A 57,671-nucleotide genomic window follows, 5' to 3' on the forward strand; every position below is an offset into this window, starting at 1 on the left:
TAGTTGCTTTAATTGCTAACGCACGTTCCATCTGAGTTAATTCAATCGGTTGAGCCGTTCCACCTTGATGAATATTAGCTCTAAAATCGCCTGTTACGCTGGTTCGGCTCATTGATGCTACCACTTCATTGCCAATCACAAACGCCCGAATATCTTGTCCTTCAGCTTCGCTCACAAATTGTTGGCATAAATAAGGCTCATTTACTTGCCTAAAGGTCGCTAACACGGCCTCGGCATTATTTTTGCCTTCAAATAGCATTACGCCATTGCCCTGTGAACCATTTAGCACTTTTGAAATAAGTGGAAAAGCAAATTGATTGAGTTGTGATTTCACCGAAACCAAATGCCCTGCAAAATTCGTATTGGGAACGGGTAAAGTATGTTCTGCTAATTTTTGCAATGTTCGCCATTTGTCTCTAGCTAACGCAAATGCCGCTGAATGATTTAAAACCGGAATACCTTTTGCTTCAAAATGGCGTAACACCGAACAGCCCATTTCAGTGCTACTGGTGCCAAAGCGAGGCAAAATACCGCCATAATCCGGCAACAATACCGGCTCCGGACGGTTTTTATCATAACTCTCACCAGCTTGATAATAGATTTGAAATTTGCCATTTTCTAACCCGAGTAGCATTCGATTAGGGTCTAAAATATCCAGCTCAATCCCCTTTGCCTCACAAGCTGCTTTTATTCGACAGCAGCTATATAAACGAGGCTCTCGGCATAGCATTAGCCACTTCATTTTTTCAGTAATCCTTTCTGATTGAAAAACGGCAAAATATGCGGACGAACAGGCTTATCCAATGTTTTATGAATGGCTGCTTGCCATTGTTGTGGCTCGCCGATTCTTGCTTGGTAGTAAGCGGTCAAATTTTCATTATATTTTGCAAATTCAGTCCAATCAAAATCCTGATATTGATTGTTATAACAAACCAAACTATTCGGCAAACGAGGTTTTATTGCAGGGTCTTGTGCCGGATACCCCAAACACATACCCACCAGTGGCACACAGTATTCCGGCAACCTAAGGGCTTTAGAAACTCGCTCAATATCATTACGCAATGCCCCAATATACACCGCTCCCAGCCCTAGTGATTCGGCGGCTAAAAATACATTTTGAGCAAAAATACCGGTATCTACCGCCCCAATTAACGACACCTCTGCCCATTCTAATTGCGATTCAGGCACAAGTTGTTTGTGTTTATTAAAATCAATACAGAACACCAAAAATTCAGCACAATCTACCACATATTGCATACCTGAAACGGCTTTTAATGTTTCTCGAATCTGCTTATCGGTTACACGAATCACGCTCACACATTGCAGATGATTTGAACTTGAAGCCGCTTTGCCTGCCTCAATTAAGGTTTGGAACATCGCTTCAGAAATAGGCTGTTCGGTAAATTTACGAATAGAACGGTGAGATAAAATCGTCTCAAGAGTCGGTTTACTTTGCATATTTTTCTCGTCTAAAGTTTATCTAAATAATTTTTGCCATCAAGCAAGCTTACCTGTCGCATAATCCACGCTTGGCGTTTTCGCATACTCGGGCCGGGTTTATCTACCCTAAACACCAACGGGTTAGGCAAAGAGGCTGCCAATAGTGCGGATTCTTGCAAGGTTAGCTGTTTGGCTGATTTTTTGAAAAAATGCTTTGCGGCTGCTTCCACGCCAAAAATGCCGTTGCCAAATTCCGCAATATTGAGGTACACCTCTAAAATCCGATCCTTACTCCACACATTTTCGACTAACAGAGTTAAAGGCACTTCTATCCCTTTGCGTAACCAGCTTTGCCCGTGCCATAAAAACATATTTTTTACCGTCTGTTGCGAAATGGTTGAGCCACCACGCACTTTTTTGGATTTAGCATTCAGTTTCAAGGCAGTTTCTATCGCTTGTAAGTCAATGCCAAAATGGCTTTCAAACTTTTGATCTTCTGAGGCAATCACAGCCATTTGCATTTGCCACGAAATCTCGTTCAGGCTCACCCACTCTTTTTTGATTGGATAAGATTTCCCCTGAACCAAATTTTCCACCTTTTTTTGCACCATATACGCAGAATAAGGCACCGGTAACACCGAAAAAATCAGTATCGGAATTAGAAAAAATGTACCACCAAAGGCTAATAAGCGGCTCGAGCCAAACCAAAGCCAGCCCAGTTTACTTCTTATTTTGCGAGGAATAAAAAAAAGCCCTATTTTCTTCAAAAGAGAGCTTAAAAATCGCTTGTTACGCTTTGCCATTGACTGTTCCGTTAACCTTGCCGTTCACCCATTGCAGAAAATCTTGATCGAGTGTTTTAAGCATATTTGAACCACGAGTGATGGTTGCCGCACTGGTGTTTAAATTTTGTTGGATTTCCCGTTGCGAATCTTCACCTTTTAGCAAAGCTTGCACAATTTGTAAACGTAAGCCTAATGAACCTCGCTCATCGGCGGTGAGAAACATTGAGAAAAACGGCTCAAGTCTATCTTCCGCAACCGCTTGTTCAAGCAGAGCCAAAAACTGCGTCCACTCGTTTGGATCTCGCTGGTTATAGAGTGTTTTCATACTGTCCCTTGAAGTAAAAACGGTGACAAGCGGTCAGATTTTTACAAAATTTTGCAGAAAAACGACCGCTTGCTCTCCATTATTTTTTCGATTTTTTACCGCCACGTTGGTCGTCTAACTCTGCCCCTTTCGGTACGCTGAATTTAAACAAATCGCTTGAGACACCGCCGGTAGTAATATTGCGTAACACATATAAGTTACTTTGCCCGTCACGCTCAATGGTGCTGAAACCTTTTAATAAACCGCTTTGGTCAATCCGCACATCAAACTGTTTTAAATTGCTTTTCTTCGATTTTGGCTTAAGCACGAAAGTATCAGCACTTTGGCTGACATCATATTGATCCCAGTGGCTTTTATCACTGCTGGTTAATAAGACGAATGGCGTATTATTCACTGCATCTTGCACGGTATTTACCGTAACTTGTGAAACGAAAGGATCGTAAAACCATAAGTCTTTGCCGTCAGACACAATCAAATTTTCTTGTGGCGATTTGGTATCCATTCTAAATAAGTTCGGGCGTTTTACTTGGAATTTGCCTTTGCCTTGCTGAATTTGTTTACCTTTGCTAGAACGCACGGTTTGGTCGAAATCCGCACTGTATTGGCTTACTTGTTCCAAACGGCGTTGTAATTCTGCAACAGATTGTGCATCAGCCAATGCCACATTTGCCAAGCCAAATAACGCTAAACCGAATACCGATTTTTTAAATAATGTTTTCATTTGTTTTCCTTTTTACCAACAAGAATTTTCTTGTTTGACAATAAAATCATCAAAAGTTTCATATTAATGAACTGTTACAACAATACAATAAAATCCAAACTATGTATAGTTGAGAATATGTAGGTTTATATTTTTTGTTTTCCTTTTTAGCTCCTTTCTTTGAGCTACGAGGGGCTAGGGAGATTTGGTAGCCATATTCACAAAGCTAGAGAATTGATAACTCTCAAGTCTATATACATCATTCTATTTTTATTTATTTTCTTCGTTTATCTCTTCTGCCAAATCTCCCCCTCCCCTCTTTGCTAAAGAGGGGGGATTGCTCATCAAATATATAAGCTAATGAGCCTCGTCCCAGTTTTCGCCTATGCCGACTTCGGCAATTAGTGGCACTTTGAGGCTAATCGCTTTTTCCATTTCGGTTTTGATTAATTGGCTGTAATGGTCGATTTTATCGGCTTTGACTTCAAACACCAATTCATCGTGAACCTGCATAATCATTTTGATTTCATCATTATCACGAATCGCATTATCAATGCCAATCATCGCCACCTTAATAATATCGGCAGCCGTGCCTTGCATTGGGGCATTAATTGCTACCCGCTCTGCGGCTTTACGCAAAATAGCATTGCCGGATTTAATATCAGGCAAGTACAAACGGCGACCAAATAGGGTTTCAACATAGCCTTTTTCAACTGCAACTTCACGAATATCGGTCATAAATTGTTGAACTGCTGGGTAACGTTGGAAGTAGCGATCCATATATTTTTGAGCCTCAGCACGCCCAATCCCTAATTGGTTTGAAAGCCCAAATGACGACATTCCGTAAATCAGCCCGAAGTTAATTGCTTTCGCACTGCGGCGTTGTTCGGAGGTGACTTCACCTAACTCCACCCCGAAAATTTCGGCAGCGGTAGCACGGTGAATATCTTTGCCCTCCGCAAAGGCGTTGATCATTCCCTCATCATTCGATAAATGAGCCATAATCCGTAGCTCAATTTGTGAATAGTCGGCAGCGACAATTTTATAACCTTCTCTCGCAACAAAAGCTTGGCGAATCCGTCTGCCCTCTTCATTGCGGATCGGAATGTTCTGCAAATTCGGATCGCTGGAAGAAAGGCGTCCGGTTGCAGTGACCGCTTGGTTGTAAGAGGTATGCACCCGCCCTGTTTTTTTGTTAATCAGTTGCGGCAATTTATCGGTGTAGGTGGATTTCAACTTACTTAGCCCACGATGCTCCATTAATAACTTCGGCACTAAATGCCCTTGTTGAGCCAACTCGTCTAATACTTCTTCGTTGGTTGAGGGTGCACCTTTTGGCGTTTTCTTCAACACCGGCAAGCCTAATTTTTCAAACAAAATCTCTTGTAATTGTTTGGTTGAGGCAAGATTGAAGGTTTGTCCTGCCTCTGAATGTACTAATGTTTCAACTTCCGCCAAGCGTTTTTCAATTTCAGCCGACTGGGTCAATAATTTTTTCGGGTCAATCAACACGCCGTTGCGTTCAATTCGAGAAAGCACGCTCACAAGTGGCATTTCAATTTCATCGAATAATTTCACCAATTCAGGCTCTTTCTGTAATTTTTCCCACAATACTTGGTGGAGTTTCATCGTTACATCAGCATCTTCTGCGGCATATTCAGCCGCTTTTGCTATCTCGATTTTATCGAATGTCAGTTGGTTTTTCCCTTTGCCGGCAAGCTCTTCAAACGGAATCGTTTTATGCCCCAAATAACGGGCGGCTAAATCATCCATATTGTGACGACCGGTGCTATTTAGGGCGTAAGATTCAATCATCGTATCAAAAGCAACGCCTTGCAGCTCAATACCGTAGTTCGCAAAAATGGTTAAATCATATTTAATATTCTGCCCGATCTTTTTAATCTCTGGGTTAAGCAAAATCGGCTTGAGTTGGCTTAAGGAAGCGGTCAAATTTAGCTGATTTTTTACCAATTCTTCGAAAGACGGGTTTTCTGAACTCTCCTCATCGCCAAACATATCAGCTTGTTGAGGCTGGGCTTTTTGCTTATGCCCAAGCGGAATATAGCACGCCTCGCCATTTTCAAGTGCAAAAGAAATACCGACCAAATTAGCCGTCATTGCATCAAGGCTGTCAGTTTCGGTATCCACCGCAATCAAACGTGCCGCCGAGAGTTTTTCAATCCAGGCTGATAATTTCTGTTCGGTATCAACGGTCTCATATTTGCCGCGATCGATCTCGACCACATTTGCAACATTTTCCTCATTTCTGACCGCTTGTGTGGCTTGGTAATTATTCGGCACTTTTTCGCTAGTGGTTTGCGTCACCGGGTTAGCGTTTTGGTTTACTTCAAATAACCAACGCTTAAATTCGTAGTGCTCAAACAAGGTCGCAAGTTCCGCCCGATCTTGCGGCTGCGTTAAAAGTTGATCGTGAGTGACATCAAGTTCCACATCGGTTTTGATGGTAGCAAGCAAATAAGATAAATCAGCATTCGCTTTTTCCGCTTCCAATTTTGGGGCAAAATTTTTCGCCCCACGGAAAGAAAGGGTGGCTATTTGATCCAAATTAGCATAAATCTGTTCCAGTGAACCGATGCCTTGCAATAAGGCTAATGCGGTCTTTTCTCCTACCCCTTTGACACCCGGAATGTTGTCGGCGGAATCGCCCATTAATGCCAGAAAGTCGATAATCAATTCAGGTGGAATACCGTATTTTTCGATCACCCCCTCTCGGTCTAGCACGATGTTGTTCATGGTGTTAATCAACATAATGTGATCGTTCACCAGTTGTGCCATATCCTTATCGCCGGTACTGATCAGCACATCTTTGCCGTCTTTAGCGGCTTGCACTGCAAGTGTGCCGATCACATCGTCTGCCTCAACGCCTTCAATGGAAATCAACGGGATCCCAAGGGCTTTGATAATACGGTGCAAAGGCTCAATTTGAGGGCGTAAGTCGTCCGGCATTGGTGGACGGTGCGATTTATATTGCTCAAACAACTCATCACGGAAGGTTTTCCCCTTGGCATCAAACACCACGGCAATATGGCTTGGGTTCATTTGTGAAATCAGGCTTTTTAACATATTCAGCACGCCATACATTGCCCCTGTCGGCTCTCCTAAGCGATTAGTGAGTGGAGGGAAAGCGTGAAATGCTCGATATAAATAGGAAGAACCATCCACTAATACCAGTGGATTTTTTGCGATAGTTGCCATAAAAATCTCTTTATAATCAAATAAATATTGGCGTTATTATACAAGAATAGGCGAAAAATAGGATAAAAAAAGCGTATTTCTGCTATTGCAAAAATACGCTTTAATTAAGTGAATGAGATTAGTGACCGAGTGAACTTACACCCATCATAATCATAAACAGAGCCATTTGAAGTTCATCTTCGCTCAGTTCAAGTCCGTTTAAATGCACTTTACCGTTATCTACCGTTAATTCAACCATCACTTTGTTATTATCAACTACTCTTAAGCTATTCTCTTGTGCATTGGCAAAAACAGCATCAACTTGTTGTTTGGCTATAGTTTTTGCCTCTTCTTCGCTTAATTTCTCTCTTACCATTGAGATTTGTCGAACAATATCTTCTGCATAATCACGATTCACACTTGAGGTAAATTTACTTGTCGCTACCGCTTTTAGCACACTATTTAAGTCGCTTATAGCTTTCGCATCAAACTGAGCTACATTTAATAATAATGCTAAATCAAACTTACCTTTACTATTTTCAAACGATACATTATTAATATGAAATTTAACCGACTTTGCTAATAATGCTAAGGCTAACTCGCCAGTCTGCTCATTTTCAAAAGCTTTAGGATCAGAAAGTGCCACTGAAACTTGATCAGATAATTGTGCATCAAAGTCTAACGCCATATCTAGATTAAACTTACCAAACTCAATACCTCCAATATTCACAGAGGCTGCATCTAAAGTACCTGTTGAAACAACTCGATCACCTTTTAACGTATTTTCACCCTTGAACGCAATATCTGTAATAAGGGAATTTCCGTCCCCATTCTGAAGTTGGAGTGAGATTGTTTTGATTTTTCCACTACCTTTACCCAAACCTAAATTTGCATAGCCTTGGTTATCGCCTGTATGAATATCATAAGATATACCTTGAATTTGGAAATTGCCGTCTTCGGCTTTCACATCCAACTTATCCCACTGAACCTTAGCCACTGCATTTTCGCCATTTTTGTCGTAGCTATATTCTATTTTAACCGGGGTGCTTTCAACCGAGGTTTTATCTTTACTAAATTTAACCGGAGAGAGCGCAAATTCTCCCTCAGCATCACCAGAATAACTAATATTGGTAGTACCTGAACCTAGCTGCTCTCCAACCACTTTTTTAAATTGCTCAGGTGCTTGAATACGGTTTTCCAGGCTCATCATTACCGGAGCAAAGTTAAATTTGGCTAAACGATTAAGCGGTAGTGGACCGTGATAAATAGTATCATTGCCGATTACATCAAATTTTTCGCCATCAAACATATCAATTTCTATACGATATTTCGCATCGGAGCTAAAGAAATGGCGCTCAATTTGCACATCTTTAATTTCTACTTTACTACCATATTGGCTATTAATATGTTTAAGTTGATTATTTGTTTGAATAATCAGTTGCTGATATTTTTCTTCAACCTGCTTACCTGTGTACCAACTTCCTCCAACCGCAACTGCGCCAACAATAGCAACTAGCGAAATAGCAATTTTTGTTAATTTCATAAATTTCCTTTAATTTGTAAAAAATACTAAAAAAATGACCGCTTGTAGTGGTTTAGCTTATCATCTTTTAAGATCTGTTCAACCTCTAATCGAATATATCTGATTTCACCACCGACTTTTTCATATAACAGCCCGACCTTGCCATCAGGCAATTCTGCAAGGCTACTGTAGCCAAAGGTTTCATTCTCATCAGTAACTTGAATATGATCTTGCCAGTCTATGCGGTTATTCGCCTTGATTTCACCAATCCAAACTCGTCCGTTCATTCTTTTCCACATCTGCTTGGAATGAGCATTAGAGAGCAACACATAGGTTTTATCGTTAATTTCTTTTGAATATTTAATCGCCGACAATTGCGTATAGGAATTGAGTAACTCCGCATCAAGCTCGCTACTTTGCCAAGTCATACCTTCGGTATTGCTACTAGACACCAATACATTGCCTTTGTTGGTACGGGTAAAAAGCATTATCGTGCCATCATTGAGTTCGACAATATGCGATTCGCTCGCCTTATAAGGAGCTTTATTACCATTAAATTTAATCGGGGTTTCACCCATTACCCAAGTTTTTCCACCGTCTTCGCTTTTGATGACCGCAGTCAGTTCATTATCATTTTGGTCAATAAAATAAACCGGTACTAATAGCGAACCACTTTCTAACTGTACACCTGTGCCGGGACCGGTACCGAGAAATTTCATTGAATCGGTTTTAAGCTGTGGGTTTAAATCAACCGGGTTAGACCACGTTTTGCCGTTGTCATCACTGTAAATCAACCATAAATAACTGGTTTTCTGTATCGCAAACGGAGCGGAACGATTAAACTCTTTTTGTGAGGAGAGAAAAATATTGCCTTGATAATTTGCCTCACTCACCTCTCCTAAATATACATCGCCGAGATCACGATAGGCTTTATCAGGATCGCCTTTGGTGACGACTTGGTAATCTGTCGGGCGGTTTTGAGCGTCATACACTCGGCTTAAATGGTGATTTTGCTCTCGCAAGGTATAAGTTTCGCCTTTACCAACCAGTTTTAAAAAGGCTTTATCATCAATTTTGGTATAACCATTGCCTAACGAATTGGCAGGATTGGCGGGCTCTCTTTTGCCTTGATAGGTAATCTGGCTGTGAATACCGCTGGATTCCGGGTACATATCCACCAGCAAGAAAATGCGTTCGGACTCTTTATCTTGCACCATCACCGGGTCAATCACAAAGGCGGATTGGGTATTTTCAAAATTAGGGGCATTGTAAGGTTGCTCAATTAAATCGATCACCACTTGGTCGTTCTGCCAAGTTTTGCCGTTATCCAAACTACGGCGAATAACCAAATCAATATTGCCCCAATCTTTGTTATCAAATTCGTGCTTATCGATTGCTGCTAACACAATGCCGTCTTCAGTAGTGAGCAATGAGGGAATGCGGTAATTTCTTGCCGATTTATTTGCTATAAATAGTGGTTTTTCTTGCTCAATAACAATGTTGTTCGCAATTTCCAGCTCTTGTTCGCCATAGCCATTCACCGCCCCAATGGTTTGTTTAGCGTAGCTATAAGGGAGAAAAAGGCAAAATAAGCAAAATGGGATAACAGATTTCATAGTGTGTAGGTTCAAAATTTAGGCTGTGTATTCTAGCCTAACGTATTAATTTTGAACAGTAAAACAAAACGCTTTTAACCGTTTTTTAGTTAAAAGCGTTTGCAAATTTTTTCAAAAAATGACCGCTTGTCGTTTACTTAGTAGCCGCTTTCATCACTTGTACAAATTCGGCAAGTTCTTTGAGCAAATTAGCTTGGTTAGATAAATTACGTTCAATAATTTTCACAATCGCTGAGCCTGAAATCGCCCCGTCTGCTCCGAGCCTTAACGCCTCTTTCACCTGTTCAGGTTTGGCAATGCCAAAACCTTGTAAGATAGGTGCAGTTCCGGTTTGTTTCAAACTTTCCACTAAATTATCTAAATTACTTGCGTGAGCTTGGTTTTCGGCACTGGTTACACCGGCACGGGAAACTAAATAAGTGTAACCTTTGGTTAATTGAGAAATCCGTTCAATAGTTTGTTGATCGGCATTCGGTGGGCAAATAAACACCGGCTGAATACCATATTTTTCAGCGGTTGGCACAAACTCTTGTGCAGCCAAAACCGGTAAATCAGCAATCAACACCGCATCAACACCGCTTTGTTGGCAGCGTTGGAAAAACACTTCGGCGGTTGGCACAAAAATCAAATTGGCACACAGCAGTAAACCGATAGGAATGTCCGGATACTTGGCTCGAATTTTGGCAATTAGCTCAAAACAGCTATCGGTGCTGTAACCACCGTCTAAAGCTCGTTTATTGGCAGCTTGAATCACCGGTCCGTCTAACAGCGGGTCAGAAAACGGAAAGCCTAGCTCTAACGCATCAGCCCCATTTTTAATCAGCGTGTCGATAATCTCAAAACTGCGGTCAAAATCAGGATCGCATAATGTCACAAACGGCACAAAAGCCCCTTCGTTTTTTGCTTTTAATGCGGTAAATAGCGTATCAAAGCGGCTCATTTTACTCTCCTCCATTTAAAATTTTATCCACAGTGAAAATGTCTTTATCGCCTCGACCCGATAAATTCACTACTAATAACTGCTCTTTTTCAGGGTTTTGTTGAATCATTTTTAACGCATAGGCTAAAGCGTGAGAAGATTCTAACGCAGGAATAATGCCTTCATTTTTAGCTAATGCTTGGAATGCCTCTAAAGCCTCTGCATCGGTAATCGATACATATTCAGCTCGCCCTGTCGCATTTAAATAAGCGTGTTGCGGCCCGACAGAAGGGAAATCTAAGCCCGCTGAAATGGAGTAAGATTCTTCAATTTGTCCGTCTTTATCTTGCATAATCGGCGATTTCATACCGAAATAGATCCCCGTTGTACCGTGTTTGAGCGGTGCCCCGTGTTCGCCGGTTTCAATTCCTTTTCCAGCCGGTTCAACACCGATTAATTTGACTGATTGCTCTTCGATGAAATCCGCAAACATACCGATAGCATTTGAGCCACCGCCTACCGCTGCGATTACCGCATCAGGCAAGCGGTCTTCTTTTGCTAAAATTTGACGTTTGGTCTCTTCACCAATCATTTTTTGAAATTCACGCACCATTGTCGGGAATGGGTGCGGGCCGGCTGCTGTACCGATTAGGTAATGGGTAGTATCATAATTTGCTGCCCAATCCCGCATTGCCTCGCAACAGGCATCTTTGAGCGAGCAAGAGCCTTTTTGTACCGGAATCACCTCGGCCCCCATTAAACGCATACGGAACACATTTGGCGACTGGCGTTCCACATCTTTTGCACCCATATACACCACACAAGGCATTCCCAACATCGCACACGCTAATGCCGTTGCCACGCCGTGCTGTCCTGCTCCTGTTTCGGCAATAATGCGAGTTTTACCCATTCGTTTGGCAAGTAAGATTTGCCCTAGCACTTGGTTGGTTTTATGTGCCCCACCGTGCAAGAGATCTTCACGTTTTAAATAGAGTTTGGTTTTGCTCCCTTTGGTTAAATTACGGCAAAGGGTTAAGGCAGTCGGGCGACCGGCATAATTTTTGAGTAAATCGGCAAATTCAGCTTGGAATGTTGGGTCTTGCTGAGCATCTACAAAGGCTTGTTCTAATTCTTTTAGCACCGGCACTAAAATTTCCGGCACATACATACCACCAAATTCACCAAAATAAGGATTAAGAAGTATGTCTGACATAATATTTCCTTTTAAATATTTCTCGCTACATTTAAGGCAGAAGAAGTTTGAGCCACCGGCATCACTTCAACCCGATTAATATTAACGTGTTCAGGTTGTTGATTCAGCCAAAGTACAATATTTGCCACATCTTCCGGGCGAACAAACTGCACGTTTTCATAAACTTTAGCCGCTTTTTCATCATCGCCTTTAAAGCGTACATTTGAAAATTCCGTCCCGCCACATAACCCCGGCTCAACATTGGAAACACGCACTTTAGTGCCGGCTAAATCTGCCCGCAAATTTAAGCTAAACTGTTTCACAAAGGCTTTAGTACCACCATATACATTACCGCCCGGGTAGGGGTAAGTGCCGGCAATCGAGCCGATATTAATAATATGCCCACTGTTCCGCTCCACCATTTCAGGCAAAACTAAGCGTGTCATCGTTACCAATCCTTTAATATTGGTATCGATCATTTGATACCAGTCGTTCAAATCTGCTTTCTGTGCAGGTTCTAAGCCGAGTGCAAGGCCTGCATTGTTTACTAATAAATCAATTTGTTGCCACGCTTTAGGGCGGCTATTCAATGCTTTTTCGACCTCATCGGGCTGTTGAATATCAAATGCAAGCGGTAGAAATTTATCGCCAAATTGCAAATGCAGTTCTTCTAAACGCTCTGCCCGTCTGCCCGTGCCAATTACTTTATAACCCGATTGAAGCAATAATTTACAAATTGCCAACCCAAAGCCTGCGGTTGCTCCTGTGACTAATGCTATTTTCATCTTTTCACCCTCAAATTTAAAATGTACTATTAAAGTAGTACAAAAAATTTAAAATTGCAAGAAATAATATTGCCATAAAAGAAAAAAGCGTACCAAAAGGTACGCTAATGCTAGGAGGATCTTATTTTAAGATTTATATAACACAACATTCGATATCCATATCTTGAGTGCTATTTTATCTCATCAATAAATCTCATTCTGTGATTCCCTTCACATTTTCAGAAATTAATGCTTTTTTTCTTTAAAAAGCAAAATGAGTATTGCCATAACAATAGCTGTAGCAATAAATCCCAATACCGCTGATTGGGTAAAGCCTACCACTAAGTAGCCAACAATAGAAGCGGTTGCAACTAATAAAGCATAAGGTAATTGAGAAATAACATGATCCATATGATTACATTGTGCGCCTGTTGAAGAAAGAATAGTGGTATCAGATACCGGAGAACAGTGATCACCACAGACCGCACCAGCCATTACTGCAGATAAACAAGGAATAATTAATGCTGGATCTGAATGCACTGCCATTGCGGCCCCAATTGGCAACATAATGCCAAATGTTCCCCAGCTAGTTCCTGTTGAAAACGCCATTGCTGCGGCTAACACAAATAGAATTGCAGGTAAAAACTCTGCTCCAATGCTTTCTGCAACCAATCCTGATAGATATTTCCCTGTTTGCATATCACTTACTACACCGTTTATTGTCCACGCAAAGAAGAGAATAGTGATTGCACCAGACATCATCTTCACACCTAAGCCATAAGCACGGACGTAATTTTTAAAAGAAATATTACCGCTTGTAATGATACAAATAGTTGCAACTATAAGCCCTGCCACACCACCAACAACTAATGAAATGCCTACCGTAGTATTTTCAAAAGCACCTAGTATAGAAAATGAAGCACCTGATTCGGCCAGTGCATCTGCACCTGTTTTCATCATCATTGAGACTGTAGCAACAATAAGTGCAATAATTGGCAAAATCAAATCGCGCACGTGTCCTTTCGTTTCAATTTGCTCATCATCTAATTCTGCTAAATGCGCTGCTTGACGTTCAAAACGCGCCATCGAACCAATATCAAATGAGAAATATGCCACAAAGAACACCATAATCATCGCAAAAATGGCGTAAAAGTTCATTGCGCTCATTGTCATAAATGCGCCTAGTGGCGAATAGCCTGTGATGGAATGCGTAGCCAATAAGCCAGCTATTAAGGTAATAATATAAGCCCCCCAGCTTGAAATTGGCATTAACACACACATTGGAGCGGCAGTAGAATCTAAAATATAAGCTAATTTAGCACGAGAAACACGGAATTTATCCGTAACAGGTCGGGCAATCGCACCTACTGCTAAACTGTGGAAATAGTCATCAATAAAGGTAAAGAAAACCAAACCTGCCGCCATTAATTTTGCGCCTCGTTTGCCTTTTACCTTTTTCTGCGCCCAATTCGCAAACGCCTGATTACTACCTGAAATACTTAATAATGACGTTAACACCCCTAATAAAAGCAAAAATAAAATAATGTTAACATTATTTGAATTTAATCCTTCTTCAGCCCCTTTATAAACTAAAGAAACAACGCTATTTTTAATATAAGTAAGTGCATCAAGAAAATTGCTATTAGTAAGCATAAATGCACCAAAGAGAATACCAATGCTAAGTGAAATAATCACCTTGCGTGTCACAATTGCCAATATTAGCGCAATCAGTGCCGGCAATACCGACCAAAGTGACGTAGAATAATCAACTAGATTCATAAAACCTCTAAAATGACTGTGTATAATTTGTATAAATAAGAATAGCCAAACAAGAGATCTACTGGGATATTTATAAAAATAAATATGAAAGGAAGGCAAATGTGAAATATCTGAAACCCACCCTAACAGTAGCACTCCGTAGCATTTACTACGACAGTGTCGTTTCTTTCGACAACGACCCCAACCAATTAAGATGACGCTTAATTGATTTCGGCAAATCCACCTTTCCTTCCCCTTCATCGTTTTCCACTCAGAAGAAATACTTATTGAATTCGCACCTCTACAATTTGTAGGACAGTGTTTAAGATAGCACGAATATCTTTAGATATAAAGTATCTATTTTTTTATTTATGCTTATTTACCTAAAATGCCTTTTGAGATATGATAAAAGGAGCATAAAAGCTACTTATATAAAACATTAATTTAGGAGAGTAAAATGTCAGCTTTAAAAAGTCTTTTGAATATCCGCAGCTTAAGGGCTTTGGCTAAAGATTTAGCATTAGAGCAATTAAAATCAATTTCTGAGAAATTAGATATAATTATTGCTGAAAAAGAAGAAGAAATGAAACAGGAAGAATTAGAAAAACTAAAACAACTAGAAAGTTTAAATAAATATAGAGAAATGCTAAAACAAGATGGGTTATCTATTGATGAATTAGCGGAATTATTAGCAGATAAAGTAATCAAAACCCGCAAAGCACGTAAAGCACTATCACCTCGCCCGGCTAAATATAAATTTGTTGATGCTAACGGCAATGAGAAAACTTGGACAGGTCAAGGCAGAACACCAAAGGCATTACAAGATGCTTTAGATAGTGGTAAAAAATTAGAAGATTTTGCTATTTAATTGGCTATAACTATTTTTAGTTTAAAGAGAACTCAATTGAGTTCTCTTATTTTTATAATAGGAAATGAAATGCTACAACAACACAAAATATTATTAACCGAATGTCCTGATGATACAGGACTTGTCGCTAAAATTACCAATATTTGCTATAAGCACCAATTAAATATTATTAAAAATTCTGAATTTGTTGAGAATGAAACTAAACGTTTTTTTATGCGTACCGAATTAAACGGAATTTTTAATGATGAAACCTTACTCGCTGATTTAAAATTTACCTTACCTGAAGGCTCAAGCTATAAATTACTCCCTAAACAAAGAAAACGTATCGTTATTTTAGTTACCAAAGAAGCACATTGTTTAGGCGACTTACTGATGAAAAATTACTATGGTGGATTAGATGTAGAAATTGCTGCCGTGATTGGAAACCACGAAACATTAAAAAGTTTAGTTGAACGTTTCGATATTCCATTCCATTTAGTCAGCCACGAAAATTTAACCCGAGTGGAACACGATAAATTATTAGCGGAAAAAATTGATGAATATTCACCTGATTATATTGTGTTGGCTAAATATATGCGGGTGCTGAATCCGGAATTTGTCGCTCGTTACCCTAACCGAGTTGTTAATATTCACCATTCTTTCTTACCGGCTTTCATTGGTGCAAAACCTTACCACCGAGCTTACGAACGTGGAGTGAAAATTATCGGTGCAACCGCCCATTTTGTGAATGATGAATTAGATGAAGGCCCGATTATTATGCAAAATGTGATTAATGTTGATCACACCTACACTGCAGAAGCCATGATGCGTGCCGGACGTGATGTCGAGAAAACCGTACTTAGCCAAGCCTTAGAATTAGTGCTTGCTGACAAAGTATTTGTATATAAAAACAAAACCATTATTTTATAAGCAAAATAGCCGGTCAACATTATCTGACCGGCTATCTCATTTAGAACGGATATCTTCCAATGATTCAGGCTCTTTACCTATCAACAAACTAAAAACCATTGCCGATCTGGCTAAAATTTCCCGTATTCGTACCTGATAAGCCCCCTCTGGATATGTAGCAGCATAACAAATTGCATCAATATCCCTAAATTTTGCAATAAACAATGCCCTTTCACAGTGGAATTTTTGGGAGATAATCGTAAATGGCGGTAATTTATATACTTTTTTAGCCCTAATTATTGAATCAAAAGTGGTATACCCCGCATAATCCTGCTTAATTTTTGAAGTCGCAATCCCCATTTTAAGTAGATCACTTGTCATTGTTTTTGGCTCATTATAGTACGGCGTTTTATTATCTCCACTTAACAAAAGCTGATTGACCTTTCCTTCTTGGACTAATTGCTTAGCGGCTTCCAAACGATATTTATAATATTGGTTAATCACATCTTTAGAGTAAAATTTTGCCGTACCGAGTACAACTGCATACTCCCGGTAAGGAATCTGTTTACTATCTGTATAAATTTTATCCCTCACAATATAACTTGTAAGTGAATCAACCACTAATAATATAGCTATTCCCAATAAGGGGAAAATTGCAATTATTTTCAATGCCTTAATAATAAACTGCTGCATTTTATGGAAAAGTGGCAATTTTTCTAACCTATCACGCGTTTGGTTCAAATGAGATCCTTTACTTTTGCTACCCTATTTAAGATGGGTAAATTAGAGACAAACAAAATAGTCTAATCGTTCAATAAATTTATTCTATTTCATGTTATTTGTTAAGTAATAAATATCTTCTCAGCAATAAAATTTTGATTTTAGCCGTTTAAAAATCTAGACGTTTAGACGTCTAAAAATTCTTGACAATTGAAATGAACACCGCTAATTTAACGGTCATTACAACAAGCGGTCAAAAAAGCAGAATTTTTTGCAAACAGGATTTTTATGACTCAGCAGATTACCCTTTTTGAGGACGTACCTTTACCACTCACATTAGGAGGCGAACTGTCCCCTATCACAGTGGCTTACCAGACTTACGGCAGATTAAATGCAGAGAAAAGCAATGCGGTCTTGCTTTGCCACGCCCTTACCGGTGATGCTGAGCCTTACTATGACTCACCAACCGAGAAAGGCTGGTGGCAAGATTTCATCGGCAAAGGGCTTGCATTTGATACCGATAAATATTTCTTTATTTGCAGTAATGTATTAGGCGGTTGTAAAGGCACAACTGGCCCAGCTTCGATTAACCCTAAAACCAATAAACCTTACGGTAGTTTGTTTCCAATTATTACAGTGCAAGATATTGTTAATGTACAAAAAGCATTATTGGACTATTTAGAAATCCCTCAACTTCACGCAGTGGTAGGGGGATCTTTCGGCGGAATGCAAGCAACACAGTGGGGTATTAGTTACCCTGATAAAGTTCGCAACATTATAAATCTTTGTTCGTCACTTACCCTAAGTGCCGAGGCTATCGGTTTTAACCACGTTATGCGCCAAGCTATTATTAACGATCCACACTTTAACGCTGGGAACTATTATGATGGCATTGCACCTGATAACGGCTTAAAAATCGCCCGTATGCTCGGTATGCTGACTTACCGTACTGATATTCAACTTGCTAAAGCCTTTGGACGAGAAACCAAACAGCAAGGACAAATTTGGGGCGAGCATTTCCAAGTGGAATCCTATTTAAGCTATCAAGGCACGAAATTTTTAGGTCGTTTCGATGCCAATACTTATCTGCGTTTACTCCGAGCATTAGATTTATACGACCCGGCTCTTGGCTATGAAAGCGAGGAAGCTGCCCTAAAACGTATTAAAGCCAACTACACTTTTGTAGCGGTAACAAGCGACCAACTATTCAAGCAAGTTGACGTGTATAAGAGCAAACAAAAATTAGAACAGGCAGGCGTAAATTTGGAGTTCCACGAGTTTCACTCCGATTTCGGACACGATGCCTTTTTGGTTGATTACGATTTCTTCGAACCGATGATTAAAGCAGGATTAGCAAAATAAATTGCATTTTTTATTATAAATTTGACCGCTTGTAATACAAAAAAGCACACCGAAGTGTGCTTTTGTTCTATTTCTGATTACTTCTGACGCATCGCCGGGAATAAAATCACATCACGAATTGATGGGGCGTTAGCAAAAATCATTGCTAATCGGTCAATACCTAAGCCCTCTCCTGCTGTTGGCGGTAAACCGTGTTCTAATGCCACGATAAAGTCTTCATCTTTAAACATCGCTTCATCATCACCGGCATCTTTAGCCGCAACTTGAGCATCAAAACGCTCTGCCTGGTCTTCTGCATCGTTTAATTCTGAGAAACCGTTACCGATTTCACGACCACCGATAAATAACTCAAAACGGTCAGTTACGTCCGGGTTTTCATCATTACGGCGAGCTAGTGGTGAAATTTCTGCCGGGTGAGCCATCAAGAAAGTTGGCTGAATTAATTGGTGTTCTGCTACTTCTTCAAAAATCGCATTAACTACTGAGCCTAGTCCCCAAGATTTTTGGATTTCAATGCCTAAACCTTTCGCAATTTCCACACTTTTCTCGAAGCTGTCTAAATCTTCACGTTGAATGCCATTGCCATATTTCACGATCGCATCGTGCATCGTAATACGTTCAAACGGCTTGCCGAAATCGAATACATAATCGCCATAAGGCACATCAGTCGTACCAAGAATATCGAGTGCTAATTGGCGTAACAGCTCTTCGGTGTTATCCATTAAATCGTGATAATCCGCATAGGCTTGGTAGTACTCAATCATTGTAAATTCAGGATTGTGGCGTACTGAAACCCCTTCGTTACGGAAGTTACGGTTAAGCTCAAATACTCGCTCAAAACCGCCCACTACTAAGCGTTTTAAATAAAGCTCTGGTGCAATACGCAGGTACATATCCACATCTAACGCATTATGATGAGTGATAAAAGGCTTCGCTGCCGCACCGCCCGGGATCACTTGTAACATTGGCGTTTCAACTTCAATAAAGTCTCTTTCTAAGAAGAATTTACGAATACCAGAAACCACTTGCGAGCGGATCATAAAAGTACGGCGAGATTCTTCATTAGAAATCAAGTCTAAATAACGCTGACGATAACGAGTTTCTAAATCCGTTAAACCGTGATGTTTATCCGGCAACGGGCGTAAAGACTTGGTTAAAAGTTGAACTTCAGAGCAACGAACCGTTAATTCACCGGTTTTGGTTTTAAATAACGCACCTTCGACGCCCACGATGTCGCCTAAATCCCAAAGGCTGACTTTTTCTTCGTAAACGCTGTCACTTAAGTTATCACGAGCTACATAAAGCTGAATTGCACCACTTACATCTTGAATGGTAAAGAAAGATGCCTTACCCATTACTCGTTTTAACATAATACGACCGGCAACTTTCACTTGAATATTCTGTTCTTTTAAGGCTTCACCTTCCACTGCATCATATTGAGCGTGCAGCTCTTTGGCTAACGCATCACGACGGAATGTATTTGGAAATGCGTTACCCTGCTCACGGATTTTGTTTAATTTTTCACGGCGGGCTAACATTTCACCGTTTAGATCTAATTCTTGATTTTCTACTTCAGACATTGAATTACCTTAGATTTCAAAAAAGGATAAATAAAGCTGGACGATTATACGTTATTTTGAGGAATTTGGATAGGAAACAAGCGGTCAGATTTTCTAAATTTTTTGTAACTAACGATATTGAGGCTAACTATTTAGCCTCAACCAAGTAATAGATTACATCACGACCACATCAAACTGCTCTTGATGATAATATGGCTCAAGTTTAATCTCAATTTTTTTACCGATAAACGCCTGAAGCTCAGCCAATAATGCGTGGCTTTCCTCGTTAATTAAATATTCAGCAACATCTTTAGCTGCATAAACGTGAATATTTTCTGTCTTAAACAAATGATGTACACGCACAATTTCACGCATAATTTCATAGCAAACCGTCTCTACAGTTTTCACTGTGCCACGCCCTTGGCAAGCTTGGCAATCGCAACAAAGAATTCGCTCTAGACTTTCCCTCGTACGTTTTCGGGTCATCTCCACCAATCCAAGCTGAGTAAAGCCATTCACATTGGTTTTGACTCGATCGCCTTTTAGAGCTTCTTTTAAAGATTGTAACACTCTTTCACGATGCTCTTCCTCTTGCATATCAATAAAATCAATAATGATAATACCACCTAAATTGCGCAACTGTAGCTGGTGTGCGATTGCTTGAGTTGCTTCAATATTTGTGTTGAAAATCGTATGTGCAAGGTTACGATGTCCGACAAAAGCACCAGTATTAATATCAATGGTCGTCATCGCTTCGGTTTGCTCAATAATTAAATAGCCTCCGGATTTTAAATCAACTCGTTTATCTAATGCTTTTTGAATTGCCTTTTCTACGCCATAGGCATCAAATAAGGTCTGTTGACCGGTATAGAGAGTGACACAATCCGTTAATTCTGGCATAAACTCAGCTAAAAATTCTCGCACTTGCTCATAAGTTAGCTTTGAATCGATTCTAACCGAATTGATATGTGTACCAATAAAATCACGCAGTACCCTTTGAGCAAGCGCAAGCTCTCCATAAAGCATTGATTTTGCGGAATATTTCCCTTTTCGTTCTAATACTTTACGCCACAACCGTTTTAAAAATTCAACATCTTGCTTTAAACTTTCTTCAGTTGCCTCTTCTGCAGCGGTACGTACAATAAAGCCCCCAAGTTCATCACAATAAGGCTCAACCAAGCTTTTTAAACGAGCACGCTCTTCTTCACTTTCAATCCGCTGAGATACTCCCACATGGCTATTTTCTGGCATAAACACTAAATAACGAGATGGTAACGTAATATCAGTAGTGAGCCTAGCTCCTTTAGTACCAATTGGATCTTTCACTACTTGTACAACTATATCTTGCCCTTCACGCACCAATTCAGAAATATCTTTAACCAGAAATTGCTTCTTTTCATTTTCATCAACACATTCCGTATGCGAAACGATGTCAGAAGCGTGCAAAAAAGCAGCCTTCTCCAAGCCGATATCCACAAAAGCAGATTGCATACCTGGTAATACCCTTGTCACCCTTCCCTTATAAATATTACCAACAATCCCGCGTTTAGCTTCCCGCTCAATATGTAATTCTTTCAATATTCCGTTTTCTACCAACGCTACCCTTGTTTCGCTTGGGGTAACATTCACTAATAATTCCGTACTACTCATCTTACTGTCTCTATATTTTAAAACTATCTAAAGTGTATCATTTCACATCTTAGAAAACAAAAACTCAGTTCGAACAAGCGGGTAATTTCTGATTATTTTTTGCAAAATAGAATATTTTCGTCATTACTATGATACATAGCAGATGCAATCAGTCTAATTAACAACATACAAATTTGCCATTGATATTTCAATATATATTGATGCGAAGGTAGCAGCCAATGGCGAAAACATAGGATTTGTGGGTACACCGTTTCAATACACAGCCACGCGTAGGTGGCTGCGGACGACTATGTCAGACCAAATCGACCGAGCCAACGTTTCAATTCACAGCCACGCGTAGGTGGCTGCGTGGGTAACACCATAGACAGGCTGGATACCTAAGTTTCAATTCACAGCCACGCGTAGGTGGCTGCTCCGCATACTTGTACGAGAAATATAAAACATCAAGTTTCAATTCACAGCCACGCGTAGGTGGCTGCCTGCTAAAATAACAGGGCGAGGTGCTGTCAATGCGGTTTCAATTCACAGCCACGCGTAGGTGGCTGCCTACTTACAATGCCGAATGGTGTAAATTATGATTTGTTTCAATTCACAGCCACGCGTAGGTGGCTGCATAGTAAAATGTCAATATCAATCAAAAAACAAAGTTTCAATTCACAGCCACGCGTAGGTGGCTGCTATGGCTTATCACCAAGCTAAATATGGGACAATAGTTTCAATTCACAGCCACGCGTAGGTGGCTGCGCATTGCATTTCGCACCTCCAATAGCTCGATATTCGGTTTCAATTCACAGCCACGCGTAGGTGGCTGCTTGCCTTTATTTCCGACAACGGGGCAACCACCAAGGTTTCAATTCACAGCCACGCGTAGGTGGCTGCCAGACCCAAAGCTAAATAACGAGCAGGATATAGAGTTTCAATTCACAGCCACGCGTAGGTGGCTGCTTCCATCACCAGTCTCTAAGTGGCGACAAGTTAAGTTTCAATTCACAGCCACGCGTAGGTGGCTGCTCCCTACTAGATAACATTTTGAAATATCAGGCTTTTTAGCCCTTTATTCGCTAACGTTTTGTAGAGAGTGGAAAAAGTATAGCATATCGCCAATATACTGTACTTTATTTTTTCTAATTCCTTGATTATTAAAGAACAATGTATATTCGCTAACCTTCCAGCATTTTTATGAGAACAACAGGTTAGCGATTTATAAAATTAACGTATCTTTAAAAATATCCACTGACGGTTTTGCACCGTGGTGTTCGACTTTATTACGCCATTTACTGCCTAAGTGGTAAAAGCGCAAACTATCACAATCAGGGTTATAAGTTGCTAATAATTTATTTTTCAGTGTTACCCACTGAGCGGGGGTAACATCACACTCAAACACAGAATATTGCGCCCGTACACCATAATCCAAACAATGCTTAGCAATACGGCGTAGGCGAGCCTGCCCTTCTGGGTCATCAAATGAAATGTCGTAGGTAATCAACATCAACATAGTTGCCAATTCCTCAATAAATAAAACAGAAACAAGCGGTCAAATTTCAACAAAATTTTGCAGATTTTAACGCATTAAAAACGGCGGATATTCTGCCAAATCGCCACGCAAATGACGAGCCAATAACATCGCTTGGATATAAGGTAACAAGCCGATTTCCACTTCTTCCTCTAAAAATGGGTGGATGATTTTTTCTTGTTTTTTCGCTTGCAAGGTTTGAAATAGTAATTTTCTTGCTTCAGGCTTGAGCGTTACCGCACCACTGGCTTCCGTCACAAAATCATCCGGCTTAACCTGCCCTCGATTGATCAGCGACAGCACCATTCTGTCTACCCACCACGCACGAAATTCCTCCAAAATATCTTGAGCCAAGCTATCTCGACCCGGTCGATCTGCGTGCAAAAAGCCAATCTGGGGATCAAGCCCTACACCTTGCAATGCCCCGCTAATATCTTTTCCTACAATGCTATAAAGAAATGAAAGCAAAGCATTCACACCGTCACGAGGTGGACGGCGATTGCGTCCGTCAAAGTGGAAACCACTATTTTCTTTGAGAAGATGAGAAAACACTCCAAAATAACGGGAAGCTGCATCACCCTCAATACCTCGAATCAAATCCAAATTATCCGCAGTTTTCAACTGTTGCAGGCTGTAATTTAATGCGGTAATTGTCGATTGAAGGTCAGCATTTTCGCCGTGATTACGAATTTGCCGTTGTAACACCCGCTTAGATGCTTGAATTTTGGCTGCAATGATGTTGCGAGCCACAGGAACAGGGTTGGTCTCCGACTTTTTATACTGGGCTCGGCGTAACAATACATTACCACTTTGCCGCCCCTGCAACCGCCCAAGATAACGCCCATTTTCGGTAAAAAACGCTAAATTTACGTTATTTTCGCCACAAAATCCCATTAAAAACGGCGACACCAACACATTGCCAAAACAAAAAATATGCCCAATGGAATGAATCGGCAACTGTGCCACTTTCTTCCGATCTTGCTCCACCACCAAGGTTTCTCGCTCTTTATGCAAGTAGCTACCTTGGGTGGTGATATAGAGAGTGTTTTGGAGTTTGCGCATTGTAAAAAATCCTTAGATTTTGACCGCACCTTAAATTATAAAATATTAAAGCGATTTATTATTAATAAAATGATTTAAGTAAAAATTTTCTTCTGGTTCGTTTCCTAAAGCAATGTCGAATAATAGTTTTAATTGCCATTGAGAGGGAGTTATAACTTCATCTAGTTTTAGAGATTTTGTATAAATATCAGGGGTAATTTCGCATTCAAAATTTATAAACCACCATTTTTCTATCTTTATTAATAAATCAATTAAATTTGAGAATTTTTCAACATCCAAATTTTTTTCTGATTCACTAATAAAACTAAAAGGATCATGAGCTAACTCATTCCTATGCTTTCTTATTTTATCAAATTCATCTATATCTTTTTGATCTATTGCATTCAATTCCTTAAACCAAAGCAATGAACCATATAGGTAGTTCTTATTCTTTATTAAAATATTTTTCTCATACTCTTCTTGACTTAGAATCCATCCCTTATCCTTATCAAATCCATTACTAAAAAACTCTACTGGCATATCGATAATTCTTTTTTTAAATAACTCAAATGTAGTTATAAAAAGAGAAATTGAGATTAAATTCCCTTTTAATTCTTTTGAAGACAAGAATTTTTCCCAGTTTTTATCTAAATAGCTCATTAATCAACCTAATAATCAAAAATATTAATTTCCTCATTTTGAATAACATCATTTAACTCATCAAACTTATCTTTATTAAAAATTAGTGAGTTATTTAGAATATTAAGCATTTTTCTTCCTTTTACCCAATCATTATTCCATAAAGAGTCCCCTTGTAAATTACACATTTTTTCCGAAAAGTCATAATCATCTAAATTTGCTTTAAGCATTCGTTGTAACCAGATTTGAGTAAAACCTGAGTTAGGTGTTCTACTTAATTTTTGATGAACAAGTTTAGCAATAGATTTATCGTTATTTAGCTTATCTAATAACTTACTAATAATGGCACAACAAACTGGAATGACTTTGGGATTGTGATATGCAATATCAGTAACAATACTAATAATCTGTTCAATACTCTGTATTTTATTAATTTTTTCTAATTTCTTATCAAACTTATTAAGCACAGTATTTAAACTTCCTGAATTAGGATAATTGATACTATGCTGTCTAATTAATAAGATTTGTTTCTGTAAACTTATTCCATTATTTTGTGGAACACTAAGCCAAGCCAATTTGTCTTTTTTAATGGATTGAGTAATCACATCTTGACTACCTTTCGTCTTACTTGAATTTAATTTAAAGCCAAATGGCATCATAATTTCGGCTAGAAGTTTTAGAATTTTCTCTCCATCATTAGGATTCTGAATGAATATTTTATAATCATCGCGATAGCGCAAAATTTTATAATCTTTTATTTTTTGTTTTTTTAGAATAACACCTAAAATTCTATCAATATAGCCTAATATAATTTCAGCAATAAAATCCATTAGCACTGATCCTTGCGGAATACCATTAGTTTGCCCATATTGAGCATTTTGAATACTCTTATCTATGTAATTCCCAAGTCCGTCCTTCCTATTTTCTTTGGCATTTTCTCTACCTTCTACAGACCAAGCAATAGCGTGTGTATAAACTGAACCATAACAATCAGCGACATCAGTATCAAAAATATAATCGTATTCCAATGAAAGCAAAATAGATTGCTGTTCAACCTGTTCCCACCAATAAGAAATCTGCTGAGCTTTATCTGATTTTTGATTATCAGATTGAATAGGAACACTTAAGCATTTTATTTTTTCATTATTTTGGAATTTTCTAAATCGAGTTCGTAGTTTTTCCCAATTATTTTCTTTAGTTATTTCATGGACTAATGCCACATACACTAATGGATGAATAATTTGTAAAGGTCTCCATGAGAGCTTTCCGTCTTTATTAGCATATAATAAATAATTTACACTCTCCTGTTTACTCATTGCCCCCTTAGACTGACAGAAATCATTTAATAAATCTTTTCCTTCAAATTCATTGGATATTTTTTCTAATAATTCTGAAAATGAAAAATATTTTGGCAAATCAATATTGCAGTAACTTTCATGTTTTAAGAAAAATTTCTTTGCCTCATCTGCTGTTAATTCTAAAACTGTCTTTCTATCCATTTTATTTATCTCACATAGATACTTATTTTATGATTCATCTTATCCAAAAATCCCCACCACATACCTTTCCGATCTATCCCTTTCCAACAACTGTGGTTGGCAGAGTTCGATCAGCGAGCAGGCTTTACAGCCTTTGTGGTAGGTGGGCGGTGGTGTTTTTCCACTGTTTAGTAGCGACCGCACTTCGACAATGGTGGCAAGGGTTTTGGTGCGTAATTCTAAGGAAAAAATGATCGGCAAACGGTGGCGAGTTTGCATATACCACAATGCCCCTTCGTTAATGGTTTGCCCTGTCATTTCTTCCAAACATAAGGCTTGGGCGCAAAGCTGGATTTCGTCAATTGGCTCAAGTTTGGGCTTACCACGTTTATATTCCACAGGCTTAAGTTCGCCAGTTTTTAGGTCTCGCTCAACCAAATCCAAAATGCCACTTATGCCTAATTTTTCCGCTGCAACGTGAACCGTTCGCTCAAAGCGAATACCTTTTCGGGTTTCCGGCTCACCGCTATCCACTCGCTCGTGCAACGCTTGACCTTGTGCAGTGAGATAGTTTTCTGCCCACGCCTGTTCATTGTGGATCAAGGCACATTGACGTGGGCAGAAGGCGTAGTGTTGCAAAGCGGAAAGCGAAATTGACCGCTTGTCATTGCCAAATTGGGGCTGGACAAGCGGTAAAATTTCCACAGAATTTTGTAAATCGTCCATTACAATAATTCTTCAACGGTTACGCCATTTAAACCTTCAGCTTCCACGCTGATACGGTAGTCATCATAGCCTTTCGCAGGTGTGTCTTTTTCACCGTTGATTCGCTCAACTTTTACCGAGTCAAACAGTTTGTGTGCAGGTTGGTTGCCTAATTCGCTGTCGTGTTTAAACACAACTAATTTGCGTGCTGCCATTTCGCCTCGTGCGGCAGAACGGTCGTGTTCAAACATAAGTTGCAAGGCTTGCCAAAGTTTTTGTACGTCTTCATCAGAAAAGCCCGTTTTTTCAGCGAGTTTAGCGGAGATAAAGCCGTGTACACGATAAAGTGCGTAAGGTACGATGTATTTACGTCCCATAGTACGTTCTTTTTCAAGATCCTTCTCATTGGTTACTGCCATTCGGGTAATAGAAACCTCAAGTGGAATAATCGGATCAATAGATTGAGCGAACGCCAATTGCACAGGGCCTCGCACCTGTCCACTGTTCACTTCTGTGGTCATCACTGCCCCAAAAGTACGGATATCAAAGAAGTTTTTGCACATCCAAGAGGTAATTTCTCGAGCTTTAGCTTCCTCTTTTGGTAGTTTTTTCGCTTCCGATTCAATCCCTAATGCTTCATAAGCACGTTTGTTTTGTAAATTCAGAACACTTTTTTCTTTAACATAGATTTCGTAACCTGCCTCGTTTTCATAGCTCATTTCAATAAAATTGCGGATTTTGCGTTTTAGGCAAACATCGGTGACTAAGCCTTTACTGGTTTCAGGATCAAGGCGTGGCATATTGCCTGCGTCCGGGTCACCATTTGGGTTGCCGTTAGTAACATCAAAGAAAAAAACAAATTCATAGCGGTTTTTAATAGACATAGTGTTTCCTTAGTTTTCAATAGATTCGGTGGTTTCTTTTTTGGCAAAATAGCTTTGTTTTTGGTGGTAATAACCAATCGCAAAACGCCCTTGCTCATCGATACTTAAATGGCGAGGGAAATTTTCCGGCAAGCTGGCAATAATCTCACCTAAATCCTTATCCAGATTAACTGCCATTCCGCCCTTATCTTTTCTCAAGCGAGATAAATGATGTTTTGCTCCGCTTAATAAGCGAGGGAACACCGAAAACGGCACAGCAGACGCAGAACCATAATAGCGGTCGGCAATGCCGGCATTTAATTCACCTAACGCTTGGGTTTGGATTCTTTCTAATACCGCAAATAACCTGCCGAGCAAGTAAGCGTGGTTATCGCTTTCTTTATTCAAGCTCATAGGAACTCCTTCTTTAATAAAACCTTTTCTAAATTTTCGTTGTAATACTGCTTTCATCAATGCTACTCGCAAGCCGTTAATATCTCCGTCTGCTCGGATTCGAGTCACCAGCTGAGAAAGCAAGCTCATTGGATATAAATGACCACTAATAACCGCCCGAGCCATTTCGCCCGCCAAAACAGGGGAAATATTCTCACTTTTACCTAATGAAGCAGTTTGTAATAACAGTCGCCAGATGGAGGGGGGATTTTTCCATGCACAAGGCTCAATGGCGAGATCTTGCCAATGTTCACTAAGATTTTTTGCCAGTTGCCCAAAGGTAGTATCCAGCCAAAAACGAACAGAAATGCGAGCCGCATTCGGAGCAAGTCCCAACACATAAAAACGGGTGTTTTCAGATAATTCTGGGGAAATTTCTGCAAGCGGTCGTCCTTTGCTGATTTTTTGCAATTCATCAAAGATTTTTTGGTTTTCTTGATCGTCATCAGGTGGGGTCATTAGGGCAGCAAAGAACCCTTCGGCAGCTTCTGCTTGGGTGGTATTATCTGCTTCCGCCCAAAAGACGGTACTCGCATCGCCAATAGTTAAACGATGTTTCTCGGTGCGTAACAAATAATTTAACGCTGCGGTATAGGCAAAGGCGGCTTGTTCAGAAACCGGGGCATTACTACCTTGTTCCTTGCCAAATGAGGTGAAAGATTCTTTATTAAAAGAGATGATTGAACCGCCCGCACTTTGCCCGCCATAAACACCTTTAATTGCAGGGTGGAGACGTGCAATCGGGGCAATTTCGCCACTGATTAGGCACAACCCTTGTTCGCTCTCTTCGCTAACCAGCAAACACCCCCAAAGGGTTTGAGCGGCTTCTCGCTGATGAATATAACCGCTTGTGCCGACTAATTTAAACACGACATTCGCATCAAGTATTTCGATTGGGCAGATTGATTCGGCAAAGTGTTCTGGTTGCCACTGTTGCAGGAAATTTTTTATCGCAACTAAACCTTCATCATTGGAATCCGCAAGCAAATCCAAATGGTACTGTTTAAATGCCTCAAAGGTTTTCTCAGCGAAATTGATAGGTTGATCTTTGGCGGTGGCTTTATCTTGATTGCTTTCCACGCCTAACACATAAGCGGTTTTATCCCATAAAAAATTGGGTTTAATGCCTGATGTGCGTTTTTCAGGGCGGAGGACACTCATCAATTTCGGTTTGGGTTTCTTGTCAGCGGTTAAATTTGGAATGACATTTACCAAATTTCCCTTTGAATCCAATTCTAGTACCCAACCGATTTTTTCTTCACTAAAACCATAGGAAGGTACCTTGGCTTCGCCTGTTGAACGATCTTCTTGTGCTGCAAGACGGTAATAATAGCGGGTTAAAGCGGAGAGAATCATGATTTCACCTCCTCTGCATAAAATGGTGGCACATCAATCACGCCATTTTTCATTTCCGCACGGAAGAAACGAGGTTGATTACCGTGCTCAAAATCAATGTCGTGCAACATCCAGCCTAAATCCCGATCTTGCTCATTTTCTGCCAAAAAACACTCAGGTAACGGTTCATCGTCATCAATCAAGGCAAAATTTGCCGCAAATTCACGCACACCCATACAAGGCTGTTGGAAGCATTGCCCCTTTTTCGCACGGCGTTTAAACATTTCAATATGCTTGGTGACGGTTTCTGCCTCTCCCGCCATTTTGGTCAGCACTGCGTGAGCTTCGATCACATAACCGACATTTTTCAGCACAGTGGCAGCACGTTGTTGGCGGTCATCTTCAATCACGGTATATAAATCCGCCACTGTTTTACGTTTCATTGCCCCACTGATTTTAGTGGCAGAAATTTTACTGCCTAACTCATTACGGCGAACAGACTCAAATTGAATCGGTTGTAATACATAAATTTTATCAATCACCCAGCGAATCGCTGGTTTCCAATGCACCGCCGCCAAAATCCCCCGTGCCGCAGACGGCGTAATCACATCATAAGACACCCGTTCTACCTTCATTTCAGGACGGGTAAAACAAGCATAATCACCCCAAATATGGAGTTTGATTTTGTTTGGCATGAAAGCCTCCGTTTTGTTGTTTATTTTTTTCAGAAGGTATCAAGCAGCTAAATTTGCTATAAATTTTGCAATTTACTCACAATTGCAATAACTTTTGAAATTATTTCTTCATTTGAAATATCATCGTTTCCGATGGCTTTAAGTTCAGCTATCAAAGATTCATTATTTGAATATAGATGTTGATGATTTTGTATAACATCATCCCATAGTTCTTTTGATATTGAACCAGTACACCCAATCGGTATAGGTATTACGTTATGGGTTAAACAAATATCAAATTCCTCTTTCATGCCGTTCGATGGAACTGTTGTTCCTTCTCTATCTAGCTTATTTCCAAACATAAAAATAGCGATACCAGCTTGGGAAATAATTTCATGTCTGTAATCAGTCCATCTCTCAGAAATAGATTTATCCCCCGATTGAATTTGTGGAAAAGGTCTTAAAATTAATAAATCATCTAAATTTCTATAATTTGACTGATACTTGTATTCCAATGCCCCATTGATAACCATGCTACCAATACCTAATCCATATCCTGAAATAATTTTGTATTCTCTTTCTGCCAATTTATAACTAAGTTTATGGATAAGCTCTTTAGCTCTTTCTTCATTAAATGGTTCATATGTATGCGCAGCCCCTGAAATAAAAATATGACTACGCTTTAGACGTTTTTCAATTTCTTTCAGAATATCGGTAATGTCTGAATATTCCTCAACTAGAATTGAATGTATTCCATATCTGACCAAATCCTCTATTTTTAACTCTTGCTTGATTTTTGCATATAAATAGCTTTCTTCGTCAGGAAAATCTTGCCTCGTAACTTCTTTGAAAAAACAATAATGTGTAGGGGTATTGTCTTTTAGTAACACTTTGATTCTTCCGAGAATGTATTCCAAATTCGGGTCATCAAAACTAAATCCAATAAATAAAAATGTCTTTGAAAGTAAATCTCCACGCAAAGCAGTGGCGAACAGTTCTTTTTTGTCTTGATAGGTTTCATAGTCATCTTTAATCAAAACTGCTTCATCAGGAGAATCTTTGTCACCATGCATTTTATAAACAATAGCATCTTTCTTTTTAATATTTCTTGAGAAATCTTCATTTCTAATTTTTTTCTCGACAGTTTTTCCATCTGCCTCTAAAGTCTTCTCAATCAATTGGTCATAATTAGTTGTCCAAAAAGTATTAATACCCATTTTAGATAGAAGTTTATGGTTATCACTACCTTGTCTCAGAGTAGTAAATTCATTAATTATCTTGTTATTTATTTTTCCCCTTTTGTATTTATTAAAATAATACTGGGCTAATCCAACTAAATCATGTTCTTTCTCTACATCAAGTTTTAATTCATCTGCTAAATCTCTTAATAATTCTTTCCAATTAACAAAACCAGCAGACGCAGACAAACCCGCTCCAGCCAAAATTGCTGCATCACCATTTTTTATTTCTATAACAAAATCATTGATGAACTTTTTCTGTTTAGATGTAAATTTCATACAAACCTCATTTGAATTAAGAATTAGACTTTGGGAGTAGCTCTCCCAAAGCCTAAAAATGTTATCTCAAAAACTGTTTTAGCCCATCTTTATCTAGAGCAGGATAAAGTCCTAAATACTCTTGTCCTTTAAATGAGCTGTAAATAGAGTCAACTAAAGGCAAAATAGCTACTTTCTCTGGTTTCATTCCATCGAAATAACCTAATTCCCAAGGCATCCATTTAGATGATGAAGAACTATCAGTCGCCAAATAAAGCAAATGTGATGACTTCTTCATTCGTTTACGTAATGTTTCTGCTGTTTCAGGGGTAACAGAATCACGAGAAAGTTGCTTGTCAACAATCCAATCGACATAAACTCTTTTTCCCATTCCTTCTAAAATTTTAACCACTCCTAAAACTAAATCTTCATCTTTAATTGAATGAGATAAAAATACATCGAAGTTAGATTGGTATCGCTGACTTTCGACTATACTTTCCAACTTACTGGAATAGCTCTCAAAAGATGATACCACTCGTTTGGCTAAATCTCTTGCTTCTTGTTTAGTAAAATAAGTCATTGGTACACCTCCTTAAATTTTTGTATTAATAATGTAATGCTCGGCATGCTCTTTAATCTCTACTACTGCATTAATCCAACCATTAATATTGGAAATAAAATTATCCCAAGTACATTGAAGCATATATGAATAAGAGCATCCATTTGTTAAATATTCTGCTGGATATTCATACTTCAAATTATTTCTATTATTTTTAATAATATTGAAATAGAAATTAGGCTGGTTAACATAGCTATAATTACCATATTGATCAGGTAAAGCCACTAATAAAATTGCATTTCTCTTGCTTGTAGATAAGGCTCTCTTTTTATTCTTTAAAGAATACGAAATTTCCCAAGGAATCCATTGTTCATCTTCTGAACTCCATCGTTCTTTCATATTTGGAGAAAGTAGCACTATGGTTACTGAGCTATCAAAAATTTTATCTGATAACTTGGTTTGAATTGTCTCATCTTTAAACTGAGCTAAACTTTCGTTATCTTTTTCTCCTTTGTTAACATGAATACCATCTCTTTCCAGCTTATTTTGAAGAATATCAACATAATCACGTGCCGTTGCTTCTTTGTATGGTGATAATCGTTTAACAGCATTATCACTATATTTATACGAAATAAAAATTTTACGCCCCATAAAATTCTCCATTTTATTGTTCCCATAGAAATAAAAATATCTGATTAAAATTCAGATGACCTTGAAAATAACAATATTATCTGATTAAAATAATTTATCCCTCCTTCTATATATTCAAAAATTATATAATTACTTTTAAAAAACACTGTTCTCCGCCTCAAGAAAATCCACATTCTCCCAACTCAACCCTGCCACCTCATCATACAAATCCATTCCAATTAAGCAGTAAAACTGTTTGCCGAAGTTGGTTTCATTAATAGCTTCAACTCTGCCAGCGTTATAGAGTTCGGCTAATGCTTTTTCTGGTACTTGCACAATGTAAGGCTGGAGTTTTCTTAAAATACCGCCTACTTGATCCGCATAGCGTAAACGGTCAATAAGGTTTTCGGCTTCTTGGTCGAAAGGGATAATCACCGGAATTAAATGGCTTGTGATCATTCGGAAATCTTCTGCTATGTTTTGGAATGGGAAATTGAGGCTTTGCCCTGCATCGTGACACGCCTTTAAAATATTTGGCTTATCCAGCTCTTTTCCTTTAGCCTCATAAACCGCTTGGAAATAATGATTGATTGCTTGCGGATTAAGTAGATCATCTGCGTGAACCTGAACCGTTGAACGCATACAGCCAGAAAGTAGCCCCAACTCTGGCGGAGCTTTCCACTGTTCTTCCGGTTGGAAAACCCAAACATTGCTTTCTACAGCTAAACGTTTTCCCTCTCGGTTGCAACGCCCTGCTGCTTGAGCCACTGAATCTAGTCCTGCTTCAGCTCGCATAACCAGTGGGAAATCGACATCAACACCAGCTTCAATTAAAGAAGTGGCAATCACTCGGCAAGGTAGGTTTTGTTTTAGGCGAAGACGAATTTCAGTCAGCGTTTGTGAGCGGTGTTTGGCACACATTAGCGTGGTGAGGTGATAAGCTCCCTCTAACTGTTTCGCTGAATCATATAACGCTCGGGCATGACGGCGGTTATTCACGATTATCAGCATTTGTGGGTTATCTGCGAGTTTGCTTTGCAACTCCACATCTGTTTGAATACCGATATGCTTTACCGTAGTACGTTTCAATTTTTCAAAAAGTGCGGTTGGATTAGGGGCAATTTCTCGCACATTTTCAAATCCTTTATAAAAACCGTTCGCTTGATGAATAGCAGGTTGTGTCGCTGTGCAAAGCACTACCGAACATTGATAATTGCGAGCTAATTCATCAATCGCAGCCATAATTGGGCGTAATAAATTCAACGGTAGCATTTGGGCTTCGTCCAAAATAATCACGCTGCCGGCGATGTTGTGCAATTTGCGGCAACGTGAAGAACGGTCGGCAAACAAACTTTCAAAGAATTGCACTGCTGTGGTGACGACAATCGGTGCATCCCAATTTTCCGATGCCAATTTCAGCTTATCTCGGCTTGATTTATCAGGTAGGCTATCGTGATCAAAAGTGCTGTGATGCTCCAATACAGCCTCTTCTCCCAGCTCGCCAAAAGCTTTACGAAATTCCGCAGCATTTTGTTCAATAATGCTGGTAAACGGAATAACATAAATAATGCGGCGTAAAGCATACTGTTTAGCATGCTCAAGGGCAAACGCCATTGAAGTAAAGGTTTTTCCTCCGCCCGTTGGCACAGTCAGAGAAAACAGGCCTGTTTCCTGTTTTGCTTGAGATACGGCATAATCCAAAATTTCACTCCGCAAGCGGTTTACTTCCGCTTTACGTTGCGCTTCCTGCGTATTAGGCGTTTGAATGGCAATTCGCTCCCTAAACTGTACAATAAATTGATTAAATTGCTGATGGAGTGCGGTTAAATTTGGGTAATGTCCTCGTTCAAGCGGTCTTTTTTCAAGATTGGCATAAAAAGCTTCTGTATCAAGAAAATCCGCATCAACAAGGCAAGAATAGAGCATTCGGATAAAAAAGGCGTAAGAAAAGAAAGGTTCGTTTTTAGAAGGCTTTAACGGCGGTAAGGGCAATTTTTCAGGCAAATTAAGTTCCTGCTGCCAAATAGCGTCAAGTACCGGTAGATCTTTATGACCATAGCCAAATTGCTCTTGCAAACGTTGTGTGAGTGTAGAACGATTTTTCCCTTCTCCAGAACCATTTGCTAACCCAGCGTGGTGTCCTGCAATGCAAAACGCCATCATTTTGCCCAGAGGCCCCCAACGTTCCACTGCAATTTTTGCACCGGCAGTAGAGTGATTTACCCGTTCTCCGCCATGTAAACGCTTTTGGTAACGTTCACTATATTTGCCCAAATCGTGCAATAGCCCCGTGCAGCGAGCAATTTCTTGTGAAGCAAACGGCGCAGCAAATTCGGCGGCAAGCAAGCCAACATTATTGGCGTGGCTGAGTAAAGTTTGCCAATCTGAATGATCTGAAAGCTTCCCCGAATGGGCATAAAAAGACTGAATAGTATGTTCTTCCATTTTATACCTTCAATATTTCTTTCCTAATACATACAATACTACCTCCAACCAGTTTCCCTGTATATACCCTAGATAATATTTTCTTAATCTAAATCAAACGTAAATTTCACTTGCAAAATTCAAGGAAAATTTGACCGCTTGTAATCATTTTTTCTAAGTTGTGAACTCTGTTCTTTCAGCAGAAATTTCACAAAAAATTTACTTATCTATGGGGATTTTTGCTAGAATGTTGCCATTTTTACGACAAGTTAAAGGTATTATAATGTCAGAACAAACTTTTATTACCGGTAAAGATGCTGCACTTGAAGACAGCATTGCGACCTTTCAGCATAAATTAAAAACCTTAGGTTTTAATATTGAAGAAGCCTCTTGGTTAAACCCTGTGCCGAATGTGTGGTCGGTGCATATTCGTGATGCAGACTGCCCGCAATGTTTCTCTAACGGCAAAGGAGCCAGCAAAAAAGCAGCCCTTGCCTCAGCATTAGGTGAGTATTTTGAGCGTTTATCTACCAACTATTTCTGGGCAGATTTTTATTTAGGCCAAGAAATTGCTAATAGTGAATTTGTACATTATCCAACCGAAAAATGGTTCCCGATTGATGATGAAGCCATCCCCCCAATGGAGATGATGGACGAGTTTTTATGGGAATATTTTGATCCGAATGGTGAAATCACACCGGAATTATTGGTTGATTTGCAATCAGGGAATTATGAGCGTGGGATTGTTACCCTACCTTACGTTCGCCAATCTGACAATGAAACGGTTTACATTCCGCAAAGTATTATCGGCAACTTATTTGTTTCAAACGGTATGTCGGCAGGCAATACAAAAAACGAAGCTCGAGTGCAGGGCTTATCCGAAGTGTTCGAGCGTTTTGTCAAAAACCGTATTATTACTGAGGCAATCAGCTTGCCGGAAATTCCGCAAAGTGTGATTGACGGTTATCCGACAATCAAAGCCTCTATCGAAAAACTAGAGCAAGAAGGCTTCCCAATTTTATGCTATGACGCGTCATTAGGCGGAGAATTTCCGGTTATTTGCGTGATTTTATTAAATCCGCAAAACGGTACTTGTTTTGCCTCTTTCGGTGCTCACCCGAATTTCCAAGTTGCGTTCGAGCGTACTGTAACCGAACTATTACAGGGCCGTAGCTTAAAAGATTTAGATGTGTTTGCGCCGCCTTCATTTAATAATGAAGATGTGGCAGATCATGCGAACCTTGAGACACACTTTATTGATTCAAGCGGTCTAATTTCGTGGGATCTTTTCAAACGTGATGCGGATTATCCGTTCGTACATTGGGATTTCTCCGGCACAACGGAGCAAGAATTTAATAATATGATGGCGATTTTCAACAAGCATAATCAGCCTGTGTATATTATGGATTATGAGCATTTAGGCGTGTACGCTTGCCGTATTCTTGCACCGGGTATGTCGAATATCTATCCAAGCGATGATTTGGTCTATGCCAATAACAATATGGGTATGGATTGGCGTGAAATCTTATTAGATTTGCCACATTTCCATCACGATGCTGAAACTTACCAAGAACTGCTTGATGAATTAGATGAGCAAAGCATTGATGATTTAACCCGTGTGCGTGAATTTATTGGCGTGGTGGCAGAGAAAGGCTCTGCAATGCAAACATTGCGTATCGGTGAGCTTAAATCGATGCTGCATTTAGCTTTAGGTAACTTAGAGCAAGCGCTAGATTGGGCAAACTGGGCAGCAAATATGAATGCAAGCGTATTCTCAGCAGAACGTAACAATTATTACCGCTGCTTAATCCAATCGATTGAGTTGTTCTTAGATGAAGAGCGTGAGGCAGAACAATATCGCATGGTATTTGAAAAAATGTACGGTAAACAAGCGGTTGAAGCTGCTTGGGGTGCAATCCAAGGCGGTAACCCGTTCCACGGTTTAACTGCATCGGACGAATCGCTTGAAAATATGACTGCACATCAGAAATTACTGAACGCTTATCGCAAAGTGCAAAAAGCGAAAGTAAATCCGATTGCGAGATAATTTAGCCTTTATTAGGGATAGGCTCTGAGCCTATCCGTTTTTATTGACATCTTTCGGGCAGGAACACTGCCCGTCCTACAAATACATTTTAAAAATGATCGACTTCCGTCCTTTTTATCAACAAATTGCCACCTCGCCTCTTTCAGCTTGGCTGGAAACCCTTCCGTTGCAACTAAAACAATGGGAAAAAACCACCCATGCTGACTATGCTAAATGGGCAAAAGTTGCAGATTTTTTACCAAATTCGACCTCTTGTATCAATCTAAAAGACAAGGTTGAGTCTATTCCAAGCAAGCCTTTATCTGAGGGCGAAATCAAGCAAATTACCCACCACTTAAAACAGCTTATGCCGTGGCGTAAAGGCCCTTATCACTTACACGGCATTCATATTGATACTGAATGGCGTTCAGACTTCAAATGGGATCGTGTTTTACCCCACCTTGCTCCACTTGCAGGCAGAACGATTTTAGACGTTGGTTGTGGTAGCGGTTATCATATGTGGCGAATGGTGGGCGAAGGAGCAAAACTGGTGGTGGGCATTGACCCAACCGAGCTGTTCCTGTGCCAATTTGAGGCAGTGCGGAAACTCTTAGGGAATGATAGACGGGCTAATCTGATTCCGCTTGGTATTGAGCAAATGCAACCGCTTGCTGCTTTTGATACCGTATTTTCAATGGGCGTACTTTATCATCGCAAATCGCCACTTGACCATCTTTCCCAACTCAAAGCCCAATTAGTCAGAGGCGGTGAATTGGTGTTAGAAACGCTGGTGATTGATGGCGATATTAATGATGTTTTAGTGCCGGCTGATCGCTATGCGAAAATGAAAAATATCTATTTTATTCCTTCTGTTGCTGCACTCATTAATTGGCTGGAAAAAGTCGGGTTTAAAAACGTGCGTTGTGTTGATGAGGCAATTACGACACTCGAAGAACAGCGAAAAACCGATTGGTTGGAAAATGAAAGTTTGGTGGACTTTCTCGACCCGCTTGATCACAGCAAAACCATTGAGGGCTACCCTGCTCCCAAACGGGCGGTTATTTTAGCGAATGCTTAAAATGCTAGTTTAAGAGAATAAAAAATCCGCATATCAAATGCGGATTTTTTAACTAAATATCTAACTGTGCATATAAGGCGTTAGTTTCAATGAAATCTCGGCGAGGTTCAACTTCATCGCCCATCAGCGTGCTGAAAAGTTTATCTGCCGCAATCGCATCGGTAATATTCACCTGTAGCATTTTGCGGGCCACCGGATCCATCGTGGTCTCCCATAATTGTTCCGGGTTCATCTCACCTAACCCTTTATAGCGTTGAATCGTTAAGCCTTTACGAGACTCTTTCACCAACCAATCTAATGCTTCCGCAAAACTGCTGATTTCTTGGCGACGTTCTCCACGCACTACATAGGCGGAATCAGAGAGTAAATCGTTCAGCTCGTTGCCTAATGCCACAATACGAGCGTATTCATTACCGTTGATAAAGTTGTAATCTAAGCGATAGGTGCTGTCCATACCGTGTGTAGTCACAATAATTTCCGGCTCATAAATTTGACGTTCTTCATTAAATAGCGTATTAATGCGGTAGAAACTGCCGCCCACCTCTTTTGCCATCAATGTAGCGACAAATTGCTCGCTCCAAGCGGTCATATTTGCTTGATTTTTTGCAAATTCCACCGAAAGCGGTTTTGAATAAATTAATTCGTTAAGCAATAATGTTGGGTAACGACGGCTTAAACGTTCAATTAATTTTTGTACGCCGTTATATTGGGCAATTAAGTTCTCTAACGCTACGCCACTTAAAGCTGGAGCATCTTCACTCACATATAAGCCTGCACCTTCTAATGCAATATCAATTTCATATTGCGACATTTCATCGTTATCTTGAATATAACGCTCTTGCTTGCCTTTTTTCACTTTATAAAGCGGTGGCTGTGCAATATAAATGTAGCCGTTTTCAATCAGCTCCGGCATTTGACGGTAGAAGAAAGTTAATAAAAGCGTACGAATATGCGCACCGTCCACGTCCGCATCGGTCATAATAATGATTTTATGGTAACGCAATTTTTCCAAATTATAATCATCACGCCCGATGCCTGTGCCTAAAGCGGTAATCAAGGTTGCTACTTCTTGTGAAGAAAGCATTTTGTCAAAGCGGGCTTTTTCCACGTTCAGAATTTTCCCTTTTAACGGCAGAATCGCTTGGTTTTTGCGATCACGTCCTTGTTTTGCCGAGCCACCGGCAGAGTCCCCCTCCACCAAGTACAGCTCTGATAATGCTGGATCTTTTTCCTGACAATCCGCTAATTTACCCGGTAAGCCACCTAAATCTAACGCCCCTTTACGGCGGGTCATTTCACGGGCTTTACGAGCTGCTTCTCTTGCACGGGCTGCATCAATAATTTTGGTAACGATATTTTTTGCATCGTCCGGATTTTCGGCTAAATAGTCGGATAAAGCCTCATTCATTGAGCTTTCCACTGCTCCACGCACTTCTGACGACACCAATTTATCTTTGGTTTGTGAGGAGAATTTCGGATCCGGCACTTTCACCGAAATCACCGCTACTAAACCTTCACGGGCATCATCACCTGAGGCATCAATGTTCGCATCGGCTTTTTTCAGTACCCCGCTGTTATCCATATAGTTTTTCAACGCACGGGTTAATGCCCCACGGAAACCAGCTAAGTGCGTACCACCATCACGTTGTGGAATGTTATTGGTAAAGCAGTACACATTTTCATTATAGCTGTCATTCCACTGTAGGGAAATTTCTACGCCAATGCCGTCTTTCTCAGTGGTCAAATAGAATGGCGTATTGTGAATATGAGTTTTGCCTTCGTTTAAATACTCAACATAGGCTTTAATACCGCCCTCATATTTAAAATGCTCTTCTTTGCCGTCTCGCTCATCAATTAATTTAATCGAAACACCTGAGTTCAAAAATGATAGCTCACGCAAGCGTTTAGACAGAATTTTATATTCAAATTCGGTTTTATTTTTGAAAATATCCAAACTTGGCCAGAAGCGAACCGATGTCCCCGTTTTTTCGGTATTGCCGATAATCGCTAAAGGTGCATCAGGCTCACCTAAGCTATAGAATTGCTCGTGAACGTGTCCTTCACGGCGAATGGTAAGTTGTAATTTAGAGGAAAGTGCATTCACTACCGATACGCCCACGCCGTGCAAACCGCCGGAAACCTTATAGGAGTTATCGTCAAATTTACCACCTGCGTGAAGAACGGTCATAATGACTTCTGCTGCCGAAACGCCTTCTTCCGGGTGAATTCCCACCGGAATCCCGCGACCGTCATCTTGCACAGAAACCGAGTTATCAGAATGAATCGTGACAATAATGTCTTTACAATGCCCGGCTAATGCTTCGTCAATCGCATTATCAACCACTTCAAACACCATATGGTGTAAGCCCGTACCGTCATCGGTATCGCCGATATACATTCCCGGGCGTTTACGCACCGCATCTAAGCCACGTAACACCTTAATACTGGAAGAATCATAACTTGTTGGTTGAGTTTGTTCAGACATTCTTATTCCTACTAATTTGAAATCGAAAAAATTGTGCCGATTATAGCAGAAAAATGCGTAAAAGTATCGTCAAACAAGCGGTTAAATTTCCGTTAGAATTTGCAAATTTCCCGATAAATTTCACCGCTTGTAGATAAAAACCATAGATAAAAAAATAGGGGCTAAATATCTTTAGCCCCTACCGTCATCAGAAATAAATCCCGACTAAAATCGCCACGAACACACCTAAACCGAAATAGTGGTTATTTAGAAACGCTTTAAAGCATTCGCTGCGTTCTCGTTTTTTAGTCAGCCAGCATTGGTAGATAAACAGCGTGGCACTTAAGGCTAATACGACAAAATAGCCGATGTGATAATCTTTTACCACGCCCAATAATCCCAATAAAATCAAGGTGATAAACTGTAATAACGCAATAATTTTATTATCGTATTGAGCGAATAAAATCGCGGTGGATTTAACTCCAATTCGCAAATCATCATCACGATCCACCATAGCATATTGGGTGTCGTAAGCGACTGTCCACGCCAGATTGGCAAAAAAAAGCAGCCAGCATTCAAGTGGAAGGGCTTCCGTTACCGCACCAAATGCCATTGGAATCGACCAGCCAAATGCCATTCCAAGCACCACTTGTGGCAAGTGGGTAAAACGCTTCATAAAGGGGTAAATGACTGCCAAAAATACCGCAACAAATGAAAGTAAAAAAGCGTATCGGTTGAGCATTAAATCGAGCAGAAAGGCGAACAATAGCAAGATTGCAAAAATCACTTTTGCCTCTGTGGTAGTCACTCTGCCGGTAGCTAGCGGGCGTTGAGAGGTGCGTTTAACGTGTCCGTCAATCTCTCTGTCGGCATAATCATTAATCACACAACCTGCCGCACGCATAACGATTACCCCAAGGGTAAAAATAACTAAAATCGCAACAGGCGGCATTCCCTCTGCGGCAATAAATAACGCCCATAGTGTGGGGTGTAATAATAATAACGTGCCGATGGGTTTATCGAAACGCATTAACTGGGCGTAGGCAATCCATTTTTGTTTAGAAAAAAGAGTTTCGTTATTCATTACAAATTTTGACGATAACGTCCGATTGGCTTAAATGAGTTTGTAATTCTAACGGTAAATCTTGATCTGTAAACAAATAATTTACTTCTTTAACATTTCCTAAACGTGCAATAGCTGTACGGGTAAACTTTGAATGATCGGTCACTAAAACCACTTGTCGGGAACATTCCATCAATGCACGCTTTACCTGCACTTCGTGGTAATCGTAATCGAGCATAGAGCCGTCCATATCCACCGCACTAATGCCTAAAATCCCAAAGTCCAAACGGAATTGGTTAATAAAGCGAACCGTTTCTTCTCCGATTAGCCCGCCATCACTTCTTAGTCCTCCGCCTGCTACCGTAATTTGGCAATCTTCATTTTGCATCAGAATATGAGCCGCATTTAAATTATTGGTAACTACTTTTAAATTTTTATGCGAAAGTAAGGCTAATGCCACTGCTTCTGAAGTCGTGCCAATATCTAAAAATAATGATGCTCCATTTGGAATCAGTTTTGCCACCTGTTGGGCAATCGCATTTTTCTCGTGTGAGAAAAATTGCTTGCGGTGGGTGTAATCACTATTCTCCGTATTGGAAGGAGCAGCTGCCCCACCGTGATGACGGCGAATCAGATTATTTTCTGCCATTTCATTCAGATCACGGCGAATGGTTTGCGGACTCACATTCAATTCAGCCACTAATTGCTCGGTACTCACATAGCCAAGCTGATTAACCAGCTCGATGATCTTTTTGTGTCTGTTTGCCTGTTTCATATTTCCTCTTTTGCAAATAATTTGCAGAAAAAGACCGCTTGCAAGCGGTCTTTTTTCAGTTAAATTTTACAATTTATCAACAAGTTCAACCGCATAGCCGATATAGCTTGCCGGTGTCATCTCTTTCAAACGATTTTTTTCATTTTCCGGAATTTCCAACTTATCGATAAACTCACGCATTGCGGTTTCATCAACCCGTTTGCCTCGAGTCAGCTCTTTAAGTTTTTCATACGGTTTTTCAATGCCATAACGACGCATAACAGTTTGAATTGGCTCTGCCAATACTTCCCAGTTTTGGTTGAGTTCATCACGCAAGTGCTGCTCATTCACTTCTAATTTACTGATGCCTTTTAAAGTTGCCGCATAAGCAATCAAGGCATAACCTAAGCCTACGCCTAAATTACGTAAGACCGTGGAATCGGTTAAATCACGCTGCCAGCGGGAAATCGGCAATTTTTGCCCCAAATGAGCCATTACCGCATTTGCCAAGCCAAGATTGCCTTCGGAGTTTTCAAAATCAATCGGGTTCACTTTATGTGGCATTGTGCTTGAGCCGATTTCACCGGCAATAGTACGTTGTTTGAAGTGATTTAAGGCAATGTAGCCCCACATATCACGATCAAAATCAATTAAAATCGTATTAAAACGAGCTACGCAATCAAAGAACTCCGCAATATAATCGTGCGGTTCAATTTGGGTGGTGTATGGGTTCCACATCACACCTAACGATTCCACAAATTCTTGGCTGAAAGTGTGCCAATCAATCTCCGGATATGCCGATAAATGTGCATTATAGTTGCCCACTGCCCCATTGATTTTGGCTAGAATGTCTAAATTTTCTAACTGTTTATATTGGCGTTGTAAACGATATGCAACATTTGCCATCTCTTTGCCCATTGTTGTCGGGCTTGCCGGCTGACCGTGTGTGCGAGAAAGCAACGGAATATGTTGGTAACGTTTCGCCAGCTCGGCTACTGCATCAATCACTTTTTTCCATTCAGGTAATAACACTTCTTCACGAGCGGTTTTAAGCATTAAAGCGTGCGAAGTATTATTGATATCTTCAGAAGTACACGCAAAATGAATAAATTCATTCACCGCTTGTAATTCAGGCAACGCTTCACATTTCTCTTTTAGGAAATACTCCACCGCTTTTACATCGTGGTTGGTGGTACGTTCAATCGTTTTAATCCGATTGGCATCTTCTAACGAAAAATCAGCCACAATTTGGTTTAGGTAATCGTTTGCTTTTTCAGAAAACACTGGAACTTCATTAATTTGTGTATGCGATGCCAATTTTTGTAACCAGCGAACTTCCACCGTCACACGGAATTTTAATAAGCCAAATTCACTAAAAATCGGACGAAGGCTCGCAACTTTGTCTTGATAACGTCCATCAATCGGGGATAACGCAGTTAAAGCGGTAAGTTCCATTGTTTTATATTCTCCAAATAGGTAAATGTTCGGTTAGATTTGACGATAAAATTTCTGTGCTTGGTTAAAAATTTTCTTGCGTGAAAATAAAAATTGCCAACGGCTTCCGCCGACTTGCTGCCACAAAATACCGGCTCGAATACCGGCTAGTAGCGAGGCTCGAATTTTATTTTGAATATCCGGGCGAACCAAGTAATCCTGCATTCCTATCACGTGAATTTTCGTGCCTAACGGGCTGATAATATCGCTATAAATAGCGGCTAAATTGGCAATCATTTGATCTGCCATCACATTATCTTCATACAGAGCTAACTGGCGTTCCACTTGCTGTAAACGCTGAGCTAACTGTTGTTTTGCTTCAGGGTTTTTATTGAGTTTTTGACTAAGGGCGAGCAAGCTTATCCAATAACGACCGACTTCGGTATCTAATTTACCGTTACCGCCGCCGGTTTGAGCTAATGCGGTTTCTAAACCCATTTTTAAATGGGAAAGATCATCGCCAAATACACTTAACGTTGATTCCGGCTGAGTGATTAACAGGCTTTCTAAAGCACACTTAAAAGCCTCTCTGTCTGCCGTGCCTTTATGTGCAAATTGTTGTACTAACGTCGCTGCTTGGCACACTCCGGCATAAGCAAGGGTAATATCGTGGTAATCCGTCATCTCTGTAAAATTCAGTATGATAAAAAATTAGTGGGGAATATAGCATTTTTTCAGCTTCTTTTGAATGGCAAAAGGCATTTATTCTATTGAAAAATAAATGCCTTTTCATTAATACGCAGTTTGCTGCAAAAACTACCCTACCAATCGCCCATTATCCATTCGATAAACCAGATCGAATTTATCCAATCCGCTTTGGCGGTGAGTAATCATAATTAAGGTGCGTTCTCGGCAGTGAGTCAAAATCAGGTTTAAAATTTGCTGTTCGGTTTCTCTGTCCAACCCTTCTGTCGGCTCATCAAGTAAAACTAATTCAGCAGAACTCAGGAGCAAACGGGCAAGCCCTAAACGGCGTTGTTCGCCACCAGAAAGCGGTCTGCCGCCCTCGCCTAACCATAAATTCAAGCCGTCTGTTTCAAGCAAATGCCCTAAGCCTACTTTTCTTACTACTTCTTGCATTTGTTCGTCTGTGGCTTGAGCATTCCCCATCAATAAATTATCTCGCAACGTTTGGCTAAAAATATGCACTCGTTGGCTTAAGGTAACTAATTTTGAGCGTAACATCGGCTCTGAATATTCGTCAATTTTACAATTATTCAGCCAAATTTGACCGCTTGTAGGGTCGTAGTTGCGGTTTAACAGTTGGAATATGGTCGATTTTCCGCTACCCGTTTTACCTAAGATTGCCACTTTCTGCCCTTTTAATACCTCAAAGGAAAGATTATTTAGTACGTTTTGCTCGCTGTAATAAGCAAAGCTCACGTTTTCAAAGCGTACAAGCGGTTGATTTTGGCTAAAATTTTGCCATTCTGCCTTGCTACCAAATGTTACATTAGGCTGTTGTTCGGTAATTTCACTAATCCGCTCGGCGGCGGTAATCACTTGCCCTAAATGCAAAAAGGCGATACCAATCGGGGAAAGAATCTCCGCCGATGCCATTACGCAAAAAATCACTAACGCAATTAAGGCTTCAGGGTATTTTGCAGTGGGCACATTAATCGAAGTTGAAACCAAATAGATCACCACACAAGTCAAAATGCCGTTGGATAACATTATCAAGCTATTTGATAAGCCGGATAATCGGCTTTCTTTGCTTTGAGCGTTCAGCCATTGGCGTTCAGTTTGCTGTAATTTTTCGCTCATTTGGTTCAAGTTGCCAAAGAGCAAAAATTCTGCATTTAACTGTACCCACTCAATAAATTGGCTGCGGTAATTTGCTCGGCTTTGTATTGCATTACGCCCTAATTTCAAACCTAATCGATAAAATACGGTAGGAATAACGGCAAGCAATACCAATAGTGTGCCGCAAATGATCAGCATTAATGGCACGGAAACAAAAGAAAGCCCGATTGCCATAAATGCAATAATCATCACTGCACTGATAAAAGGCGAGACTAAATTCAGATATAGGGTGTCTAACGTATCCACATCTGCCACCAAGCGGTTTAACAATTCACTGTTTCTAAAGCGATTTAGCCCGCTTGGACTCAGTGGGATCAATTTTTTAAAGACGCTAACACGCAAATTTGCCAATACCCGAAAAGTCGCATCGTGGGTGACTAAACGTTCAAAGTAACGTGAAATTGTCCGCCCTACTGCCAATCCTCTCACCCCCGATGAAGGGTAGAAAAAGTTAAAAATAAGCGCATTGCCGGCTAGAAATGAGGCGGCTAAAAACCAACTGGAAAGGCTGAGCAAACCGATACTTGCCGCTAATCCTAAAATTGCCAGCATAACACCTAATAATAGTCGCCCCAAATGGGTTTGGTAGAGAGCAAAAAACGGGAACAACGATTTCATTAGATTTCTCCCTGATGCACTAATTCATTATGTAATAATTCCGCAAAAAAGCTGGTGTGCTCTAATTCAGTGAAACGACCTTTCTGAATGATTTGCCCTTGTTTCATCACCCAAATTTCATCGCATTGGGTTAAATCTTCCACTCGATGGGTAATCATTAGCGTGGTTTGCTCTCGGCTGAGATTATGCAGAGCGGCTAACACTTGCTGTTCCGAATCCATATCCAAGCTGGCGGTAGGTTCATCTAACAGTAATAATTCGTAGGGGCGAAGCAACGCTCGTGCAATCGCAATCCGCTGAGCTTGTCCGCCCGAAATACCGATATTGCTATCTTGCACTTGGTGATCCTGCCCTAAACGTGCCACAAATTCATCGGCTTTTGAAAGCCGTAATGCCTTGGCTAATTCAGAATCTGTCGCATTAGGGTTGCCTATTAAAATATTCTCTTTCAAACTGCCACGCATTAATTGCGGATTTTGCCCTACCCACGCTAATTTCGCTCGCCATTGGCTTAAATTTAAATCTCGCAGTTCGGTGCCGTTAATCGTAACCGATCCTTCATAAGGCAAGAAACCAAGTAACATATTCATTAATGAACTTTTTCCTGCACCACTTTGCCCAACCAAAGCGATATGTTGGTGTGCATTCAACTCGAAATTTAACGCTTGGGTTAAGGCTTTGCCTTGTGGTGAGAAGATCACGCAATCTTTGGCTTGAATCACAAGCGGTTGATTTTCAACATTTTTTTGCAAATTGCCACCTTGCGTTTTCACCTTTTCTTTTAAGAAAGTTTCGATATTATCTGCGGCACTAATCGCTGCTGCCTTGTCGTGATAAAATACCCCAAGTTCACGCATCGGTTGGTAAAACTCAGGTGCCATCATTAGACAAAAGAAGCCGATAAACAAGGTCACGCCCGTACCATAATAGCCAAAATCCAGCTCACCTAAAAAAATAAAGCCAAAATAGACCGCCGTCACCGCAATCGATACCGCCGTGAAAAACTCCAATACCGCAGAGGATAAAAACGCCATTTTTAGTACGTCCATCGTACTGATTCGGAAATCTTCGGTGCTTTGGTAGATTTGTTCAGTCTGCTTTTCCGCTTGCCCAAATAAGCGAATGGTTTCTAAACCTTTTAATTTATCTAAGAACTGTCCGCTAATACGGGAAAGAATGCCGATATTACGCTGATTTGCCTCCACTGCTTTCATTCCGGCTAAAATCATAAATAAAGGTAATAATGGCATTGTTGCAAATAAAATAGCCCCTGCTGCCCAGTTAATCGGGAATACAAAACAGAGGATCAGTAATGGCACTATCAGCGATAAAAATTGCTGTGGCAAATAGCGTGCGTAGAAATTATGTAGATTTTCCACCTGCTCAAGCATTAAGGTTGCCCAGCTGCCCGCCGGTTTTTGTTGAATGCTCATCGACCCGACTGCTTCCATTTTGGCTAGAATTTGGCGGCGAAGATGTAAACGCAAGGTTTGCCCCGCTTTGAAACCGACACGCTCACGCAGAAAAATGAAGAATGCTCTGGCAGCAAAACAACAGAATAAGAGCATAATTTCAACCAGAAAGCTATTCGGTGACTGCTTTCCGATAATCATTTTGTCTAACATTGTGGCAATCAGCCACATCTGTCCAATCATACATAAACTACTGAAACTCCCTAACAGTATGTTTAAGTGCATATATTTTTTGATGACTTTTTGCTCACTTTTAAGCCATTTTTGTAATTCGCGTTGGCGTTGTTTTTCCATAATTTTGTCAATTTTTTTGTTTTTTCAACCGCTTGTAAATCGGGTTTGCCATTCTACTATAAAGCAAAAAGGTTGTTAATGGCGAAACATTAACAACCTTTCATTCAGCCTTAACTAGAATAGCTCGTCAAATTCAAAGCGATACATTAAATCTACCGCTTGGTTAATACTTGAGACCCATTGTAAGTACAGCCTTGGCGTTAAATTGTAGCGTAAGGTTAATTCGGTAAGCGGTGCAAAAATGCCTACGCCATATTTCACTCGGAATTTAGGGGCAAGGCTGGCGCTTACCTCTACTTTGGTGTTATCACCGATACCTGCGGTAGTCACGCTTAAATCTTTGAGTCCGAAAGTACTACCAACATCACCCACCAATTTACTGCTTTTTGATAAGCTCATACTGAGTAATGCCGCAGCGACTGCATTACTAGAGCTTGCATCACCACTGCTTTCCAATGAGCGACCAGTTAAAATATAGGAAAGTGCCTCATTTTGCGACATTGCCGGATCAGAGAATACTTTTACCGTTGGGCTGTCTGCCAAACCCGTTACTCTCACTCCCGCAGTAATGGTCGGATCTTCCATTGCCTCCGGATTACGTATGGCTTCAATATCTAGGGTTGGCTGAGACGGTGAGCCGGCAAAACTAATATCACCTTTACGAATCAATAAGTCTTGCCCATAGGCAGCAAATCGCCCTTCACGCAAATGAACTTGCCCATAAAGCCCCAGCCCTTGTTTACCTTGTCTGACAGACAATAAGCCATTCACGTTACTGTTTAAACCATAGGCTTTGAGTTTGACATCATTACCGATGTTAATCTTAATATCTGCATTAATTGCCATTCCGCTTGAAGTTTGAGCCGGAATATTACGTTGGCTAAACGGCACTTTATTTTTCACCGAGCCATCCATAATTACCTCATCTCCACTTACACTGACCGCACTTTCAGGTAACTGCTCGACTTCAATTCTTGCCCAAGGGATATCTACATTTCCACTTAAGGTTAAAAGAGTTGGCGTTGCCGTCACTTGAATATCCGGGCTAACTGCCACTTTTGCGATATTAGGAATATCCACTTGGAAACGGTTAGCTTGAGCGTGAACCCGTGTTTTCCACGCATTTAGATCTCGCCAGTCTGCATCGCCCTCCAAACGCAGTTCGCTTTGTTTGGTTTGTAATTTACCGCTTAAAGTCGATGTTGCCCCGTGGAAATTCATTGCTAAATTCCCACCTGTAATATCAAACGGCATTGTAACAGAGCGGGCTTTTAACTCTGTGACGTTTAGATTTCCGTGCAATAACGGAGAGGTTGCGGTACCGCTCACAGTAAGACGAGCATTCACATTGCCATCAACCGAATCGCCCCGTTCAAGTATCGGTCGAATCAGCTTTAAACTTAATTGGTCAAGATGAATATTGCCGGATAACGCACGAGCCTTACTTAAATCTTTCATCACTAAATCAGTCGAAAGCCTGCCGTTATTTTCAACTCTTAAATCGGATTTAAGGGTTAAATTATTGTCAGACATTTTCAGATCAATTTTAAGCGGTGAAACCGTCAGCGGGAAACTTTTCCCCCCCTCCATTTTTTGAATAAATTTAATCGCATTAGAGGTTAAATCCAGATTCACTTGAGGCTGTTTATTTTTAAACCAAGCTGCATCGCCTTTGGCATTCACAATCCCTGAAAGCTGGCTGTTTTTCTCCAAAAATTGTTGCAATACCGCTAAATCAAAGTTGCGGATTTCAAAAGGCACTTTGCCCTCTACACCTGCGTTAAATGCAGTCGGGAAACAAAGGTTAATTTTCCGGTTATGCCAACAATGTGCGGAAATATTGGCGTTAATGGCTTTATTGTCATATTTCACATTCACCGATTTATCTGCTTGGAATTGACCAAACTCGCTAGATTGAATCGAGACTTGGCTTAATTGCCCTTCCCAAATTTCTTTCAAGCGGTCAAATTTTCCGGAAATTTGCAAATCAGCACCAACCGGGTTGCCTTTTGCACTTAATTTCAAGCTATGATTTTCTTCATTTCCTTTTAGCAATAAAGAGGCATTTTCCACTTTGATTTCGTTATAGGCAAATTGACGTAACCCCAAGGTTAAATCCCCTTGAATGGTTTTCTCAGTGGTAATTTTGCCTTTTGCGGTTAAATTTTGCAGTTTAAATTGCTCATAGCCTACATTTGAGGCAACTAAATCTAAATCAATATTAGGTTCTGAAACCTTACCCGATAATTTGGCATTGCCATTCACGCTGGCTTTTAAATTTGGTACTAACCCTTGCAAATTAGGCGCTTTAATATCTGCATAGAAATCAGATTTTTCGCCTAACACACCTTTTAAATCGATCTTATTTTCACCATACACCAGCGATAAGCCCGGAACATCTAAAAGTTGTTGATGATCGGCTTTTAAATTACCGCTTAAGTGTAGATTTTTCTGTAATAACGAACCTTTAATATCAATATTCGAGACGTCCGCTTTCCATTCGCTAGCTGAATTGCCCCGTCCTGCATAACCTTCGGAAGATAAAGAACCGGACAATACCGCCGGCCAGTCTGCCAGTAGAGATTTAGTGTTAATATTCTGAAGTTTCAAATTTGAACGCCACGCAACGCCCTCACTCCAATCCACTAAACCGTCGATCTTCGCTGTACCTTCCAGCGTATTGAGATTTAAATCTTGTATATTAAAATGAGTTAATTCCCCTTTGCCAGTTAAGCTAGCCGAGCTTGCAGGTACGCCCATTCCTTTGGCACTGACTTTAGCCTCCAAAGCATAATCTAGGAGATTGCCATTAAGCCTCATGGCGATATTCTCTAAACTCAGCACATCACCATTTTGCTGAGGGGCAAACGGATAACGCATTGACTCACTCTTCAGCGATAAATCAAAGGGAGTTTTCGCCTGAGCCAGTGTAACATTACCCTCCAACGAGGCATTAATTGCACCGGCTGTTTTCACTTTTAGGCTGGTTTTGTCATATAGCTCACCGGAAAGAGTGGCTTCGATCTGATTGAACGGCAATTTTACTTTCGCCGTTTTTGCTTCGTGACCGCTTAGCATCCAACTTAACGGATAATTGTCTTGTAAGGTTAAAGATCCGATTGCGGTTAGATCTCCTTGGTCGCTTTTGAAATCTAAACTTTTTAGGTTGATATGCTGATCTGTTGCTTGAGCCTGAAGCTGTAAAGAGGCAACATTTAGCAATGAGATCGGCTCAATCAAATTCCCTTTTTCATCTTTAGCTTTTTGAGCAAGTGCTACATTCGCAATATCAATCTGTTCAATATTGAGATCAAGAGGCAAACTAAAACGAAGGTTTTTATCCAATAACGGCTGTGCTAATTGTGCTTTAATCGCTGTCCAATCCACTTTATTATCCACCTGTTCGGCCTGTGCGACAGTTTTTCCCTGTAATTGGTGAAAGCCATCTACGACTTTTTCACCGGTTTTTTCCACCGCCTCTTGAATCACTTTATCAGCAATCTCTTGTGGATTTGTCGCTGATGACGCCTCTGTTTTTGCATTTTTTTGTGCAAAATCGACCGCTTGTTCAGTATCAGTTTCGTCTAACTTTAAGGCTAAAAGCAGATTTAGCCCCTCTAACTGTGTCGGGTGAACGGTAATAGCCCGCCCTTTACCGGAAAGTGCAGTGTGGAAATGATTAAGATGAATATCCATATCATCAACTTTGACCTTGATATTCTCTAAATCGATATTTTTAGCCGAAATCCCCAATGGCAAATTTAATTCGGTGAAAGGTTCAGTCTCCTCTTTTGGCTGAGAAGGGGGTAATTTAGTCGTATCAATCAAGACCTCAGTATCTTTAAGGCTCAAATTATTCAAACACATTTCATAATGGAGCAAGCAGTTAAAGCCAATATGCAGATCCGCTTGCCCAACCGTTACATTCACACCGTCCATCACAAATCGGGCATCAGAAAGCTGTAACCCCTCTTGCAAGCTCCCTTGCACTTGCCCCAGTTGTAATGGCTCTACGAATTTATCTACCCAGCTTAACACTTTACGTTGCCCGTAACCTGTGCATAGCAAGAGAATTGCGAGTAAAAGTAGAATAAACGTCAGACAAAAGCCGTGCTTTAAAAAGCGCCATTTTGATTTTTTAGGCTGTGTTGTTTGTGGCTCTTGTGTTGAGTCGGTTTGATGTGTGGCTATTTGTTTATTTTCGTCAGTCATAATCGTGAATACTTATGGGGTGATAAAAAGTAAACAAGCGGTCTGCGAAACTTTACTGAAATTCGACCGTTTGTTTGCATTTACAGATCGGAACCTAAACCAATATAAATTTGCATTCCTTTGGAATTATCTGGTGATTTTACCGGCGTGGCGACATCAAATTTAATCGCCCCGATAGGTGATGCCCAACGCACACCTAAGCCTGTACCATGGTAGAGATCTTTAGTTTTGAATTTATTCGATGCCAAACCTGCATCATAAAAAATTGCGCCCCACCAATTAGGATAAACCTGATACTGATATTCTACTGTGCCTGTGGCTAAATGAGAGCCTCCGACACGTTTACCATTACTCGGGTCACGAGGGGAAATATCCTTATAGCCAAAGCCTCGCACACTCATATCGCCACCGGCAAAATAGCGTAACGCCGGTGGAATACGTTCAAATTGATTGGCTTTCAAATACCCCAACTCCGCCCTTAAATAGAACCGATGGTTATCAAAGTAAGTTCTCGCCCAAGATGTCGAGGCTTTATAACTATAAAAGTTTACATCTGAACCTACTGCACGACTCCCCCAGTTTACCGTTAATTTTTGTGTATCCCCCCATAATGGGTAAGGCTTGCCATCTGTTCTGGTTCGATTCAATGATGCCGTTGGGTAAACTAATAAGGTTTTAAATCGATCATTAGCTTGAGTAAAAGAATCGTAACGGGCTTTTAAACCAACAGAAAATGACCAACCGGTTTCGTGCGTCCAGAAACGTTGTAACCCAAGGGTGGCAGCGGTTGATTTTGTATCGTTTTGATCTTCGTTTTCTAAAGTGCCGGATAATTGGTAATAATAATGGAGCGGATCTTCTCTAAGTGGAATATTATAACCAAATTCAAATGTCTGCTCCGGCTTAGAAACGTACGTTCGGCTTTCAATACTATGACCTCGGCTATTTAACCAAGGTTTCTTCCAGTTAAGCTGTAACCTTGGGCCAACTTCAGTTTCGTAGCCTATTCCAATTTCTACTTCATTACGTTTTTTAGGTTGAAATAGTACATTTAAATCGACTAATTTATCCTGCTCATTTAAATGTGGCTCAACCATCACCGATGAAAACCAATTACTGGAAAGGTAATCTTGGGTTAAAACTGACAGATCGTTAGCTAAATATGGCTCACCAGAATGAATTTTAAGAATATTTTGCAAATATTCTTCTTTGATTTGGCTATCTACAAACCGGATTTGTCCATAATGGTAGCGTTTTCCGCTATCATAGCCTAAACGCCAATCCGCTTTATGATCGGTCGGATAAACTTCCAAACGGTGATAAAGCCAATGGCCGTCAAAATACCCCTTACTAAAAGCGGTACTTTCAATATCACCCTTAAAATTCTCATAGATTTTATGATTTAAACGACTACCTTGTTTTGGGGCTTTACTCACTAAATGAGTGAAATCTTCGTCCGTATTTGCATCGCCTTGTAACACAATATCGGTTTCATCAATTTTTACTGTCTCTTTATCTAGCTCAACATTTAATACTAAGAGCGGTTTCTTTCCCTCTTGAGGTAGCTGCACAAATTGGTATCGGCTATTATAATAGCCCAAGGCTCTCAGAGCTTTATCTACTGTGGTTTGCACCAAATAGTGATAACGCTCTGAACCATCTGCATATTCATTGGCAATTTGATCTAAATATAGCTCCACATTTTTCTTGGCATCTTTATCCTGAATGCCTTTGACTTCTAAAGTGACTAATGGCTCTATTTCTGGCTCATCATCACTATCTTCCGCTAATTTTTCTTGCAGATTTTCAACTCGCTCACGATCTACGTCAGACAGCCTTTGCTCTTGATTTGCTTGTGCCATTGAAGCAAAAGCCACTAAACAGCAGAATGTTAAAAAATGTAGTTTTGTATTCATTAGTAACCTTTTTATTCTTTTGGAATGCCACGCAAAAGCGGAATACTGTCATAAGGCGGAACAGAACTTAACGCTGGCTCTTGCTCAAAGAGCATAATGAATGGTTTGTCAGGCACTGTTTTTTCATTACGCCACAAGTTTCCAACACTCACCAATTCAATATCTTGAGGTAGTTGTGCTAAATTTTGCTTCAGTACACTAATCGTATTCTTGCGAGGGTGTCCTATCACCACCGCTACCCCGTTTTTTCGTGCGTGATTAATTGCATGTGCAAACTGTTTTTGTACATCAGCAAGCAGATCGCTATCATCTAAAAAAATGTCTCTCTCCAGCGTATTAATACCAAATTGACGAGCCGTTTTAGCCGCCACACTACTGCCAATAGTTTTACTGTCTAAAAAGAAAAGCGTATTTTCTTTTAACACTTTCATCAAATGTTGCATTGTAGCAGAGTCTGAAGTTGCGCCACTGCCCATATGGTTATTTAAACCAATAGCATATGGTACTTGACCACGAGAAGTATGAATAAGTTTCCGAATTTTCTCTTCGTTATCACCAATATGAATACCCCCCTCTTCAATTGGCTGTTTCGATTTAGGTTCCATTGGCAAATGAATCAAAATATCCCGTTTTTGGTTATAAGCGTCCTTTGCCCGTTCTGTTGCATAGGGTGCAACAGGAATAATCGCCACGCTTACCGCCTTGGGTAAGGCTAAGATTTCTCGATCTTCTTTTATTCGATAGCCCACATCATCAATTACAATCGCCATTTGAGCTGCTTGTACAAGCGGTGTAAAAAGCACAAACATTTGCAAAAAAATGTTAAAATTCAACCGCTTGTCAATTTGTTTAAACATCTATTTCACCAAATTTAGAGGATTAATCGGCGTGCCTTTACGGGTAACACCAAAATAGAGTGCAGAACGGCTTTGTCCCCCACTGTTACCAACCTTCGCAATAACCTGTCCGCCTTGCACTCGGCTACCCTTGCTGACTGAAATAGATTGGTTATAGCCATAAAGGGAAATATCACCATTGCCGTGGTCAATCGCAACCATATTGCCATACCCTGCAAGCCATTGAGCCATTATGACTCGCCCGCTTGCCATTGCTCTAACCGAAGTACCGGCAGAAGCACCAATCACTACACCGTGCCAATTATTACCAAAAGGAGTGATAATATTGCCAGACACCGGCATCGTATATCGACCAGCCTTGATCGGTGTTCTCTCAACATTCTCAGTTGTTTTGGACTGACCGGATTTTGCCTGTTTTTCCCGCTGTTGTTCACGTTTTTCTGCTTGCTGAGCCTCTCTTTGCGCTTGTTCTAATTGTTGTTTTAGCGCCTGTTCATTGCTGCGTAAATTCTCTAATCGGCTTTGATCCTGCTCAAGCGTTTTATCGATTAAGCGTAAGGTGCTTTCACGCTGGCTTTGTACTTTCTTTAAATCTTTCTCTTGTTTCTTTTGTTCATTAAGTTGTGTTTGATGATCTTTTTGCTGACCTTTCAATTCATCACGTCTGGCTTTAAGATCAGCTTGGGTTTTACGAATTTCAACAATCGCATCAATGCGAATATTATTCATATGCTGATAATAAGCTGTCATTCTTTCCGCATTTTTTGCCTCTTCAGACATTAAACGCTCTAAGACCGAAGGGTTCACCCCAGAACGGTAGGCAGAGTCCAACTGCTCTTTTAATTTTTCTTTCTGCTGTTTTTCCAACTTTTCTAAACGGGCAATTTCAGTCTCGGTCGCTTTAATGGTCTGGCGAACTTCCGTTAAAGACATTTCGGTTTTTTGTAATTTATCCAACACCTTCCCCATTTCTACTTCTTGGTTTTTTAGGGTAGACTGCAACGCATTACGTTTTTGCTTTTGTTCATTAATTTTTGAGGTTTGCTGTTGGATTTTTTGCTGAATCTGATTAAGATTATTTGCAAAAGAAAAAGGGGTAGAAAAGCTTATTACCCCACTGAAAATAGCAGTCCAACAGTAAGAATTTATTCGTTTCACCAGCATACCTTTGTTTCTTCAAAATATTATTAAGGTTATATTCTAATCGGTTATTTGCTTAAGATCAGCTTTTTAGTGAAAGAATTTAACTATCTATTTCAAAATATAAAGAATTTTGCTATAAATAGCACAATTTCAAATCCATTAATTTTACTCAAAGCTAAGGAGTCATTATGCAATTAGTATTTATCCGTCACGGTTTCAGTGAATGGAATGCTAAAAACTTATTTACCGGTTGGCGTGATGTTAATTTAACAGAACGTGGGATCGAAGAAGCAAAATCTGCCGGTCAAAAATTAAAAGCAGCCGGTTTTGAATTTGATATTGCGTTTACATCTGTTTTAACCCGTGCGATCAAAACTTGTAACATCGTATTAGAAGAATCAGACCAATTATGGATCCCTCAAGTGAAAAACTGGCGTTTAAACGAGCGTCACTACGGTGCATTACAAGGTTTAGACAAAAAAGAAACTGCTGAAAAATATGGTGATGAACAGGTTCACATCTGGCGTCGTTCTTATGACATCTCTCCACCGGATTTAGACCCACAGGATCCAAACTCAGCACATAACGACCGCCGTTATGCTAACTTACCAAAAGATTTAATTCCAAATGCAGAAAACCTCAAAATCACCCTTGAGCGTGTGTTACCATTCTGGGAAGACCAAATTGCACCTGCATTAATTTCAGGTAAACGTGTATTAGTTACCGCACACGGCAACTCATTACGCGCATTAGCAAAACATATCGAAGGCATTTCCGATGCAGACATTATGGACTTAGAAATCCCAACCGGTCAGCCGTTAGTGTATGAACTAGATGATAACTTAAAAGTCATCAGCAAACGTTACTTATAATTGGTAAATTTCCAATAAAAAATGACCGCTTGTAGTGCAACACATTACAAGCGGTATTTTTTGTTGATTTTTTGCAAATGGCAAATATCAACAAAAATAAGGGCGGATATGATCTTGATCTGCACTCGCCCTTATCATTTTGAAATGAGATTAGAAATCTAACAACTCTTTCTCTTTTGCTGCCAATACTTCATCAACTTTTTTAATGAAGGTATCGGTGATTTTTTGAATATCTTCTTCAGCTTTGTGTTGTTCGTTTTCGCTGATTTCTTTATCTTTTAATAACGCTTTGATTTGGTCATTAGCATCACGGCGGACATTACGAATTGCTACTTTACCTTGCTCACCTTCTGCTTTAACGATTTTGATTAAATCACGACGACGTTCTTCCGTTAATGGTGGAAGCGGAACACGAATGGTTGTGCCGGCAGAAGATGGGTTTAAACCTAAATCTGAGGTTAAAATTGCTTTTTCTACCGCAGAGATTAAAGATTTATCAAATACGTTTACCGCTAAAGTACGGGCATCTTCA

General features: G+C 40.2%; 45 protein-coding genes, 1 CRISPR repeat array and 1 riboswitch (2 of these 47 only partly in view). Of the genes, 6 read left to right on the forward strand and 39 right to left on the reverse strand.

Annotation, left to right across the window (positions count from 1 at the left end; all coding sequences use genetic code 11):
- The 12 genes from ACJ7Z2_RS08840 to ACJ7Z2_RS08895 all read right to left on the reverse strand — a co-directional run.
- A protein-coding gene (locus tag ACJ7Z2_RS08840) for a RimK family alpha-L-glutamate ligase (protein ID WP_409500042.1) crosses the window boundary here: on the reverse strand, positions 1-742 show its 5' portion. It extends 170 nt beyond the left edge of the window; 742 of the gene's 912 nt are visible here — the first part of the coding sequence; it begins with the start codon at positions 740-742; the stop codon falls past the left edge of the window.
- Positions 739-1,458: an oxygen-insensitive NADPH nitroreductase gene (gene nfsA / locus ACJ7Z2_RS08845; RefSeq protein ID WP_409500043.1), complete on the reverse strand. Its 720-nt coding sequence runs from the start codon at positions 1,456-1,458 to the stop codon at positions 739-741. The genes ACJ7Z2_RS08840 and nfsA overlap by 4 nt, the downstream gene beginning before the upstream one ends.
- Before the next feature lie 11 nt (positions 1,459-1,469).
- Positions 1,470-2,243, reverse strand: coding sequence for a monofunctional biosynthetic peptidoglycan transglycosylase (gene mtgA, locus ACJ7Z2_RS08850; RefSeq protein ID WP_409500044.1), 774 nt, complete (start codon positions 2,241-2,243; stop codon positions 1,470-1,472).
- Positions 2,230-2,550 carry a trp operon repressor gene (gene trpR / locus ACJ7Z2_RS08855; RefSeq protein ID WP_409500045.1) on the reverse strand — a complete coding sequence of 107 codons (321 nt, stop codon included), beginning with the start codon at positions 2,548-2,550 and terminating at the stop codon, positions 2,230-2,232. The genes mtgA and trpR overlap by 14 nt, the downstream gene beginning before the upstream one ends.
- 79 nt (positions 2,551-2,629) lie before the next feature.
- Entirely contained in the window at positions 2,630-3,271 is a 642-nt protein-coding gene (lolA, locus tag ACJ7Z2_RS08860; RefSeq protein WP_006250685.1) for an outer membrane lipoprotein chaperone LolA, read from the reverse strand.
- Positions 3,272-3,607: 336 nt separating this feature from the next.
- Positions 3,608-6,466 (reverse strand): DNA polymerase I, encoded by a 2,859-nt coding sequence (gene polA / locus ACJ7Z2_RS08865; protein WP_409500046.1) that lies wholly within the window; start codon positions 6,464-6,466, stop codon positions 3,608-3,610.
- A 118-nt stretch (positions 6,467-6,584) separates the two neighbouring features.
- On the reverse strand, positions 6,585-7,988 hold the full coding sequence (locus tag ACJ7Z2_RS08870; protein WP_409500047.1) for a YdgA family protein: 1,404 nt from the start codon (positions 7,986-7,988) through the stop codon (positions 6,585-6,587).
- 26 nt (positions 7,989-8,014) lie between these two features.
- Positions 8,015-9,583 (reverse strand): sialidase family protein, encoded by a 1,569-nt coding sequence (locus ACJ7Z2_RS08875; RefSeq protein WP_409500048.1) that lies wholly within the window; start codon positions 9,581-9,583, stop codon positions 8,015-8,017.
- Between the two features lie 133 nt (positions 9,584-9,716).
- A complete protein-coding gene (gene trpA, locus ACJ7Z2_RS08880) occupies positions 9,717-10,523 on the reverse strand; it encodes a tryptophan synthase subunit alpha (RefSeq protein WP_409500049.1) in 807 nt (268 codons plus the stop codon).
- Position 10,524: 1 nt separating this feature from the next.
- Positions 10,525-11,715 carry a tryptophan synthase subunit beta gene (trpB, locus tag ACJ7Z2_RS08885; protein ID WP_409500050.1) on the reverse strand — a complete coding sequence of 397 codons (1,191 nt, stop codon included), beginning with the start codon at positions 11,713-11,715 and terminating at the stop codon, positions 10,525-10,527.
- 11 nt (positions 11,716-11,726) lie between these two features.
- On the reverse strand, positions 11,727-12,479 hold the full coding sequence (locus ACJ7Z2_RS08890; RefSeq protein WP_409500051.1) for an SDR family oxidoreductase: 753 nt from the start codon (positions 12,477-12,479) through the stop codon (positions 11,727-11,729).
- A 225-nt stretch (positions 12,480-12,704) separates the two neighbouring features.
- Positions 12,705-14,237 (reverse strand): Na+/H+ antiporter NhaC family protein, encoded by a 1,533-nt coding sequence (locus ACJ7Z2_RS08895; RefSeq protein ID WP_126301928.1) that lies wholly within the window; start codon positions 14,235-14,237, stop codon positions 12,705-12,707.
- A 121-nt stretch (positions 14,238-14,358) separates the two neighbouring features.
- Positions 14,359-14,528: riboswitch (Lysine riboswitch) on the reverse strand.
- Positions 14,529-14,673: 145 nt separating this feature from the next.
- Here ACJ7Z2_RS08895 and ACJ7Z2_RS08900 point away from each other — a divergent pair.
- Positions 14,674-15,084: an H-NS family nucleoid-associated regulatory protein gene (locus tag ACJ7Z2_RS08900; protein ID WP_006250678.1), complete on the forward strand. Its 411-nt coding sequence runs from the start codon at positions 14,674-14,676 to the stop codon at positions 15,082-15,084.
- 69 nt (positions 15,085-15,153) lie between these two features.
- Positions 15,154-15,993: a formyltetrahydrofolate deformylase gene (gene purU / locus ACJ7Z2_RS08905; protein ID WP_126301926.1), complete on the forward strand. Its 840-nt coding sequence runs from the start codon at positions 15,154-15,156 to the stop codon at positions 15,991-15,993.
- Between the two features lie 36 nt (positions 15,994-16,029).
- Here the strand turns inward: purU and ACJ7Z2_RS08910 are convergent, their stop codons facing one another.
- Positions 16,030-16,713 carry a vancomycin high temperature exclusion protein gene (locus tag ACJ7Z2_RS08910; protein WP_409500052.1) on the reverse strand — a complete coding sequence of 228 codons (684 nt, stop codon included), beginning with the start codon at positions 16,711-16,713 and terminating at the stop codon, positions 16,030-16,032.
- A 267-nt stretch (positions 16,714-16,980) separates the two neighbouring features.
- On the opposite strand from ACJ7Z2_RS08910, the gene ACJ7Z2_RS08915 reads away from it, so the two are divergent.
- Positions 16,981-18,054 carry a homoserine O-acetyltransferase gene (locus tag ACJ7Z2_RS08915; RefSeq protein ID WP_409500053.1) on the forward strand — a complete coding sequence of 358 codons (1,074 nt, stop codon included), beginning with the start codon at positions 16,981-16,983 and terminating at the stop codon, positions 18,052-18,054.
- A gap of 77 nt (positions 18,055-18,131) precedes the next feature.
- Here the strand turns inward: ACJ7Z2_RS08915 and lysS are convergent, their stop codons facing one another.
- The 14 genes from lysS to cas3 all read right to left on the reverse strand — a co-directional run bounded on the left by lysS (position 18,132) and on the right by cas3 (position 35,094).
- Positions 18,132-19,634: a lysine--tRNA ligase gene (lysS, locus tag ACJ7Z2_RS08920; protein WP_409500054.1), complete on the reverse strand. Its 1,503-nt coding sequence runs from the start codon at positions 19,632-19,634 to the stop codon at positions 18,132-18,134.
- Positions 19,635-19,787: 153 nt separating this feature from the next.
- Positions 19,788-21,263: a ribonuclease G gene (gene rng / locus ACJ7Z2_RS08925; RefSeq protein ID WP_409500055.1), complete on the reverse strand. Its 1,476-nt coding sequence runs from the start codon at positions 21,261-21,263 to the stop codon at positions 19,788-19,790.
- A 249-nt stretch (positions 21,264-21,512) separates the two neighbouring features.
- Positions 21,513-22,274: a CRISPR direct-repeat array (repeat unit 32 nt; unit sequence GTTTCAATTCACAGCCACGCGTAGGTGGCTGC).
- 190 nt (positions 22,275-22,464) lie between these two features.
- Entirely contained in the window at positions 22,465-22,758 is a 294-nt protein-coding gene (cas2, locus tag ACJ7Z2_RS08930) for a CRISPR-associated endonuclease Cas2 (RefSeq protein WP_006248114.1), read from the reverse strand.
- 66 nt (positions 22,759-22,824) lie between these two features.
- The gene (cas1c, locus tag ACJ7Z2_RS08935) at positions 22,825-23,838 is read right to left on the reverse strand and encodes a type I-C CRISPR-associated endonuclease Cas1c (protein ID WP_409500056.1); all 1,014 of its coding nucleotides are present in this window, start codon (positions 23,836-23,838) and stop codon (positions 22,825-22,827) included.
- Positions 23,839-23,883: 45 nt separating this feature from the next.
- On the reverse strand, positions 23,884-24,477 hold the full coding sequence (locus tag ACJ7Z2_RS08940) for a hypothetical protein (RefSeq protein ID WP_409500057.1): 594 nt from the start codon (positions 24,475-24,477) through the stop codon (positions 23,884-23,886).
- A gap of 8 nt (positions 24,478-24,485) precedes the next feature.
- Entirely contained in the window at positions 24,486-25,955 is a 1,470-nt protein-coding gene (locus ACJ7Z2_RS08945; RefSeq protein WP_409500058.1) for an RNA-directed DNA polymerase, read from the reverse strand.
- A gap of 39 nt (positions 25,956-25,994) precedes the next feature.
- Positions 25,995-26,660 carry a CRISPR-associated protein Cas4 gene (cas4, locus tag ACJ7Z2_RS08950; protein WP_409500059.1) on the reverse strand — a complete coding sequence of 222 codons (666 nt, stop codon included), beginning with the start codon at positions 26,658-26,660 and terminating at the stop codon, positions 25,995-25,997.
- Positions 26,660-27,523 carry a type I-C CRISPR-associated protein Cas7/Csd2 gene (gene cas7c, locus ACJ7Z2_RS08955; protein ID WP_409500060.1) on the reverse strand — a complete coding sequence of 288 codons (864 nt, stop codon included), beginning with the start codon at positions 27,521-27,523 and terminating at the stop codon, positions 26,660-26,662. Before cas7c ends, cas4 begins: the two co-directional genes overlap by 1 nt.
- A gap of 9 nt (positions 27,524-27,532) precedes the next feature.
- The gene (cas8c, locus tag ACJ7Z2_RS08960; RefSeq protein ID WP_409500061.1) at positions 27,533-29,311 is read right to left on the reverse strand and encodes a type I-C CRISPR-associated protein Cas8c/Csd1; all 1,779 of its coding nucleotides are present in this window, start codon (positions 29,309-29,311) and stop codon (positions 27,533-27,535) included.
- Complete coding sequence (cas5c, locus tag ACJ7Z2_RS08965) at positions 29,308-29,985, reverse strand: type I-C CRISPR-associated protein Cas5c (protein WP_409500062.1); 678 nt, start codon at positions 29,983-29,985, stop codon at positions 29,308-29,310. The genes cas8c and cas5c overlap by 4 nt, the downstream gene beginning before the upstream one ends.
- A 56-nt stretch (positions 29,986-30,041) precedes the next feature.
- Positions 30,042-31,481: an SIR2 family protein gene (locus ACJ7Z2_RS08970; RefSeq protein WP_409500063.1), complete on the reverse strand. Its 1,440-nt coding sequence runs from the start codon at positions 31,479-31,481 to the stop codon at positions 30,042-30,044.
- Positions 31,482-31,542: 61 nt separating this feature from the next.
- Entirely contained in the window at positions 31,543-32,040 is a 498-nt protein-coding gene (locus ACJ7Z2_RS08975; RefSeq protein WP_409500064.1) for a TIR domain-containing protein, read from the reverse strand.
- Between the two features lie 12 nt (positions 32,041-32,052).
- Positions 32,053-32,670 (reverse strand): TIR domain-containing protein, encoded by a 618-nt coding sequence (locus ACJ7Z2_RS08980; RefSeq protein WP_409500065.1) that lies wholly within the window; start codon positions 32,668-32,670, stop codon positions 32,053-32,055.
- Between the two features lie 135 nt (positions 32,671-32,805).
- Positions 32,806-35,094, reverse strand: a complete 2,289-nt coding sequence (gene cas3, locus ACJ7Z2_RS08985; RefSeq protein WP_409500066.1) for a CRISPR-associated helicase Cas3' — start codon at positions 35,092-35,094, stop codon at positions 32,806-32,808.
- A gap of 262 nt (positions 35,095-35,356) precedes the next feature.
- Between cas3 and ycaO the strand changes: the two genes are divergently transcribed.
- Both ycaO and cmoB read left to right on the forward strand, forming a co-directional pair.
- Entirely contained in the window at positions 35,357-37,120 is a 1,764-nt protein-coding gene (gene ycaO / locus ACJ7Z2_RS08990) for a 30S ribosomal protein S12 methylthiotransferase accessory factor YcaO (RefSeq protein ID WP_409500067.1), read from the forward strand.
- A 94-nt stretch (positions 37,121-37,214) separates the two neighbouring features.
- The gene (cmoB, locus tag ACJ7Z2_RS08995) at positions 37,215-38,177 is read left to right on the forward strand and encodes a tRNA 5-methoxyuridine(34)/uridine 5-oxyacetic acid(34) synthase CmoB (RefSeq protein ID WP_409500068.1); all 963 of its coding nucleotides are present in this window, start codon (positions 37,215-37,217) and stop codon (positions 38,175-38,177) included.
- A 52-nt stretch (positions 38,178-38,229) separates the two neighbouring features.
- On the opposite strand, the gene gyrB is transcribed toward cmoB, so the two are convergent.
- From gyrB to ACJ7Z2_RS09050, 11 genes are all read right to left on the reverse strand, one after another.
- Positions 38,230-40,662, reverse strand: coding sequence for a DNA topoisomerase (ATP-hydrolyzing) subunit B (gene gyrB, locus ACJ7Z2_RS09000; RefSeq protein WP_409500069.1), 2,433 nt, complete (start codon positions 40,660-40,662; stop codon positions 38,230-38,232).
- A gap of 187 nt (positions 40,663-40,849) precedes the next feature.
- Entirely contained in the window at positions 40,850-41,725 is an 876-nt protein-coding gene (gene ubiA, locus ACJ7Z2_RS09005; RefSeq protein ID WP_409500070.1) for a 4-hydroxybenzoate octaprenyltransferase, read from the reverse strand.
- Positions 41,718-42,479: a DeoR/GlpR family transcriptional regulator gene (locus ACJ7Z2_RS09010; RefSeq protein ID WP_006248096.1), complete on the reverse strand. Its 762-nt coding sequence runs from the start codon at positions 42,477-42,479 to the stop codon at positions 41,718-41,720. The genes ubiA and ACJ7Z2_RS09010 overlap by 8 nt, the downstream gene beginning before the upstream one ends.
- A 66-nt stretch (positions 42,480-42,545) precedes the next feature.
- Positions 42,546-43,913: an adenylosuccinate lyase gene (gene purB, locus ACJ7Z2_RS09015; protein WP_409500071.1), complete on the reverse strand. Its 1,368-nt coding sequence runs from the start codon at positions 43,911-43,913 to the stop codon at positions 42,546-42,548.
- Positions 43,914-43,946: 33 nt separating this feature from the next.
- Positions 43,947-44,576 (reverse strand): high frequency lysogenization protein HflD, encoded by a 630-nt coding sequence (hflD, locus tag ACJ7Z2_RS09020; protein ID WP_409500072.1) that lies wholly within the window; start codon positions 44,574-44,576, stop codon positions 43,947-43,949.
- Positions 44,577-44,708: 132 nt separating this feature from the next.
- The gene (gene cydC, locus ACJ7Z2_RS09025; RefSeq protein ID WP_409500073.1) at positions 44,709-46,373 is read right to left on the reverse strand and encodes a heme ABC transporter ATP-binding protein/permease CydC; all 1,665 of its coding nucleotides are present in this window, start codon (positions 46,371-46,373) and stop codon (positions 44,709-44,711) included.
- Positions 46,373-48,139: a heme ABC transporter permease/ATP-binding protein CydD gene (gene cydD, locus ACJ7Z2_RS09030; protein WP_409500074.1), complete on the reverse strand. Its 1,767-nt coding sequence runs from the start codon at positions 48,137-48,139 to the stop codon at positions 46,373-46,375. Before cydD ends, cydC begins: the two co-directional genes overlap by 1 nt.
- Positions 48,140-48,253: 114 nt before the next feature.
- Complete coding sequence (locus tag ACJ7Z2_RS09035; RefSeq protein WP_409500075.1) at positions 48,254-52,351, reverse strand: translocation/assembly module TamB domain-containing protein; 4,098 nt, start codon at positions 52,349-52,351, stop codon at positions 48,254-48,256.
- Between the two features lie 80 nt (positions 52,352-52,431).
- Complete coding sequence (locus ACJ7Z2_RS09040) at positions 52,432-54,267, reverse strand: autotransporter assembly complex protein TamA (protein ID WP_409500076.1); 1,836 nt, start codon at positions 54,265-54,267, stop codon at positions 52,432-52,434.
- 11 nt (positions 54,268-54,278) lie between these two features.
- Positions 54,279-55,124, reverse strand: a complete 846-nt coding sequence (locus ACJ7Z2_RS09045) for a divergent polysaccharide deacetylase family protein (protein WP_330500190.1) — start codon at positions 55,122-55,124, stop codon at positions 54,279-54,281.
- Complete coding sequence (locus tag ACJ7Z2_RS09050; RefSeq protein WP_006248087.1) at positions 55,125-56,288, reverse strand: peptidoglycan DD-metalloendopeptidase family protein; 1,164 nt, start codon at positions 56,286-56,288, stop codon at positions 55,125-55,127.
- Between the two features lie 167 nt (positions 56,289-56,455).
- On the opposite strand from ACJ7Z2_RS09050, the gene ACJ7Z2_RS09055 reads away from it, so the two are divergent.
- Positions 56,456-57,139, forward strand: a complete 684-nt coding sequence (locus ACJ7Z2_RS09055) for a 2,3-diphosphoglycerate-dependent phosphoglycerate mutase (RefSeq protein ID WP_027074758.1) — start codon at positions 56,456-56,458, stop codon at positions 57,137-57,139.
- Between the two features lie 150 nt (positions 57,140-57,289).
- Here the strand turns inward: ACJ7Z2_RS09055 and frr are convergent, their stop codons facing one another.
- A protein-coding gene (frr, locus tag ACJ7Z2_RS09060) for a ribosome recycling factor (RefSeq protein ID WP_006248085.1) crosses the window boundary here: on the reverse strand, positions 57,290-57,671 show its 3' portion. It continues 176 nt past the right edge of the window; the window shows 382 of its 558 coding nt (coding positions 177-558); the start codon falls outside the window, past its right edge; the stop codon is at positions 57,290-57,292.

The sequence above is a fragment of the Mannheimia glucosida genome, assembly GCF_046267875.1.
In the GTDB taxonomy this organism is placed as follows: Bacteria; Pseudomonadota; Gammaproteobacteria; order Enterobacterales; family Pasteurellaceae; genus Mannheimia; species Mannheimia glucosida.

Bases quoted from the DNA above. Each gene is read 5' to 3' on its own strand.
- nfsA (WP_409500043.1), bottom strand. From the start codon at position 1,458: ATGCAAAGTAAACCGACTCTTGAGACGATTTTATCTCACCGTTCTATT.
- mtgA (WP_409500044.1), bottom strand. From the start codon at position 2,243: ATGGCAAAGCGTAACAAGCGATTTTTAAGCTCTCTTTTGAAGAAAATA.
- trpR (WP_409500045.1), bottom strand. From the start codon at position 2,550: ATGAAAACACTCTATAACCAGCGAGATCCAAACGAGTGGACGCAGTTT.
- lolA (WP_006250685.1), bottom strand. From the start codon at position 3,271: ATGAAAACATTATTTAAAAAATCGGTATTCGGTTTAGCGTTATTTGGC.
- polA (WP_409500046.1), bottom strand. From the start codon at position 6,466: ATGGCAACTATCGCAAAAAATCCACTGGTATTAGTGGATGGTTCTTCC.
- ACJ7Z2_RS08870 (WP_409500047.1), bottom strand. From the start codon at position 7,988: ATGAAATTAACAAAAATTGCTATTTCGCTAGTTGCTATTGTTGGCGCA.
- ACJ7Z2_RS08875 (WP_409500048.1), bottom strand. From the start codon at position 9,583: ATGAAATCTGTTATCCCATTTTGCTTATTTTGCCTTTTTCTCCCTTAT.
- trpA (WP_409500049.1), bottom strand. From the start codon at position 10,523: ATGAGCCGCTTTGATACGCTATTTACCGCATTAAAAGCAAAAAACGAA.
- trpB (WP_409500050.1), bottom strand. From the start codon at position 11,715: ATGTCAGACATACTTCTTAATCCTTATTTTGGTGAATTTGGTGGTATG.
- ACJ7Z2_RS08890 (WP_409500051.1), bottom strand. From the start codon at position 12,479: ATGAAAATAGCATTAGTCACAGGAGCAACCGCAGGCTTTGGGTTGGCA.
- ACJ7Z2_RS08895 (WP_126301928.1), bottom strand. From the start codon at position 14,237: ATGAATCTAGTTGATTATTCTACGTCACTTTGGTCGGTATTGCCGGCA.
- ACJ7Z2_RS08900 (WP_006250678.1), top strand. From the start codon at position 14,674: ATGTCAGCTTTAAAAAGTCTTTTGAATATCCGCAGCTTAAGGGCTTTG.
- purU (WP_126301926.1), top strand. From the start codon at position 15,154: ATGCTACAACAACACAAAATATTATTAACCGAATGTCCTGATGATACA.
- ACJ7Z2_RS08915 (WP_409500053.1), top strand. From the start codon at position 16,981: ATGACTCAGCAGATTACCCTTTTTGAGGACGTACCTTTACCACTCACA.
- lysS (WP_409500054.1), bottom strand. From the start codon at position 19,634: ATGTCTGAAGTAGAAAATCAAGAATTAGATCTAAACGGTGAAATGTTA.
- rng (WP_409500055.1), bottom strand. From the start codon at position 21,263: ATGAGTAGTACGGAATTATTAGTGAATGTTACCCCAAGCGAAACAAGG.
- cas2 (WP_006248114.1), bottom strand. From the start codon at position 22,758: ATGTTGATGTTGATTACCTACGACATTTCATTTGATGACCCAGAAGGG.
- cas1c (WP_409500056.1), bottom strand. From the start codon at position 23,838: ATGCGCAAACTCCAAAACACTCTCTATATCACCACCCAAGGTAGCTAC.
- ACJ7Z2_RS08940 (WP_409500057.1), bottom strand. From the start codon at position 24,477: ATGAGCTATTTAGATAAAAACTGGGAAAAATTCTTGTCTTCAAAAGAA.
- ACJ7Z2_RS08945 (WP_409500058.1), bottom strand. From the start codon at position 25,955: ATGGATAGAAAGACAGTTTTAGAATTAACAGCAGATGAGGCAAAGAAA.
- cas4 (WP_409500059.1), bottom strand. From the start codon at position 26,660: ATGGACGATTTACAAAATTCTGTGGAAATTTTACCGCTTGTCCAGCCC.
- cas7c (WP_409500060.1), bottom strand. From the start codon at position 27,523: ATGTCTATTAAAAACCGCTATGAATTTGTTTTTTTCTTTGATGTTACT.
- cas8c (WP_409500061.1), bottom strand. From the start codon at position 29,311: ATGATTCTCTCCGCTTTAACCCGCTATTATTACCGTCTTGCAGCACAA.
- cas5c (WP_409500062.1), bottom strand. From the start codon at position 29,985: ATGCCAAACAAAATCAAACTCCATATTTGGGGTGATTATGCTTGTTTT.
- ACJ7Z2_RS08970 (WP_409500063.1), bottom strand. From the start codon at position 31,481: ATGAAATTTACATCTAAACAGAAAAAGTTCATCAATGATTTTGTTATA.
- ACJ7Z2_RS08975 (WP_409500064.1), bottom strand. From the start codon at position 32,040: ATGACTTATTTTACTAAACAAGAAGCAAGAGATTTAGCCAAACGAGTG.
- ACJ7Z2_RS08980 (WP_409500065.1), bottom strand. From the start codon at position 32,670: ATGGGGCGTAAAATTTTTATTTCGTATAAATATAGTGATAATGCTGTT.
- cas3 (WP_409500066.1), bottom strand. From the start codon at position 35,094: ATGGAAGAACATACTATTCAGTCTTTTTATGCCCATTCGGGGAAGCTT.
- ycaO (WP_409500067.1), top strand. From the start codon at position 35,357: ATGTCAGAACAAACTTTTATTACCGGTAAAGATGCTGCACTTGAAGAC.
- cmoB (WP_409500068.1), top strand. From the start codon at position 37,215: ATGATCGACTTCCGTCCTTTTTATCAACAAATTGCCACCTCGCCTCTT.
- gyrB (WP_409500069.1), bottom strand. From the start codon at position 40,662: ATGTCTGAACAAACTCAACCAACAAGTTATGATTCTTCCAGTATTAAG.
- ubiA (WP_409500070.1), bottom strand. From the start codon at position 41,725: ATGAATAACGAAACTCTTTTTTCTAAACAAAAATGGATTGCCTACGCC.
- ACJ7Z2_RS09010 (WP_006248096.1), bottom strand. From the start codon at position 42,479: ATGAAACAGGCAAACAGACACAAAAAGATCATCGAGCTGGTTAATCAG.
- purB (WP_409500071.1), bottom strand. From the start codon at position 43,913: ATGGAACTTACCGCTTTAACTGCGTTATCCCCGATTGATGGACGTTAT.
- hflD (WP_409500072.1), bottom strand. From the start codon at position 44,576: ATGACGGATTACCACGATATTACCCTTGCTTATGCCGGAGTGTGCCAA.
- cydC (WP_409500073.1), bottom strand. From the start codon at position 46,373: ATGAAATCGTTGTTCCCGTTTTTTGCTCTCTACCAAACCCATTTGGGG.
- cydD (WP_409500074.1), bottom strand. From the start codon at position 48,139: ATGGAAAAACAACGCCAACGCGAATTACAAAAATGGCTTAAAAGTGAG.
- ACJ7Z2_RS09035 (WP_409500075.1), bottom strand. From the start codon at position 52,351: ATGACTGACGAAAATAAACAAATAGCCACACATCAAACCGACTCAACA.
- ACJ7Z2_RS09040 (WP_409500076.1), bottom strand. From the start codon at position 54,267: ATGAATACAAAACTACATTTTTTAACATTCTGCTGTTTAGTGGCTTTT.
- ACJ7Z2_RS09045 (WP_330500190.1), bottom strand. From the start codon at position 55,124: ATGTTTAAACAAATTGACAAGCGGTTGAATTTTAACATTTTTTTGCAA.
- ACJ7Z2_RS09050 (WP_006248087.1), bottom strand. From the start codon at position 56,288: ATGCTGGTGAAACGAATAAATTCTTACTGTTGGACTGCTATTTTCAGT.
- ACJ7Z2_RS09055 (WP_027074758.1), top strand. From the start codon at position 56,456: ATGCAATTAGTATTTATCCGTCACGGTTTCAGTGAATGGAATGCTAAA.